51 protein-coding genes (1 of these 51 only partly in view) are annotated in these 51,417 nt (G+C 71.3%); 27 read left to right on the forward strand and 24 right to left on the reverse strand.

Translation table 11 applies throughout. From position 1 onward, the window contains the following. The 3 genes in view from P0Y31_RS14135 to acsA are tightly spaced (each overlapping or abutting the next) and all read right to left on the reverse strand, a layout consistent with a single transcriptional unit that may run on beyond the window. Positions 1-71, reverse strand: the beginning of a protein-coding gene (locus P0Y31_RS14135; RefSeq protein WP_275870433.1) for an alpha-ketoacid dehydrogenase subunit beta. The gene continues 958 nt to the left of window position 1, outside the view; 71 of the gene's 1,029 nt are visible here — the first part of the coding sequence; it begins with the start codon at positions 69-71; its stop codon lies beyond the left edge, outside the window. After that, positions 68-1,066 carry a pyruvate dehydrogenase (acetyl-transferring) E1 component subunit alpha gene (gene pdhA, locus P0Y31_RS14140; RefSeq protein ID WP_275870435.1) on the reverse strand — a complete coding sequence of 333 codons (999 nt, stop codon included), beginning with the start codon at positions 1,064-1,066 and terminating at the stop codon, positions 68-70. Before pdhA ends, P0Y31_RS14135 begins: the two co-directional genes overlap by 4 nt. Beyond that, complete coding sequence (gene acsA, locus P0Y31_RS14145; protein ID WP_275870437.1) at positions 1,063-2,898, reverse strand: acetate--CoA ligase; 1,836 nt, start codon at positions 2,896-2,898, stop codon at positions 1,063-1,065. Before acsA ends, pdhA begins: the two co-directional genes overlap by 4 nt. Positions 2,899-3,036: 138 nt before the next feature. On the opposite strand from acsA, the gene P0Y31_RS14150 reads away from it, so the two are divergent. Both P0Y31_RS14150 and P0Y31_RS14155 read left to right on the forward strand, forming a co-directional pair. Further along, positions 3,037-3,489 (forward strand): Hsp20/alpha crystallin family protein, encoded by a 453-nt coding sequence (locus tag P0Y31_RS14150; RefSeq protein WP_275870439.1) that lies wholly within the window; start codon positions 3,037-3,039, stop codon positions 3,487-3,489. A gap of 36 nt (positions 3,490-3,525) precedes the next feature. Beyond that, on the forward strand, positions 3,526-4,539 hold the full coding sequence (locus P0Y31_RS14155; protein WP_275870441.1) for a zinc-dependent alcohol dehydrogenase family protein: 1,014 nt from the start codon (positions 3,526-3,528) through the stop codon (positions 4,537-4,539). A gap of 7 nt (positions 4,540-4,546) precedes the next feature. On the opposite strand, the gene P0Y31_RS14160 is transcribed toward P0Y31_RS14155, so the two are convergent. After that, the gene (locus P0Y31_RS14160; protein ID WP_275870443.1) at positions 4,547-5,923 is read right to left on the reverse strand and encodes an MBL fold metallo-hydrolase; all 1,377 of its coding nucleotides are present in this window, start codon (positions 5,921-5,923) and stop codon (positions 4,547-4,549) included. 273 nt (positions 5,924-6,196) lie between these two features. Here P0Y31_RS14160 and P0Y31_RS14165 point away from each other — a divergent pair, with 273 nt between their 5' ends. Then, positions 6,197-6,526, forward strand: coding sequence for a hypothetical protein (locus P0Y31_RS14165; protein ID WP_275870445.1), 330 nt, complete (start codon positions 6,197-6,199; stop codon positions 6,524-6,526). A gap of 59 nt (positions 6,527-6,585) precedes the next feature. Then, entirely contained in the window at positions 6,586-7,005 is a 420-nt protein-coding gene (locus tag P0Y31_RS14170) for an HIT family protein (protein WP_275870447.1), read from the forward strand. Positions 7,006-7,059: 54 nt separating this feature from the next. Here the strand turns inward: P0Y31_RS14170 and P0Y31_RS14175 are convergent, their stop codons facing one another. Both P0Y31_RS14175 and P0Y31_RS14180 read right to left on the reverse strand, forming a co-directional pair. Next, the gene (locus P0Y31_RS14175) at positions 7,060-8,775 is read right to left on the reverse strand and encodes a GAF domain-containing sensor histidine kinase (RefSeq protein WP_275870448.1); all 1,716 of its coding nucleotides are present in this window, start codon (positions 8,773-8,775) and stop codon (positions 7,060-7,062) included. A 104-nt stretch (positions 8,776-8,879) separates the two neighbouring features. After that, a complete protein-coding gene (locus P0Y31_RS14180) occupies positions 8,880-9,296 on the reverse strand; it encodes a pyridoxamine 5'-phosphate oxidase family protein (protein ID WP_275870450.1) in 417 nt (138 codons plus the stop codon). 113 nt (positions 9,297-9,409) lie between these two features. Here P0Y31_RS14180 and P0Y31_RS14185 point away from each other — a divergent pair, with 113 nt between their 5' ends. The 6 genes from P0Y31_RS14185 to P0Y31_RS14210 all read left to right on the forward strand — a co-directional run bounded on the left by P0Y31_RS14185 (position 9,410) and on the right by P0Y31_RS14210 (position 17,173). Beyond that, positions 9,410-10,099: a response regulator transcription factor gene (locus P0Y31_RS14185; RefSeq protein WP_275804495.1), complete on the forward strand. Its 690-nt coding sequence runs from the start codon at positions 9,410-9,412 to the stop codon at positions 10,097-10,099. 292 nt (positions 10,100-10,391) lie between these two features. Beyond that, entirely contained in the window at positions 10,392-11,711 is a 1,320-nt protein-coding gene (locus tag P0Y31_RS14190; protein WP_275870528.1) for a lytic transglycosylase domain-containing protein, read from the forward strand. 200 nt (positions 11,712-11,911) lie between these two features. Next, on the forward strand, positions 11,912-13,333 hold the full coding sequence (locus P0Y31_RS14195; protein WP_275870452.1) for an NAD(P)/FAD-dependent oxidoreductase: 1,422 nt from the start codon (positions 11,912-11,914) through the stop codon (positions 13,331-13,333). Between the two features lie 162 nt (positions 13,334-13,495). Further along, complete coding sequence (locus P0Y31_RS14200; RefSeq protein WP_275870454.1) at positions 13,496-14,779, forward strand: pitrilysin family protein; 1,284 nt, start codon at positions 13,496-13,498, stop codon at positions 14,777-14,779. Continuing rightward, positions 14,776-16,125: a pitrilysin family protein gene (locus P0Y31_RS14205; protein ID WP_275870456.1), complete on the forward strand. Its 1,350-nt coding sequence runs from the start codon at positions 14,776-14,778 to the stop codon at positions 16,123-16,125. The genes P0Y31_RS14200 and P0Y31_RS14205 overlap by 4 nt, the downstream gene beginning before the upstream one ends. A gap of 172 nt (positions 16,126-16,297) precedes the next feature. After that, positions 16,298-17,173 carry a hypothetical protein gene (locus P0Y31_RS14210; protein WP_275870458.1) on the forward strand — a complete coding sequence of 292 codons (876 nt, stop codon included), beginning with the start codon at positions 16,298-16,300 and terminating at the stop codon, positions 17,171-17,173. Positions 17,174-17,259: 86 nt separating this feature from the next. Here the strand turns inward: P0Y31_RS14210 and hisN are convergent, their stop codons facing one another. Then, positions 17,260-18,045, reverse strand: a complete 786-nt coding sequence (gene hisN, locus P0Y31_RS14215) for a histidinol-phosphatase (RefSeq protein WP_275804486.1) — start codon at positions 18,043-18,045, stop codon at positions 17,260-17,262. 168 nt (positions 18,046-18,213) lie between these two features. On the opposite strand from hisN, the gene P0Y31_RS14220 reads away from it, so the two are divergent. The 6 genes from P0Y31_RS14220 to P0Y31_RS14245 all read left to right on the forward strand — a co-directional run bounded on the left by P0Y31_RS14220 (position 18,214) and on the right by P0Y31_RS14245 (position 24,873). Beyond that, positions 18,214-18,669 carry a DUF2231 domain-containing protein gene (locus P0Y31_RS14220; protein WP_275870460.1) on the forward strand — a complete coding sequence of 152 codons (456 nt, stop codon included), beginning with the start codon at positions 18,214-18,216 and terminating at the stop codon, positions 18,667-18,669. Between the two features lie 255 nt (positions 18,670-18,924). Next, on the forward strand, positions 18,925-20,553 hold the full coding sequence (locus P0Y31_RS14225; protein ID WP_275870462.1) for an ABC transporter substrate-binding protein: 1,629 nt from the start codon (positions 18,925-18,927) through the stop codon (positions 20,551-20,553). A 320-nt stretch (positions 20,554-20,873) separates the two neighbouring features. After that, positions 20,874-21,800: an ABC transporter permease gene (locus P0Y31_RS14230; RefSeq protein ID WP_275870464.1), complete on the forward strand. Its 927-nt coding sequence runs from the start codon at positions 20,874-20,876 to the stop codon at positions 21,798-21,800. After that, positions 21,793-22,722 carry an ABC transporter permease gene (locus P0Y31_RS14235; protein ID WP_275870466.1) on the forward strand — a complete coding sequence of 310 codons (930 nt, stop codon included), beginning with the start codon at positions 21,793-21,795 and terminating at the stop codon, positions 22,720-22,722. The genes P0Y31_RS14230 and P0Y31_RS14235 overlap by 8 nt, the downstream gene beginning before the upstream one ends. 26 nt (positions 22,723-22,748) lie before the next feature. Further along, on the forward strand, positions 22,749-23,813 hold the full coding sequence (locus P0Y31_RS14240; protein WP_275804476.1) for an ABC transporter ATP-binding protein: 1,065 nt from the start codon (positions 22,749-22,751) through the stop codon (positions 23,811-23,813). Continuing rightward, positions 23,806-24,873 carry a dipeptide ABC transporter ATP-binding protein gene (locus P0Y31_RS14245; RefSeq protein ID WP_275870468.1) on the forward strand — a complete coding sequence of 356 codons (1,068 nt, stop codon included), beginning with the start codon at positions 23,806-23,808 and terminating at the stop codon, positions 24,871-24,873. The genes P0Y31_RS14240 and P0Y31_RS14245 overlap by 8 nt, the downstream gene beginning before the upstream one ends. A gap of 104 nt (positions 24,874-24,977) precedes the next feature. Here P0Y31_RS14245 and P0Y31_RS14250 read toward each other — a convergent pair whose 3' ends face one another. Both P0Y31_RS14250 and P0Y31_RS14255 read right to left on the reverse strand, forming a co-directional pair. Then, positions 24,978-25,592: a hypothetical protein gene (locus P0Y31_RS14250; protein WP_275870470.1), complete on the reverse strand. Its 615-nt coding sequence runs from the start codon at positions 25,590-25,592 to the stop codon at positions 24,978-24,980. Further along, a complete protein-coding gene (locus tag P0Y31_RS14255; protein ID WP_275870472.1) occupies positions 25,589-26,161 on the reverse strand; it encodes a sigma-70 family RNA polymerase sigma factor in 573 nt (190 codons plus the stop codon). Before P0Y31_RS14255 ends, P0Y31_RS14250 begins: the two co-directional genes overlap by 4 nt. A gap of 155 nt (positions 26,162-26,316) precedes the next feature. On the opposite strand from P0Y31_RS14255, the gene P0Y31_RS14260 reads away from it, so the two are divergent. Further along, complete coding sequence (locus P0Y31_RS14260; RefSeq protein ID WP_275870474.1) at positions 26,317-26,940, forward strand: hypothetical protein; 624 nt, start codon at positions 26,317-26,319, stop codon at positions 26,938-26,940. Here the strand turns inward: P0Y31_RS14260 and P0Y31_RS14265 are convergent. From P0Y31_RS14265 to P0Y31_RS14285, 5 genes are all read right to left on the reverse strand, one after another. Continuing rightward, positions 26,868-27,869, reverse strand: coding sequence for a metallophosphoesterase (locus P0Y31_RS14265; RefSeq protein ID WP_275870476.1), 1,002 nt, complete (start codon positions 27,867-27,869; stop codon positions 26,868-26,870). The genes P0Y31_RS14260 and P0Y31_RS14265 overlap by 73 nt on opposite strands. After that, entirely contained in the window at positions 27,866-29,065 is a 1,200-nt protein-coding gene (lhgO, locus tag P0Y31_RS14270) for an L-2-hydroxyglutarate oxidase (RefSeq protein ID WP_275870478.1), read from the reverse strand. The genes P0Y31_RS14265 and lhgO overlap by 4 nt, the downstream gene beginning before the upstream one ends. Positions 29,066-29,149: 84 nt before the next feature. Beyond that, positions 29,150-30,223 carry a ribosome small subunit-dependent GTPase A gene (rsgA, locus tag P0Y31_RS14275; protein ID WP_275870480.1) on the reverse strand — a complete coding sequence of 358 codons (1,074 nt, stop codon included), beginning with the start codon at positions 30,221-30,223 and terminating at the stop codon, positions 29,150-29,152. Positions 30,224-30,247: 24 nt separating this feature from the next. Then, a complete protein-coding gene (gene aroA, locus P0Y31_RS14280) occupies positions 30,248-31,576 on the reverse strand; it encodes a 3-phosphoshikimate 1-carboxyvinyltransferase (protein ID WP_275870483.1) in 1,329 nt (442 codons plus the stop codon). Beyond that, complete coding sequence (locus P0Y31_RS14285; protein WP_275870486.1) at positions 31,563-32,105, reverse strand: DoxX family protein; 543 nt, start codon at positions 32,103-32,105, stop codon at positions 31,563-31,565. The genes aroA and P0Y31_RS14285 overlap by 14 nt, the downstream gene beginning before the upstream one ends. Positions 32,106-32,181: 76 nt before the next feature. On the opposite strand from P0Y31_RS14285, the gene P0Y31_RS14290 reads away from it, so the two are divergent. Together P0Y31_RS14290 and P0Y31_RS14295 are read left to right on the forward strand one after the other, a co-directional pair. Then, a complete protein-coding gene (locus P0Y31_RS14290) occupies positions 32,182-33,042 on the forward strand; it encodes an SOS response-associated peptidase (protein ID WP_275870488.1) in 861 nt (286 codons plus the stop codon). Continuing rightward, the gene (locus P0Y31_RS14295; RefSeq protein ID WP_275870490.1) at positions 33,039-33,680 is read left to right on the forward strand and encodes an alpha/beta family hydrolase; all 642 of its coding nucleotides are present in this window, start codon (positions 33,039-33,041) and stop codon (positions 33,678-33,680) included. The genes P0Y31_RS14290 and P0Y31_RS14295 overlap by 4 nt, the downstream gene beginning before the upstream one ends. A 75-nt stretch (positions 33,681-33,755) precedes the next feature. Here P0Y31_RS14295 and P0Y31_RS14300 read toward each other — a convergent pair whose 3' ends face one another. Next, on the reverse strand, positions 33,756-34,304 hold the full coding sequence (locus P0Y31_RS14300) for a ferritin (RefSeq protein WP_275804453.1): 549 nt from the start codon (positions 34,302-34,304) through the stop codon (positions 33,756-33,758). Between the two features lie 174 nt (positions 34,305-34,478). Between P0Y31_RS14300 and P0Y31_RS14305 the strand changes: the two genes are divergently transcribed. Together P0Y31_RS14305 and rsrA are read left to right on the forward strand one after the other, a co-directional pair. Next, positions 34,479-35,102 (forward strand): sigma-70 family RNA polymerase sigma factor, encoded by a 624-nt coding sequence (locus P0Y31_RS14305; RefSeq protein ID WP_275804451.1) that lies wholly within the window; start codon positions 34,479-34,481, stop codon positions 35,100-35,102. Beyond that, positions 35,099-35,362 carry a mycothiol system anti-sigma-R factor gene (gene rsrA / locus P0Y31_RS14310; RefSeq protein ID WP_275804449.1) on the forward strand — a complete coding sequence of 88 codons (264 nt, stop codon included), beginning with the start codon at positions 35,099-35,101 and terminating at the stop codon, positions 35,360-35,362. The genes P0Y31_RS14305 and rsrA overlap by 4 nt, the downstream gene beginning before the upstream one ends. Position 35,363: 1 nt before the next feature. Here the strand turns inward: rsrA and P0Y31_RS14315 are convergent, their stop codons facing one another. Further along, a complete protein-coding gene (locus P0Y31_RS14315) occupies positions 35,364-35,774 on the reverse strand; it encodes a helix-turn-helix domain-containing protein (protein ID WP_275870492.1) in 411 nt (136 codons plus the stop codon). 813 nt (positions 35,775-36,587) lie between these two features. Between P0Y31_RS14315 and P0Y31_RS14320 the strand changes: the two genes are divergently transcribed. The 4 genes from P0Y31_RS14320 to P0Y31_RS14335 all read left to right on the forward strand — a co-directional run bounded on the left by P0Y31_RS14320 (position 36,588) and on the right by P0Y31_RS14335 (position 42,556). Further along, the gene (locus P0Y31_RS14320) at positions 36,588-38,036 is read left to right on the forward strand and encodes an HD-GYP domain-containing protein (protein ID WP_275870494.1); all 1,449 of its coding nucleotides are present in this window, start codon (positions 36,588-36,590) and stop codon (positions 38,034-38,036) included. Further along, positions 38,033-39,358 (forward strand): HD domain-containing phosphohydrolase, encoded by a 1,326-nt coding sequence (locus tag P0Y31_RS14325; RefSeq protein WP_275870495.1) that lies wholly within the window; start codon positions 38,033-38,035, stop codon positions 39,356-39,358. The genes P0Y31_RS14320 and P0Y31_RS14325 overlap by 4 nt, the downstream gene beginning before the upstream one ends. 198 nt (positions 39,359-39,556) lie before the next feature. After that, the gene (locus P0Y31_RS14330; protein ID WP_275870497.1) at positions 39,557-41,836 is read left to right on the forward strand and encodes a chromosome segregation ATPase; all 2,280 of its coding nucleotides are present in this window, start codon (positions 39,557-39,559) and stop codon (positions 41,834-41,836) included. Positions 41,837-41,974: 138 nt separating this feature from the next. Then, a complete protein-coding gene (locus P0Y31_RS14335; RefSeq protein ID WP_275870499.1) occupies positions 41,975-42,556 on the forward strand; it encodes a hypothetical protein in 582 nt (193 codons plus the stop codon). A gap of 95 nt (positions 42,557-42,651) precedes the next feature. On the opposite strand, the gene P0Y31_RS14340 is transcribed toward P0Y31_RS14335, so the two are convergent. The 8 genes from P0Y31_RS14340 to P0Y31_RS14375 form a co-directional block, all read right to left on the reverse strand. Beyond that, positions 42,652-44,322 carry a sodium:solute symporter gene (locus P0Y31_RS14340; RefSeq protein WP_275870500.1) on the reverse strand — a complete coding sequence of 557 codons (1,671 nt, stop codon included), beginning with the start codon at positions 44,320-44,322 and terminating at the stop codon, positions 42,652-42,654. Continuing rightward, positions 44,319-44,630 (reverse strand): DUF3311 domain-containing protein, encoded by a 312-nt coding sequence (locus P0Y31_RS14345; RefSeq protein WP_275870502.1) that lies wholly within the window; start codon positions 44,628-44,630, stop codon positions 44,319-44,321. Before P0Y31_RS14345 ends, P0Y31_RS14340 begins: the two co-directional genes overlap by 4 nt. A gap of 204 nt (positions 44,631-44,834) precedes the next feature. Then, positions 44,835-45,818 carry a type IV toxin-antitoxin system AbiEi family antitoxin domain-containing protein gene (locus P0Y31_RS14350; protein ID WP_275870504.1) on the reverse strand — a complete coding sequence of 328 codons (984 nt, stop codon included), beginning with the start codon at positions 45,816-45,818 and terminating at the stop codon, positions 44,835-44,837. Between the two features lie 226 nt (positions 45,819-46,044). Next, positions 46,045-46,443, reverse strand: coding sequence for a superoxide dismutase, Ni (sodN, locus tag P0Y31_RS14355; RefSeq protein WP_275804434.1), 399 nt, complete (start codon positions 46,441-46,443; stop codon positions 46,045-46,047). 45 nt (positions 46,444-46,488) lie between these two features. After that, positions 46,489-46,866, reverse strand: coding sequence for a S26 family signal peptidase (locus P0Y31_RS14360; protein ID WP_275870506.1), 378 nt, complete (start codon positions 46,864-46,866; stop codon positions 46,489-46,491). Positions 46,867-46,976: 110 nt separating this feature from the next. Continuing rightward, positions 46,977-47,747, reverse strand: coding sequence for an amino acid ABC transporter ATP-binding protein (locus P0Y31_RS14365; RefSeq protein ID WP_275870530.1), 771 nt, complete (start codon positions 47,745-47,747; stop codon positions 46,977-46,979). A 59-nt stretch (positions 47,748-47,806) separates the two neighbouring features. Continuing rightward, positions 47,807-48,763 (reverse strand): amino acid ABC transporter permease, encoded by a 957-nt coding sequence (locus tag P0Y31_RS14370; protein ID WP_275870509.1) that lies wholly within the window; start codon positions 48,761-48,763, stop codon positions 47,807-47,809. Beyond that, complete coding sequence (locus P0Y31_RS14375) at positions 48,763-49,668, reverse strand: ABC transporter substrate-binding protein (protein ID WP_275870511.1); 906 nt, start codon at positions 49,666-49,668, stop codon at positions 48,763-48,765. The genes P0Y31_RS14370 and P0Y31_RS14375 overlap by 1 nt, the downstream gene beginning before the upstream one ends. Before the next feature lie 306 nt (positions 49,669-49,974). On the opposite strand from P0Y31_RS14375, the gene P0Y31_RS14380 reads away from it, so the two are divergent. Next, entirely contained in the window at positions 49,975-51,126 is a 1,152-nt protein-coding gene (locus tag P0Y31_RS14380; RefSeq protein ID WP_275870513.1) for an NADP-dependent malic enzyme, read from the forward strand. Positions 51,127-51,236: 110 nt separating this feature from the next. Beyond that, positions 51,237-51,417 (forward strand): NAD(P)-binding domain-containing protein (locus tag P0Y31_RS14385; RefSeq protein WP_275870515.1); only part of this gene is annotated, 181 nt, incomplete at its 3' end.

Genomic DNA, 51,417 nt, shown 5'->3' on the forward strand with positions numbered 1-51,417 from the left:
GCCTCGCGGTAGGTCGTCACGGCCGCGTCCGGCGAGGGGGAGTCGGCGGGCCTGGCCCAGGTGGTGGTCATCGTGGTGGGCCCTCGCTCGTGACGAAGCGGGTGAGGTCCTCGACCGGCTCGAGCGGGGCGACCTCGGCCGCCTGCACGGCCGCGGCGATCTCCTGCTCGATCTCGGCCTCCCACGTGGCCACCTCTGCCTCGGCCAGCGCCTCCTGGGCCAGCAGGTCCGAGGTGAGCCGGGGGATCGGGTCGGACGCGCGCCACTGCTCGACCTCGGCCTTGTCGCGGTAACGGTCGGGGTCGTACATCGAGTGGGCCCTGAACCGGTAGGTGCGCAGCTCGAGGAAGCACGGACCGCCACCGCCGCGGACCAGGGCGGTCGCGCGCTGCGCCGCCTCCTGCACGGCCAGGACGTCCATGCCGTCGGCGGTCCAGGCGACCATGCCGTAGGAGGCCGCGCGGGCCGTCAGGTCGGTCTCCGCGTGCTCGCGGGCCAGCGCGGTGCCCATGGCGTAGCGGTTGTTCTCGCAGACGAAGAGCACCGGCAGCTCCCAGAGGGCGGCCAGGTTCGCGCTCTCGTGCCACGCGCCCTCGGCCATGGCGCCCTCGCCGAAGATGCAGGCGGTGACGTCGCTCCGGCCGTTCATCTGGTCGGCGAGCGCCATGCCGACCGAGGGTGGCATCCCGCCTCCGACGATCGCGTTGCCGCCGTAGAAACGGCGCTCGGCGTCGAAGAGGTGCATCGAGCCGCCGCGGCCGTGGCTGCAGCCGGTGGCCTTGCCGAACATCTCCGCCATCAGCGAGGCCATCGGCACCCCACGGGCGAGCGCGTGCCCGTGCTCACGGTAGGTGGACACGACGGCGTCGCCCGGCGCGAGCGAGGAGATGACGCCGACCGCGACGGCCTCCTCCCCGATGCACAGGTGCAGGAAGCCGCGGATCTTGGTGGCGCTGTAGAGCTCGACGCACTTCTCCTCGAAGCGCCGGACACGGATCATCTGGCGGAGCAGGGCCGGCGCCCCGGCGGCCAGCAGCGCCTCGCGGTCGTGGGCCAGCGCGGTCATGTGGGGCGCTCCACGGTGGACAGGTCGCCCTCGGGCAGTCCGAGCTCACGGGCCTTGAGCAGCCGGCGCATCACCTTCCCACTGCGCGTGTGCGGGAGGTGCTCCTCGAAGGCGATCTCACGAGGGGCCACGGACCCCAGGCGTTTTCGGCCGAAGGTGATGAGCTCGCGCCTCAGCGCGTCACTCGGTACGGCGTCGGCCTTCAGCGTGACGAAGGCCTTGACGACCTCACCGGCCAGCGGGTCGGGCTTGCCGATCACGCCCACCTCGGCGACCGCCGGGTGCTCCATCAGCGCGCTCTCGACCTCGAACGGCCCGATGAGGTGCCCGGCCGACTTGATGACGTCGTCGGCCCGCCCCACGAACCACAGGTAGCCGTCGGCGTCGATGCGCGCGAGGTCGCCCGTGAGGTACCACCCGTCGACGAACGCCTTGGCGTAGCGCTCGGGCTCCCCGAGGTAGTCGCGGAACATCGACGGCCACCCGGGGCGGATGGCGAGCTCGCCCACGGTCTCGGGGTCGTCCATCGCCCTCACGTGGCCGTCGACGACCGCGGCGCGCCCGTCCGCGCCGCGCTCGAGCACCCCCACCTCCACCCCCGGCACCGGACGTCCCATCGAGCCCGGCCGGACCGGCATACCGGGGTAGTTGCTCACGATGATCGCCCCGGTCTCGGTCTGCCACCACGTGTCGTGCACGGGCAGCCCGAACGCCTCGAGACCCCACACCACGGCCTCGGGGTTGAGCGGCTCGCCGACGCTGACGACGTGGCGCAGCGACGTCAGGTCGTGGTCGTGGGCGAGTTCGACGCCCTTGCGCATGAGCATCCGCAGCGCGGTCGGCGCGGTGTAGAACACCTCGACGTGCTCGTCCTGGAGGATCGAGTACCAGCGCCTGGCGTCGAAGTCCGCCGAGTCGGTCACGATCGTGGCCCCGCAGGTGAGTGGGCCGATGACGCCGTACGACGTGCCGGTCACCCATCCGGGGTCCGCGGTGCACCAGTAGATGTCGCCCGGCGACAGGTCGAGCGAGAAGCGCGCGGTGGCGTGGTGGGCGACGACCGCCTCGTGCACGTGCACAGCACCCTTGGGCCGGCCCGTGGTGCCGCTCGTGAAGTGCAACAGCGCTGGGTCCTCCGGCGCCGTGGCGACGATCTCGAAACCGTTGCGCTCCAAGGCTGCCCAGGACTGCTCCATGACCACCGCCCAGGAGAGGGTGCCGGGTTCAGGGGCCTCGCCGGCAGGGACGTCGATGAGCAGCACGGCCTCCAGGGCCGGCAGCCGGTCGCAGACGGGGACGATCTTCTTGGCGTAGGACTCCCGGTCGGTGACGAGGACGCGCACGCCGCCGAGCTCGAGGCGCTGGCGCACCGGCTCCATCCCGAAGGCGGGGAACAGCGGGCAGTACACCGCGCCCGCCTTGAGGGTGCCGAGGGCCGTCAGGTAGAGCTCGGGCGAGCGCGGGAGCAGGCTGCACACCCGGTCGCCGCGTCCGACGCCGAGTCCCTGCAGCGCCACCGCCGCGATGTCGGTGTGCCGGGCCAGCTCGCCGTAGGTGAGCTCGGTGGTGGGCTGGGTGCGGCTGAGGAAGCGCACCGCGACCGCGTCGGAAAGCGCCCCGCGGGCGTGCCGGTCGACCGCCTCGTGGGCGATGTTCAGCCCGCCGCCGGGCAGGCCGTCGAGCCAGCCGCGGGCCTGCTGCCAGGTGAAGGTCCGGCGCCGCACGGCGTAATCGCCGATGAGGGGTGGGCGCGCCGGCGCCATGTCGATCGGAGGCCGCCGGCCCCTGCGGCCACCGGCCCCTTCCCCGCGCTCGAGCAGGGCCTCGCCCATGTGCTCACGATGCGCCGCGCAGGTGCGGGCCGGACAGGGACCTAAGCCACTGTTTGGCCCGGGCCGCCCGGCGTGGACTGGACGCTGGCCCAGCGTGTGGCTGCGGGGCCCGACACCACCGACCAGAGGAGGCAGCCAATGAGTACGAACGCCACGAGCCGGTCCACCGAGCTGCGGCGCCGTTCGCCGTGGGAGGACTTCGCGATCGCCCCGTGGAGCCACCGGATGCGTGAGCTCATGGAGGACGTCTTCCAGGGGCTGCCGTCCGGTGTGGACTTCGCCCCGGGCGGAGAGCTGCAGGAGACCGACGAGGCCTTCACCGTCGAGCTGGACCTGCCCGGCGTCGACAAGAAGGACATCAACATCGAGCTGTCCGACCGCCGGCTGACCGTGCGCGGCGAGCGGGTCGTCCGGGAGAAGGAAGGCGTGCTGCGGCACACGACCCGGGTCACCGGGACGTTCAGCTACGAGGCGCTCCTGCCCTGCCCGATCGACGAGGCGAAGGTCACGGCTGCCCTGAGCGACGGCGTGCTGACCATCACGATGCCCAAGGCCAGCGAGGCCAAGAGCACGCACATCACCGTGAAGTGAGCGGGCCGCCGGGTGGCTGGTGTGAGGGGTGAGGCGATGCGGGCCTGGGCGGTCGGCCGCCCGGGCCCGCTCGCGACGCGTCCGATGCGGCCCGTGGAGCGGCAGCGGCCCACACCGGGGGCCGGCGAGGTGCTCGTGCGCGTGCGCGTCTGCGGGGTCTGCCGCACCGACCTGCACCTGGCCGAGGGCGACCTCGCCCCCCGCCGCCACGACACCGTCCCGGGGCACGAGGTCGTGGGCGAGGTGGCGGGCAGCGGACCCGGGGCCCACCGCTTCGCCCCCGGTGACCGCATCGGCATCGCCTGGCTGCGGCACACGTGCGGGGCGTGCCGGTGGTGCCGCAGCGGCCGCGAGAACCTCTGTCAGCAGTCGCGCTACACCGGGTGGGACGACGACGGCGGCTACGCCGAGTTCGCCGTCGTGCCAGAGGGTTTCGCGTACCGGCTGCCGTCGAACTTCAGCGACGAGCAGGCTGCACCCCTGCTGTGCGCCGGCATCATCGGCTACCGCTCGCTGCTGCGGGCCAGGGTGCCGGCCGGCGGCACGCTCGGCATCTACGGCTTCGGCGCGAGCGCCCACCTGACCGCCCAGGTCGCGATCGCGCAGGGGGTGGAGGTCCACGTCCTCACCCGCGGCGAGGACGCCCAGGCCCTGGCCCGCGAGCTGGGCGCCGCGTCGGTGGGTGGAGCGCGGGACGCGCCGCCGGTGCCGCTCGACTCGGCCATCATCTTCGCGCCTGCGGGCGACCTCGTCCCGCTGGCGCTCGAGGCGCTGGACGCCGGCGGCACGCTGGCCCTCGCGGGCATCCACATGAGCGACATCCCGGCCCTCGACTACCAGCGGCACCTCTTCCGGGAGCGGTCGCTGTGCTCGGTCACGAGCAACACCCGCCGCGACGGCGAGGAGTTCCTGGCCCTCGCGGCTCGGCTGGGCCTGCGGCCCAGCACCACGGCATACCCCTTGGAGCGCGCCGACGAGGCGCTCGGGCACGTGGCGGCCGGCGACCTGCGCGGCGCCGCGGTCCTGCGCGTCAGCAACGGGGCGAGGTAGGACGCCGTCAGTCGGCGAGCACCCGCTCCCCGAGGCGCGGCACCGCCACGGTCCAGCCGGTCTCGTGCCGGATCCGGTCGGCGAGCGTCCGGGCCGCCTCGAGCTCGCCGTGCACGAGGTAGACCGTCTCCGGCGGCTCGGGCAGCTCGAGCAGCCAGTCCAGCAGCTCGGAGGAGTCGGCGTGCACCGAGAACTCCTCGTCGACCACGACCTCGGCACGCACGGGCACGTACCGGCCCATGATCTTCACCTCGTGCGCCCCGTCGGCGAGCGCGCGGCCGCGCGTGCCGGCGGCCTGGTAGCCGGTGAGCAGCACGGTGTTGTGGGCGTCGGGGAGCAGGGAGGCCAGGTGGTGCACGACCCGCCCGCCGGAGGCCATGCCCGACGCCGAGATGATGATCGAGGGGCGCTTGGGGTGGTTCAGCGCCCGCGACTCGTCGGCGCTGTGCGCGGGGTGCAGTCCCGGCCACCGCTCGATCCCCGGCACGGAGCCGGGCTTCAGCTCGGCGCCGTAACGGGACCGCCGGTAGACCTGGAGCGCCGCGAGGGCCATCGGGCTGTCGACGTGGACCGGTGCGGACGGGATGACCCCCCGCTCCAGCATGTCGGCCAGGGTCGCGAGCACCAGCTCGGTGCGGTCGACGGCGAAGGCCGGGATGAGCACCGACCCGCCGCGGCGGATGGTGCGCCGGATGGCGTCGGCGAACGCCGCGTGCGGTTGTGCCCCCGGCTCGGGGTGGTCGCGGTCGCCGTAGGTCGACTCGAGCACCACGGTCCGGGCGGCCGGGGGACCCTCGCGCGGGAGCAGCACGGGGTGGTCGGGTCGGCCGAGGTCGCCGGAGAACAGGATGCTGCTGTCGTCGGCCTCCACGAGCAGCGTGGCGGAGCCGAGGATGTGGCCGGCCCGGCGGAACGAGAGCCGCAGGCCGTCGCCGAGGTCGTGGACCTGGTGGAACGGCAGGGCCCGCAGCGTCTTGATGGCCACCTCGGCGTCGGCCTCGGTGTAGAGCGGCAGGGGAGGGTCGTGGCGCGAGTAGCCGCCCCGCCGGGCGTACTCGGCGTCCTCCTCCTGCAGGTGCGCGCTGTCCCGCAGGATGATCGCCGCCAGCTCCACGGTGCCCTCGGTCGCCCAGGTGGGGCCCGAGAACCCCTGCCGCACCAGGGCGGGCAGGTAGCCGCAGTGGTCGAGGTGCGAGTGGGTCAGCACCACGTCGTCGATCGTGTCCGGCGGCACGGGGAGCGGCTTCCAGTTCAGCCGGCGCCACTCCCGCTCACCCTGGTAGAGCCCGCAGTCGACCATGAGCCGGCGCGGGCCGCGCTCGATCAGGAACTTGCTCCCGGTCACCGTGCCTGCAGCGCCCAGGAACGTCAGCGAGGTGGGCATGGTCTCCTCCGTCCGCGGGGCTCGGGTCGCACCACCAGCGTCCGCGCGGGGCTGCCGCGCGGTGAAGGGCCGTTGGGCCCGCGGCGGCTCAGGCGCTGCGCCGTCGCGGATGGGGCAGCGCCGGGGCGGCCTAGGACAAACAGTGGATCAGAGCCGCGCGGGGCCCGTGCGACGGTGTCCCGGACACCCCCTTCCCGAGCCGTGATCCCGGCTGCCTGTCGGCGGCCGCGGCCGGTGGAGGTACACGACACGACGAAGGGCAGGACCCCCATGGTGCGCACGGGTTACGGCAACTACCAGTGGCTGGCGCCCGGCAGCCGGGCCCTGCGGCTCGGCGACGCCGGTGAGGACGTGCGGTTCCTGCAGCGCCACGTCGGCGCCGAGCCCGACGGCTACTTCGGGCCGCAGACCGCCGTGGCCCTGGCGGAGTACACCCGGGCGGCTCGCCGCGACGACGCGCCCGAGGCGCCGCCGGCGGGCGACGCCCTCGGGGTGCTGGCCGGGCGCGAGCTGTGGTCGATGATCCTGGGCAGCCACAACCCGCTGCCGCGCACCCGGCGGCGCTGGCGACTCGGCGGGGACGCCCGGCTCCTGCGCCGCTGACCGTCGGCCGTGGCGCGGCCGTGGCGCGGCCGGGGGCGGGTCCGCCTAGGCTCGCCGACGTGACCTGCGTCTTCTGCGCCATCGTGGAGGGATCGGTGCATGCCGACGTGGTGCTCGACGAGCCCGAGGTGCTCGGCATCCTCGACGCCCGCCCGGTCTTCAAGGGGCACGTGCTGCTCCTGCCGCGCGCGCACGTGCCGACACTGCTCGAGGTCTCGCCGGAGCTCCTGCCGGTGCTGATGGGGGCTGCCCAGCGGGTCGCCGCCGCTGTGGTCGACGGGTTCGGCGCGCAGGGGTCGTTCGTGGCGATGAACAACGTCGTCAGCCAGAGCGTGCCGCACCTGCACGTGCACGTCGTGCCGCGCACCAAGGGCGACGGCCTGCGCGGGTTCTTCTGGCCCCGCACGAGATACGCGGACAGCGACGAGGCCCAGGCGTATGCCGCGCGGCTGAGGGCCGCGCTCGCCCCACCTGCGTGAGCCGGCCGGGCCGGGTCACCTGCGTGGGCCGACCCGGGCCGCGGTCGCGACCGGTCAGTCGCGGGCGGTCGAGGTGAGCGGCACCCACCAGACGACCTCGGTGCCACCGCCCGGCGCCGGAGAGATCGTCAGGCTGCCGCCGTGGGCCTCGGCCCGGGCCTGCAGGTTGGACAGGCCGCTGCGGCGCGACAGGCTGGCCGGCATGCCGGTGCCGTTGTCGGTGACCGAGGCCTCGAGGGCGCTGCCCACCCGCACCTCCACCTGCACGGCGGTGGCGTCGGCGTGCTTGGCGGCGTTGGTCAGCGACTCGCGCAGCACGGCGATGAGGTCGGCGCCCACCTCGTCGGGGACCGCGCTGAGGGGGCCGTCGGTGCGCAGCGAGGGGGCGAAGCCGAGTGCGTCCTCGGCGTGCTCGAGCACCTCGTCGATCTCCGAGCGCAGGCCGCCGGCGCCGGCCGGTCCGGCGTGCAGCTGGTAGATCGTGCGCCGCACGTCCTTGATCGTCTCGTCGAGGTCGTCGACCACCCGCTCGAGACGGGTGGCCACCGTGGGCTTCACGACGTCGCGGGCGGCACCCTGCACCGACAGGCCGACGGCGAAGAGGCGCTGGATCACCAGGTCGTGCAGGTCGCGGGCGATGCGGTCGCGGTCCTCGAGCACGGCGATGCGCTCGCGGTCGGCCTGGGCCTCGGCCACGGCCATCGCGAGGGCGACCCGCTCCCCGAAGGTGGTCGCCTGCAGCAGGTCGATCGGGGCGGAGGGGTTGACCTCCGGCCAGAGGAAGAGCACCACGCCCTGCAGCCGCTCGCCGGCCCACATCGGCGCTCCGGCGGCCGACTGGGGCGTCTTGCAGCCGAGCAGGTCGGCCACCTCCTGCGGCTCCACCACGGCGGCCGACCCCGCGGTGACCAGCTCCACGATCCCCGCGGGCACGACGCTCGCCGGCGTCTCGGTGACCTCGAGCAGGCCCCGCTGCGCCACGGCATACAGGCTCCCGGCCGGGTCGAGCTCGGGCTCGGCAGGGCGCAGCATGACGACCACGGGCGCACCCGAGGCGGCGTGCGCCGACGACACCACCTGGTCGTAGCCCGTGCGCACCTGCGAGTCGCTGGTCAGCGTGCGGGTGCACTCGGCGGCGGCTCGCAGCCAGGCCTCGCGGTTGCGGCTCTGTTCGTAGAGGCGGGCGTTCTCGACGGCGACACCGGCGGCCGCGGCCAGCGCCGTCACGACCTCCTCGTCGGCGGCGGAGAAGTCCTCGCCGCTCTCCTTGTCGGAGAGGTAGAGGTTGCCGAAGACCTCGTCGCGCACGAGCAGCGGCACGCCGAGGAAGCTGTGCATCGGCGGGTGGTTGGCGGGGAAGCCCACCGACTTGGGGTGCTCGGAGATCTCGTGCAGGCGCAGCGCCTTCGGCTCCTTGATGAGAAGTCCGAGCACGCCGTGGCCGTGGGGGATGTCGCCGATGGCGGCGCGGGTCTCGTCGTCGAGGCCGTGGGTGATGAACTGCACGAGCTGGTCGCGCTCGGGGCTGAGCACGCCGAGGGCGCCGTAGCGGGCGCCGACGAGGGAGCAGGCGGTGCTGACGATGCGCTGGAGCACGGCGGCGAGGTCGAGCTCGCTCGAGACGGCGACGACGGCGCCGAGGAGCCCGCTCAGGCGTTCGTGGGCCTCGCGCACGGCACCGGCGCGGTCACGGAGCTCGCCGAGGAGGTCGTCGAGGTCGATTCCGGACAGCGACGGGACGAACTCGTGCCTGCCCTGCTGCCGCTCCATGCCCCAAGTCTAGGAGGGGCGGGACCGGCCGTCCGGCACTCGCCGGAGGTCGGCGCGTGTGGGTCGGCGCGTGCAGGCCCGCGCGCCACCGGCCCGGCAAGGGGCTAGGAGGCCGCGACCTCCTCCTTGAGGATCCGCCGGCCGGAGAGGATGCCGGGGGTGATGCGCACGAAGTGACGGCGCTCGCCGCCGGCCCACGGCGCCAGGGGCAGCTGTTCGGCGCGCAGCACCGCACTGACGGCGGTGACCTCGCGCAGCGTGCCCGTGATCAGCACCGACCAGCCCGTCATCGTGCTCTCGTCGAGGTTGTCGACCTCGAACGCGACGACTGCGCCGCCCGCCCGGGCGGCCCGCAGGATCGCGCCGTCGGTCGTGCGGATCAGGATGGACCCGCCGTCGACGGCGTAGTTGACGGGCAGGATGACGGGGAGCGCATCACGGGTCACGGCAATCCGGCCCACACTTGCCGTCGACAGCAGGTGCAGGCACTCCTCGGTGCTCAGGGCCTGGATTCGTTCCACGCGTCCGAGTATCAGTGGCCTGCAGTGGACCGGGGGAGGGCCAATGGTCCCTTTGCGCCCGATCCGGCGAGGCGCCTGTGCACCAGCGCGGCGCTGGGGCGAGAATGTCCGGCATGGAGAACCAGCCCACCGCGGCACCGCCGGCTGAGCCGGCACCCGACCGCAAGGTCCGCGTCTACCTGCTCGACGACCACGAGATCGTGCGGCGCGGGTTGCGCGAGCTGCTCGAGAACGACGGGCGCATCGAGGTCGTCGGCGAGTCGGGACTGGCCGAGGAGGCCACCCGCCGCATCCCCGCGCTGCGCCCCGACGTGGCCGTGCTCGACGGCCGGCTGCCCGACGGCAGCGGCATCGACGTGTGCCGTGACGTGCGCTCGGTCGACCCCTCCATCGCCTGCCTCATCCTCACCTCCTACGACGACGACGAGGCGCTCTTCCACGCGATCATGGCCGGCGCGGCCGGTTACGTGCTGAAGCAGATCCGCGGCAACGAGCTCATCGACGCCATCCTGCGGGTCGCCCAGGGGCAGTCGCTGCTCGACCCGCAGGTCACCGCACGGGTGCTCGAGCGCCTGCGCGGCGGCCACGAGGAGGACTCGGCCCTCTCCGGCCTCACCGAGCAGGAGCGCCGGGTGCTCATGCACATCGCCGACGGCCTGACCAACCGGCAGATCGGCAAGGAGATGTTCCTGGCCGAGAAGACGGTGAAGAACTACGTCTCGAGCATCCTCGCCAAGCTCGGCATGGAGCGCCGCACGCAGGCTGCGGTGTTCGCCTCCCGGCTGCGCGAGAAGGAGTCGTAGCCGAACCGGTCAGCCCGTAGCGTGAAGTCCCAGCCCCCGCGCCTCACCACCGCGTGAGGCGCGAGAGCTGGGACTTCGCCTTTCAGGGCAGGGCCCGAGGCAGTCCCAGCATTCATGGCCGGCCGCCTCGACCAGATGGCGTAGCCCCTGCGACGCCTCGCCTAGCCCGCTGTGGCTGGTGCCTGGCCCTTCCTGACCATTTCGCCCACCGGGGGTGGTCTTCCTCGAGGCGGCCGGGTCACGATGGCCGGGGAAGGGGGGACCTCTTTTGCATCTTCGGCTGACGGCAGTGATGCTCGCCGGGCTCGTGGCGTTTGCCGGAAGCGGGCCGCGGGCGACGCCGGAGCACCGCACGGCCCCGAGCACGCCGTACTCCCTTCCGTCCTACGACCGGTTCGACGACCTCGGGCCGACCGCTCCGCCGCCGTCCACCGGGCCCGCGAGGGTGGAGCGGGTCACGCTCTCGACGCGCCCCATCCCGCGCCCCGCCACGAGGTCCGCCCACCCGGTCACCGAGAGCGACCTCGACCGCTCCGGCGTCCTGGTGGCGGCCTACCGCGCCGCCGCCGCGGCCGCCCCGGCGTCGTGCAACCTGCCGGTCGCCCTGCTCGCGGCGATCGGGCAGGTCGAGTCCGGCTCGGCGGGCGGGCGCGAGATCGGCAGCGACCACCGCGTCCGACCGGGCATCTACGGTCCCCTGCTCGACGGCGGCCCGTTCGCCGTCATCCGCGACAGCGACGGCGGCCACTACGACGGCCACAGCGAGTGGGACCGTGCGGTGGGGCCGATGCAGTTCATCCCCAGCACCTGGGCCTGGGCCGGCGTCGACGGCGACGGCGACGGCCGGGCCGACCCGCAGAACGTCTACGACGCCGCCCACTCCGCAGCGGGCTACCTCTGCCGCTACGGCCGCGACCTGTCCGAGGCCGACGACCTCCACGCCGCGATCTGGTCCTACAACCAGTCGATCGACTACGTCGTCGCGGTGGTGGAGTGGCAGGAGTACTTCGAGGCCGAGGGCCTCGAGGCGGTCGGCGCCGTCGGCTTCCGGGTCGCCTCGGGCGGCCGGGCCAGCCTGCTGCCCGCCCTCGAGAGCAGCGCCGCGGCCACCTCGGCGCCCACCACCGCGTCCGCAGAGCCGTCGACCGCGACGACCGCCGTCCCGCAGCCGGTGACGACGACGCCCAGCGCGACCGCCACGAGCACCACCGAAGCACCCACCACCACGCCCACCGGGCCGACGTCGGCCACGCCGACCTGCACCACGGACGACAAGGCCGACCCGACGGCCACCGAGACCGACACCGAGACCGACACGGAGACCGAGACCGACACCGAGACGGAGGCGAGCACGGAGACCGCGACAGAGGCACCGCAGCCGACGGCCACGACGCCACCACCGGCCACCACCACGCCGACGCCGCGCACCACCACCTCGCTCACCCCGACGACGAGCACGACGAGCGAGACCTCGCCGGACGAGCCCACCGAGTCGGGCTGCCCGACCACCAGGCGCCCGAGGACGACCACGACGACGGTCACCGTGACCGTCACGACGACCGTGACGACGACCACGACCGCCACCGAGGGCGCCACCGCGTCGACGCGGTGACGCGGTGACGTCCACGCTGTGAGAACGCCGGGCGCCCCCGGCCCCCGGTGACGTGACGCGCGTCGCACCCCGCGCACGCGCGGCCGGGAACGGCATACGGGCTGCCCTAGCGTTGTTGACGCGAGTGCACCCATGGCGTCAGCGAGGACGGCACCCCTGGTGGGGTGGCCGTCCTTTCGCGTGAAGAGGAGAGTGACCGTATGCCGTCGCAGGAGTCATCAGCCACCCCGCGCCACCGGGTGGTCGTCATCGGGTCCGGGTTCGGGGGCCTGTTCGGGACGCAGGCGCTGAAGCGGGCCGACGTCGACATCACGCTGGTCGCCAAGACCACCCACCACCTGTTCCAGCCGCTGCTCTACCAGGTGGCCACCGGCATCCTGTCCGAGGGCGAGATCGCGCCGGCCACCCGTGAGGTGCTCGCCCGGCAGAGGAACGCCCGGGTCATCCTCGGCACGGTCACCCACATCGACCTCGAGGCGAAGACGGTCACCTCGCGCGTGCTCGACCGCGACACCGTGACCCCCTACGACACGCTCCTCGTCGCAGCCGGGGCCGGGCAGTCCTACTTCGGCAACGACCACTTCGCCCGCTACGCCCCCGGCATGAAGAGCATCGACGACGCCCTCGAGCTGCGCGGTCGCATCTTCGGCGCCTTCGAGACCGCCGAGCTGGCCAGCACCCCCAAGGAGATCGAGCGGCTGATGACCTTCGTGGTCGTCGGCGCCGGGCCGACCGGAGTCGAGATGGCGGGCCAGATCGCCGAGCTCGCGCACCGCACCCTCAAGCGCGACTTCCGCCGGATCGACCCCAGCCGGGCGCGGATCGTCCTGCTCGACGCCGCACCCCAGGTGCTGTCGGCGTTCGGCGAGGACCTCGGCGCCAAGGCCACCCGCAAGCTCCAGCAGCTCGGGGTCGAGGTCCAGCTCGGCGCCAAGGTCGTCGGCGTCGACTCGACCGGCATCGAGGTCGAGGACGGCAGCGGCCAGCGCCGCCGCATCGAGTCGGTCACCAAGGTGTGGGCCGCGGGCGTGCAGGCCTCCGAGCTGGGCCAGATGCTGGCCGAGCAGTCGGGCGCCGAGGTCGACCGGGCCGGGCGCGTGAAGGTGAACGACGACCTGACGCTGCCGGGCCACCCCGAGGTGTTCGTGGTGGGCGACATGGCCGCGCTCAAGGGCTACCCGGGCGTGGCCCAGGTGGCGATCCAGGGCGCCCGGTATGCCGCCGAGCAGATCAAGCGCCGGCTCGCCGGCCAGCCGCCCAAGGGCCCGTTCGAGTACAAGGACAAGGGCTCGATGGCGACCATCTCGCGGTTCAGCGCCGTGGCGAGCATCGGCAAGCTCCGCTTCGGCGGCTTCGTCGCCTGGCTGCTCTGGCTGGCCGTGCACCTCGTCTACATCATCGGGTTCAAGCACCGCCTGACCACACTGCTGCACTGGGCCGTCAGCTTCCTCGGGCGCGGCCGCGCCGAGCGCACGGTCACCGAGCAGCAGGTCTTCGCCCGCAACGCGATCGCCGACCTGGGCGAGGAGTACTCCCCGTCGCTGCCCAGGGTGCCCGGGGACAAGAAGCCCGAGCACCTGTCGGTGGCCGAGGCCCGCGAGCGCGCCTACCGCTCCTCCTGACCCCCGCCTTCCCCCACCACCACCCCCACCCCCTGCAGCAACTTCTGCTAGCAGCGGTTGCTGCCGCCAGGGCAGGTTGCTACATGCCTCTGCGGCAGCAACCTGTGCTGAGTGCGCCGCGGTGGTCGCGTCTGGGGCGCACGTGTCACCTAGGGTGTCGCCATGGCGCTGGACTACCCGATCCACGAGAAGACCCTGGCCAACGGCCTCAGGGTGGTCGTCTCACCCGACACGAGCGTGCCCAACGTGACCGTCAACCTCTGGGTCAACGTGGGGTCTCGGCACGAGGCGCCGGGTCGCACCGGGTTCGCCCACCTCTTCGAGCACCTGATGTTCCAGGGCTCGCGCAACGTCGCCAGCGGCGAGCACTTCACCCGGCTCATGGCCGAGGGCGGCCGGCTCAACGCGACGACCTGGTTCGACCGCACCAACTACTTCGAGACGGTCCCCAAGGGCGCCTACGAACTCGCCCTCTGGATGGAGGCCGACCGGCACGGCTACCTGCTCGACGCCGTCAACCAGGCCAACCTCGACAACCAGCGCGACGTGGTCAAGGAGGAGAAGCGGCAGCGCTACGACAACGTGCCCTACGGCAACGCGCTCATCGACACCTACGCCACGGTCTTCCCGCCCGAGCACCCCTACCACCACCCGACGATCGGGTCGATGGAGGACCTCGACGCCGCCAGCCTCGAGGACGTGCACGCGTTCTTCCGCCGCTACTACGGCCCCAACAACACCGTGCTCACCCTGGTCGGCGACCTGACGCCGGAGGAGGGCTTCGCCGCAGCCGAGCGCTACTTCGGCGAGCTGCCGGCCTCGGCCCAGCCGCAGCGGTCCAACCACGACCAGCTCGGCCCCATCACCGAGCCGGTGCGGTTCGAGCGGCGTGACCAGGTGCCCAACGACCGGCTGCACATGGCCTTCCGCCTGCCGGTCGACAACACCGAGGAGTTCTTCGCCGCCTCGCTGGCCCTCGACGTCATCGGCGGGCTGACCACCTCCAGGCTGGTGCAGCGCCTGGTGCGCCGCGAGCAGGTGGCCAACGCGGTGCAGGCCCACAGCATGGGGTTCGTCGACGGGGTCTCGCTCGGCTTCATCGTGCTCGACATCGCCGACGGCCAGGACCCCGACACCGTGGAGGCCCGGGCGCTCGAGGAGCTCGAGCGGTTCGCGCAGGAGGGACCCACCGACGTCGAGATGGAGTCGGCGCTGGCCCAGGCCGAGCGCTCGTGGCTGCACGCCCTCGCCAGCCAGGAGGAGCGGGCCGACGCGATCAGCCAGCACACCCTGCTGCACGACGACCCGCAGTTCATCAACACCTACCTCGACCGGCTGACCGCCGTCACCGCCGAGCAGGTCCAGGCGATGGCCCAGACGTGGCTGCGCCCCCACAACCGAGCCGTCGTGGCGCACCTCGTCGCCGTGGAGGAGGAGGCCGCGTGAGCGCCCGACCCGAGGTCGTCCCGCCCCAGCCGTGGGCGTTTCCCGAGCCGCAGCGGCACACACTGTCCAACGGCATCTCGCTCCTGGCCTACGACATCCCCGGCCAGTACGTCGTCTCGGTGCGCACCGTGCTGCCGCTGCCGCTCACCGTCGAGCCGCGCGAGCGCGAGGGCGTCGCGGCGCTCACCGCGCGGCTGCTCGACGAGGGGACGAAGCGGCACACCTCCGAGGAGTTCGCCCAGCTGCTCGAGCGCAAGGGGATCGCCATGGGCGCCGGGATGAGCGACAGCGGCCTCAGCGTCGACCTCGACGTGCCCAAGCGGCGGCTCGGCGAGGCGCTCGACCTGCTCCAGCAGGCGCTGGGCGAGCCGGTCTTCCCCGAGGCCGAGGTGACCCGGCACGTCAAGACGCGTCTGGCCGAGATCGAGCAGGAGCGGGCGATGGCCCCGCACCGGGCCGCCCGCGAGTTCATCGCCACCTTCTTCGACAGCGGTGAGCGCGCCTCCCGGCCGGGTGCCGGCAGCCACGAGACGGTCTCGTCGCTGACCCGCGACGACTTCGTCGACTTCCACCGCCGGTTCATCGGGCCGCAGGGGATGACCGTCGTGGTTGCCGGCGATCTGACGGACCTCGACGTCGCGGCCCTGGCCGACGAGTCGCTGGGGCAGTGGCGCACCGACGGCCAGGAGGTCGCGGAGCCGAGCGCCGAGCCACCGGCCCGCGCGGCCGACGCCGCACGCATCGTGCTCGTCGACCGGCCCGGCTCGGTGCAGAGCGAGCTCTCGGTGGGCTGCGCGGGCCCGGACCGCCGCGCGGAAGGCGGCTGGGCGGCATACCCCGTCCTGGCCTTCGTCGTGGGCGGCTCCCCGAACGCGCGCGTCGACGCGGTGCTGCGCGAGGAGAAGGGCTTCACCTACGGCATCCGGTCCAGCTTCCGGCCCCGGCGCCGCGGCGGGCTCTTCCTCACCAACGGCTCGGTGCGCGCCGACTCGACCGTGGAGTCGGTGAAGCTGCTGCTGGAGATCCTGGAGTCGGGCCGAGAGGGCTTCAACGAGGCCGAGGTCCGCGCGGGCATCGACTTCATCAGCAAGACCGCGCCGGGTCGCTACGCCACCGCCGACGCCGTGGCCGACGAGGCCGCGACGATGGCGCTCGATGGCCTGACCACGCAGTTCACCACCGACAACCTGCTCGCCATGCAGGCGCTCGACGGCGACGCGCTCGTTCAGGCCTACCGCCGCTGGGTCGACGGGCAGTGGACCGTGGTGGTGGTGGGCGACGCCGGCCTGTATGCCGACCAGCTGAAGGAGCTGGGCAGGGGAGAGGTCACGGTCGTCCCCAACTAGCTCCCCCCACCCTCTTCCCGATCGAGGTACAAACGCCGGGGAACACCGGCGTTTCCACGTCGAACCAGAGGGCAACCGGCGGGGCTGTGGACAGCGGCCAGGACAGCGGCGCGGGCTCGGCGACCCTTCACGGGTGACGACGCGACGCACTCCTCGCGCTGCCCTCAGGGCCGTGGCCCATGACGGGGTCCTCTCCCGCGCCGAGCTGCGTCGCCACGGGTGGGACCGCGACGCCGTCGCCCGTCAGGTGGTCGCCGACCGGTGGAGCTGCCACGGCCACCAGACCGTCGCCCTGCACACCTCCCACCTCGGCGAGGAGGCTCGGCGATGGCGGGCCGTATGGGAGGTGGGTCTCGGGGTCGCCGCCCTCGACGGCGTGAGCGCTCTCCAGGCGGCGGGCCTGGTGGGTTTCGCGGACGAGCGGGTCCACGTGTCGGTCAAGCACACTGCCACCGTGACCGAGGTGTCCGGGGTTCGCGTGCACAAGGTGATCCGGCGCAGCGCGGGGGGGCTGGTGGAGGGCGGCATACCGCGAACCACACCTGCAGTGGCGGCTGTCAGGGCGGCCCACTGGGCGGTCAGCGACCGGCAGGCGGCGCTGCTGATGGTGATGCCCGTGCAGCAACGGATCATCACCGGCGACCAGCTGGTCGACGCCACCAGGCGGGTTCGTGGGCGGACCCGGCGACGGTTCATCCCTCTCATCGCGCGTGACATCGCTGACGGCGCACAGTCCCTCGGCGAGCTCGACTTCGCGGCACTCTGCCGCGCCCGGGGCCTGCCGGAGCCGAGTCGACAGGTGGTCCAGCGAGGACCTCAGGGCAGGGTCCACCTCGACGTGCGGTGGGACGACGCCGACCTCGTCGTCGAGATCGACGGCGCCCAGCACACGTGGGGACTGGCCGCGACGGACGACCAGTTCCGGCAGAACGCCGTCGTCCTCCGCGGGGACCGGGTGCTCCGCATGACGTTGCTGGGTCTGCGGCTGGCTCCTGAGGCGTTCATGGACCAGGTGTGCCAGGCGCACGCCCGCTTCCGCCGCCGGTGACGCTGCTGGTCGGCTGCCGGTTCGACGTGGAAACGCCGGGAAACACCGGCGTTTTTACCTCGACTCGGGGGAGGGGAGAGCAGGGGCTACGCGGTGCCGATGCGCGCCAGCACCTCGTCGTGGAGCAGGCCGTTGGTGGCCACGGCGTTGCCGCCCCACGGGCCCGGCTTGCCGGCGAGCGAGGTGAACCGGCCGCCGGCCTCGGTGACGATCGGCACCAGCGCGGCCATGTCGTAGACCGCGAGCTCGGGCTCTGCTGCGATGTCGACCGCGCCCTCGGCGACGAGCATGTAGGACCAGAAGTCGCCGTAGGCCCGGGTGCGCCAGCAGTCGTCGGTCAGCGCCAGGAACTCCTCGTGCCGGCCGACGTCGCGCCAGCCCTTGAGGCTCGAGTAGGACAGCGAGGCGTCCTCGACGCGCGAGACCTTCGAGACGTGCACGCGCTTGGCGGCGGCGAGGCTGCGGCCCGACCAGGCGCCCGACCCGTTCGCGGCCCACCAGCGGCGCCCGAGCGCCGGGGCCGCGACCAGACCAAGCACCGGCATCTCGTTGTCCACCAACGAGATCAGCGTCGCCCACACCGGCAGCCCGCGCACGAAGTTGTGGGTGCCGTCGATGGGGTCGATGACCCAGCGGCGGGGTCCGTGGCCGGTGGTCTCGAACTCCTCGCCCTCGACGGCGTCGCGTGGACGGGTGCGCTTGAGCTGCATCCGGACGAGCTCCTCCGCAGCCTTGTCGGCGTCGCTGACGAGCGTGAGGTCGGGCTTGGACTCGACCGTCAGGTCCTCGGCACGGAAGCGCGACATGGTGATCCGCTCCACCGCGTCGGCCAGCACGTGCGCCAGGCGGAGGTCATCGTCATAGGTGGCCACGCTGCCAAACTAGCCCGTCCCGGGGCGGCGGTGGTGCACCTGCCCCGACACGCGGTCGTATGCCGGGTGGCCGGCTCCCAGCGAACTCACAGGTGTCGGGCGTGGCCGCCGGCGCACCGCGAGGGCTAGCGTCTGCGCAGGGAACCACCGAGAGGGAAGGCGGCCACGGTGTTCGACACGGTCTTCGGTCTGCCGGTGCACGCGCTCGTCGTGCACGGTGTCGTGGTGCTGCTGCCGTTGATGACGGTGGTGACGACGGCGTGGGCGTTCCTGCCCAGGTTGAGCCGGGTCGTCGGCTGGGCCGTGGTCGTCGCCAACGCGGGGACGGCCGCCCTCACCTTCGTGGCCAAGGAGAGCGGCCAGGCGCTGCAGCAGCGGATGGGCGGGCAGGTCGCGCAGGAGCACGCGGAGGTCGCCGACGTGCTGCCCTTCTTCGCCCTGGCCCTGCTCTTCGCGTCCGTGCTCGTGCAGGCCCTGCGCACGCGGGACGTCGCGGTGCCGGAGCGGCTTCCTGCGGTGCTGACCCTGGTCGTCGCGGCCGCGGCGCTCTACTGGGCGGTCCGCACCGGTCATTCCGGCAGCGAGGCCGTCTGGAGCGGCATCGTGCAGCAGACCGGGGGCTAGCCCACTCTTTTTGCGCACGTCGCGACGCCACGGCGCAGGTTCGGCAGCGATTGGCCAACAAGTCGGTCACGTTTCGATTTCGGCTTCGTCGGGGTTGTCGCATTTGGGCTGCGTCTGCTCTTTCATGGGGTCCACACAACGACGCCTTGAGCGTTACAGGGCTGCGCTCCACCCGGTGCGCGTCCGGACCCACCGTTCGACCTGAACGGGCTGACCTTACGTAGGAGGACATCCATGCGAGGAACTACTCGCACGGTGGCCACGTTCGCTGGCATCTCTGCCGCCGCGCTGCTTGCCGCAGCGTGTGGCGGTGGCGAGTCGGGCGAAGCGGCCAACACCGGTGCTGCCGGTAGCAAGACCGGCGGAGCCATCACGGTCCGGGGCTGCAACCCCGAGAACCCGCTGGTTCCCACCAACACCACCGAGACCTGTGGTGGCAACGTCCTGGACGCCTCGACCGCGAAGCTGGTCCACTACAACCCGGAGACCGCTGCTCCCGAGAACGACATCGCGGAGTCGATCACCACCGAGGACAACCAGAACTTCACCGTCAAGCTCGTCAAGGGCTACAAGTTCCACGACGGCACCGAGGTCAAGGCCAAGAACTTCGTGGACGCCTGGAACTACGGCGCCTACGGCCCGAACGCCCAGTCCTCCGGCTACTTCATGGAGCCCATCGAGGGCTTCGGTGACATGCAGTGCTCCGACGAGGAGTGCAAGGCCAAGCCGAAGGCTGACAAGCTCACCGGTCTGAAGGTCGTCGACGACCACACCTTCACCATCAAGACCACCGAGAAGGTCTCCAACCTCCCGGTCCGCCTGGGCTACACCGCCTTCGCCCCGCTCCCGGACGCCTTCTTCAAGGACCCGAAGGCCTACGGCGAGAAGCCGATCGGCGCGGGCCCCTACAAGGTCGACGTCTGGACCAAGAACACCGAGATCAAGCTCTCGAAGTTCGCCGAGTACTCCGGCAAGTTCGCCGGCAAGGTCGACAGCATCAACTTCAAGATCTACCAGGACGCTGACGCCGCGTACAACGACGTCATCGCCAACCAGCTGGACATCACCGACGAGGTCCCGTCCAGCGCGCAGATCGACGACAAGTACAAGACGGACCTGCCTGACCGCAACGCGCAGAAGGCCGTCGGTGTCATCCAGACGATCACCCTCCCGCCGACCAAGGTCGACCCGAACTACGCGGACCCGAAGGTGCGTCAGGCGATCTCCATGGCGATCGACCGCGACACCATCATCAAGCAGATCTTCAACAACACCCGCAAGCCCGCCACCGGCTGGGTCTCCCCGGTCGTGGACGGCTACAAGGCCGACCAGTGTGGCGAGTTCTGCAAGTTCGACCCGGCCAAGGCCAAGGCCAAGCTTGCTGAGGCCGGCGGCTTCAAGGGTGGCAAGATCACGCTGTCCTACAACGCCGACGCTTCCCACAAGGGCTGGACCGAGGCGACCTGCAACTCCATCAAGAGCGCCCTCGGTGTCGACTGTGTCGCCACCCCGGTCGTGGACTTCTCCACCTTCCGCACGCAGATCGGCGAGCGCAAGATGAAGGGCATGTTCCGCACCGGCTGGCAGATGGACTACCCGTCGATCGAGAACTTCCTGGCTCCGATCTTCAAGACCGGCGCGTCGTCCAACGACGGTGACTACAGCAACCCGGCCTTCGACAAGCTGCTCGTCGAGGCTGCTGCCGCCACCGACCCGGCCGAGGCCAACAAGAAGTACCAGGAGGCCGAGGCTCTCCTCGCCAACGACTTCCCGGCCATCCCGATGTGGTACTCCACCGCCACCATGGGCTGGTCCGACAAGGTCACCGGCGTGAAGATCACGGCCTTCGGCACCATCGACTGGTCGTCCGTCTCCGTCAAGTGAGGCAAACACCTGGACACAGGTGACAGCAGTGAAGTCATCGGCCTGCCAGCTCGAGCAGCTGGCAGGCCGATGGCCTGCTCATCAGCAGGTGGACACACCTGCTCGACGGCAGGTGGACGACCTGCCCAACAGCAGGTGAACGACCTGCTCGGCGGAGGGCTTATCCTGTCCTACGCTGACCCCCGCCAAGCGGACTATGTTGTCTAGGTCGAGATAGTCACGGGGCCCACGGGCACCCGGTCGCTGAAGGCGGATGGTTCCCACGACCACGCACCCGGTCCCACCCCTGCACCGGTGCGTCAGATTTATTAGGAGGTGACGTGGGCAAGTACATCGTGCGGCGGTTGCTCCAGATGATCCCCGTGATTCTTGGCGCTACGTTCCTGATTTTCGCCATGGTGTTCGCCCTCCCCGGCGACCCCACGGCAGGCAAGTGCGGTGAGCGTCCGTGCTCCCCGGCCTACGTCGCGAAGTTCCGCGAGGAGCACAACCTCAACGACCCGCTGCTGATCCAGTACGGCAAGTACCTGGGCAAGCTCGCCCAGGGTGACCTGGGCACCAACTTCTACGGCATCCCCGTGAAGGAGGAGCTCTCCAAGCGGTACGTCACGACCGGCAAGCTGGCCCTCATGGCCATCGCGTGGGAGGCCGTCATCGGCATCTTCGCGGGCGTGCTGGCGGGCATCCGCAAGGGCAGGTTCATCGACAACCTCGTCCTGGTGAGCACGCTCTTCGTCATCTCCATCCCCATCTTCGTCATCGGCGCGACGCTGCAGATGTTCCTCGGCGTCCGGCTCGGCCTCTTCCCGGTCACGGTCTCGCCTCAGGCCACGTTCTACGAGCTCCTGCTGCCCTCCCTGGTGCTCGGCTCCGCGTCGGTCGCCTACATCGCCCGCCTGACCCGCACCAACATGGTCGAGAACCTGCGCGCCGACTACGTGCGCACCGCCATCGCCAAGGGCCTCACCAGGCGCCGCGCGGTCGGCCTGCACACGCTGCGCAACTCGCTGATCCCCGTCGTCACCTACCTCGGTGTCGACATCGGCGCCCTCCTCGGCGGCGCCATCGTCACCGAGCGGATCTTCAACATCCAGGGCGTCGGCGGCTACCTCTTCCGCAGCATCGGGGCCCGTGACGGCGTGGCCGTCGTCGGCACGGTGACCGCGCTGGTCGTCGTCTACCTCTTCGCCAACCTGCTCGTCGACCTCCTGTACGGCGTGCTCGACCCGAGGATCAGCCATGACTGAGGCCACCACGATCGCCGTCGGCCAGGAGACCCACGTCGCGGATGCCACCGAGGGCGGCGCACGCTCCCTCACCTCCGACGCCTGGCGCCAGCTGAAGAAGAACCCGATCTTCTGGGTGTCCGTCGTGCTCATCACCCTCTTCGTGGTCATGGCCGCGGTGCCCCAGCTGTTCACCTCCACCGACCCCACCGAGGCGGTGCTGAAGGACGCCCGCATGCGCCCGGGCTCCGAGGCGTGGTTCGGCCGCGACATCCAGGGCTACGACATCTACGCCCGCACCATCTACGGCGCCCGCGCCTCGATCCTGGTCGGCGTGTTCACCACGATCGGCACGGTCATCCTCGGCGGTCTCCTGGGCGTCGTCGCCGGCTTCTCCAGCGGGTGGGGCGACACGCTGATCTCCCGGATCACGGACGTCTTCCTGGCCGTCCCGCTGCTGCTCGGCGGCATCCTGTTCATGTCGACGTTCCCCAACGACGCCAACTCGGCCTACCTCGTGGTGGTCTTCAAGGTGGTGCTGGCGCTGACGATCCTGGGCTGGCCGGGCCTCACGCGCCTGATGCGCTCGAGCGTGCTGCAGGTCAAGCCCAACGACTACGTCCAGGCTGCCCGCGCGCTGGGTGCGAGCCCGATCAGGATCATCCGCTCGCACATCCTCCCCAACGCGATGGCTCCGCTCATCGTCGTGGCGACGATCAACCTCGGTGTCTACATCGCGCTGGAGGCGACCCTGTCGTTCCTCGGCATCGGCCTGACCCCGCCGGCGATCTCGTGGGGCGTCTCCATCTCCGACGCCCTGGTCGCGCTGCGGACCACCCCCCACATCCTGCTGTTCCCGAGCCTCTTCCTGAGCCTCACGGTCCTGGCCTTCATCATGCTCGGCGACGCCGTGCGTGACGCCTTCGACCCGAAGACGCGCTGAGTCCGAGAGTCGGGAGAAAGACGCACATGACAACCACTGAATCCAGCACCGCCGCCACCCGCGGCGAAGCGCGCCGGCAGGCGACCGCGGACTCGGCCTACAAGCCGAAGGACGGTCTGCTGCTCGAGGTCGACGACCTCTTCGTGGAGTTCCACACCGACGACGGGGTGGCCAAGGCCATCAACGGTGTCTCGTTCGACCTCTACCAGGGCGAGACCCTGGCCATCCTCGGTGAGTCCGGCTCGGGCAAGTCGGTGACGGCCCAGGCCATCATGGGCATCCTCGACATGCCCCCGGCCCGCATCACCGGCGGCCAGGTGCGCTACTGCGGCCAGGACCTGCTCACCATGCCCGACGAGCAGCGTCGCAAGACCCGGGGCCCCGAGATCTCGATGGTCTTCCAGGACGCGCTGTCGTCGCTGAACCCGGTGTTCCCGGTCGGCTGGCAGATCGCCGAGATGTTCCGCCAGCACCGCGGCATGAACAAGTCCGACGCCCTCGAGCGTGCGATCAAGCTCATGCAGCGGGTGCAGATCCCGGCGGCCAAGGAGCGGGTCAAGGCCTACCCGCACCAGTTCTCGGGCGGCATGCGCCAGCGCATCATGATCGCGATGTCCATCGCGCTCGACCCGGCGGTGCTCATCGCCGACGAGCCCACCACGGCGCTCGACGTGACCGTGCAGGCGCAGATCATGGCCCTCCTGCAGGAGCTGCAGGAGGAGCGCCAGATGGGGCTCATCCTCATCACGCACGACCTCGGCGTGGTCGCCGACGTCGCCGACAAGATCGCGGTCATGTATGCCGGCCGGATCGTCGAGCGCTCCGACGTCTACGACCTCTACCGCCAGCCGGCCCACCCCTACACCAAGGGCCTGCTCGAGTCGATCCCGCGCCTGGACCTCAAGGGCCAGAACCTCGCGGCGATCGGTGGTCTCCCGCCGAACCTGATGCGGATCCCGCCGGGCTGCGCGTTCAACCCGCGCTGCCGCTACGCCCAGCCGGTCTGCACCCAGGACCGGCCGGAGCTGCGGGAGGTCCTGCCCGGCCGCGAGGCGGCCTGCCACTTCTCCGAGGAGGTCCTCAATGGCTGAGGCCATTCTGACCGCGACCGACCTGGTCAAGCACTACCCGATCAAGGGTGGCGTGCTGCGTCGGACGGTCGGGCACGTCAAGGCCGTCGACGGCGTCAGCTTCGAGCTCTACAAGGGCGAGACGCTGGGCATCGTGGGCGAGTCCGGCTGTGGCAAGTCCACCCTCGGCCGCCTGCTGATGCGCCTGGAGGAGCCCACCTCGGGCTCCCTCATCTTCGACGGTGTCGACGTCTACAGCCAGCGTGGCCGCGCCATGCGCAAGCTGCGTCGCGACATCCAGATCGTGTTCCAGGACCCCTACACGTCGCTGAACCCGCGCAAGACGGTCGGCGACATCATCGGGGAGCCCTTCGACATCCACCCCGACGTGGTGCCGAAGCAGGGTCGTCGCAAGCGGGTGCAGGAGCTGCTCGACCTCGTGGGCCTCAACCCCGAGCACATCAACCGCTACCCGCACCAGTTCTCCGGTGGCCAGCGCCAGCGCATCGGCATCGCCCGTGGCATCGCGCTGAACCCGAAGGTGCTGATCTGCGACGAGCCGGTCTCGGCGCTCGACGTGTCGGTGCAGGCGCAGGTCGTCAACCTGATGGAGAAGCTGCAGGACGAGCTCGGCCTGTCCTACGTCTTCATCGCCCACGACCTGTCGGTGGTGCGGCACATCTCCGACCGGGTCGGTGTGATGTACCTCGGCAAGATGGCGGAGATCGGCGACGAGGACCAGGTGTACTCGCGCCCGACGCACCCCTACACGCAGGCGCTGCTGTCGGCGGTGCCGGTGCCCGACCCGACGCTGCGCAACAAGCGCGAGCAGATCGTCCTGCAGGGTGACGTGCCCTCGCCGGCGAACCCGCCGTCGGGCTGCCGCTTCCACACCCGGTGCTTCAAGGCGCAGGAGAAGTGCAAGGTCGACGTCCCCGAGCTGGTCAACCGGCCGGACGGCGCGGGCGAGCACCCCTCCGCGTGCCACTTCGCCGCCCCGCGGGAGATCATCGAGACGATCGACGTCTCGCAGGTGCAGACGCCGGCCGGTGGCTACGCCACCACCGCCGACTCGATCTGAGGCACGGCCGGGACCACCCGGCATACACACGACACCGCGCCGCCCCCTCACGAGGGGGCGGCGCGGTGTCGTTCGTGGTGGTGGGTGTGCCGGGCGGCGGGCGTTCAGAGCCTGCCCACCTTGTCGGGGAGGCGGCGGTTGAGGGAGAACAGCCGGCCGAGCACGGGCATGAGCACGATGTTGAGGCCGTGCAGCACGCCGATGATGAGCAGGATGCCGCCGATGCGCTCGACCTCGAACTTCAGCTGCCCGGCCGTGGCGGTGGTGACCAGGTTGGTGTGCGACCACGAGTTGTCGGGCTCGAAGCGCACCGTGAAGAGGATGTAGGCCGCGAAGATCAGGTAGTAGACGACGTCGGTGAGCACGATGTAGCTCTTGCCGGTGAGCGGGTTGTCGTGGAAGACGTCGGCGGCGTAGGCCCGTCCGAAGCGCTTGATGAACGGGCCGAGCCACAGGGCGATGGCGACCAGGCCGAGGGTCGTCGCGATCTCGAGAACCCACCAGGGCATGCCGACTCCTTCTCTCTGCAGGGTGATGACGCCGGCGGTGGCCAGTGCGAGGCCGACCCCCCAGGCGGTGGCGGTGCGGCGGAGGCGGCGCCGGCGGCGGCGGTCGTCGTCGATGCTGCCGACGACCCGGGCGAACAGGTCGGGGGAGAGGGTGCGGCCGGGGTCGTCCCCGGTCAGCGCCTCGTGCAGGCGGTCCTCGAGCGAGCTCATCGCGCCTCTCCCATCTCCTGCGGCGCCCTCTGTTCAGGCAGCACAGCCTTGTCCTGCAGCGCGGCGGCCATGCCGCGCAGGCCCCGCTGCAGGTGGGTCTTGACCGAGTTGACCGACAGCCCGAGCGTCTCGGCGATCTCGGGAACGGGCAGCTCGAGGTAGTAGCGCAGCGCCACGCAGTCGCGCTGCCGCTTCGGCAGGCCCCGCAGCGCCGCCACGACCTCGCGGCGCGACTCGCGCCCGGTGGCCTGCTCCTCGGCCGAGGGCTCGTCCTCGACGGCGGGCGGCCGGTGGCGCAGGGAGACCAGCCCGCGGCGGTTGTGGTCGCGGGCGAGGTTGATGACGATCGAGCGCAGGTAGGCCGCGGCGCGCGCCTCGTCGTGGATGCGGTGCGAGCTGCGCGCGAGCCGAATGAAGGCCTCCTGGACGAGGTCCTCGGCGGCGGTGCGGTCGTCGACGAAGAAGCGGGCGAGGGACACCAGACGAGCAGCCTCCGTGGTGAAGAGCGTGACGACGAGCGGGTCCACGCCCTGCGCGGACCCGTCCTGCTGTGCCCCCCGAGCGAGCACGCCCACAGCCTCCATCACCTCGACAGACGATGCAGGCGGCGAGGTGGGTGACACCGGATACCCAGAAATAAAAAGAGGTTTCGGCTGTCGCCCGCCGCCGCCGGTGCACCGTCGGTTGCAGTGTCAGACATCTTCTTACGAGCAAGGACTCGACCATGAGCCGTTTGCAGGAATCACTCGTCCCCGGCGGAAGCCGCCACCCGGTGTTGAGGGGCGCGCTCGTCGGAGCCGGCCTCGGGGTGCTATGGGGCATCGGTGCCCGGGTGTTCATGCGCCTGGTGAGCACCGACCCGAGCTTCAGCTGGGCGGGCAGCGCGTTCATCGTCGGCCTCGCGGGACTGCTCGGCACGGGGCTCGGCACGGTGGCGGCCGCCCAGGCCGTCGGCGCCCGGCGCTGGTGGCTGCTGGCCGTCCTCCCGGGACTGATGCTGCTCGCCGGGCCGGGCGTGCCCTTCGTGCCGGCGTTCGCCATCGGGGGACTGGCGTTCAGCCGTCGCCACCTGGCGCTTCGTGTGCTGGGCGCCCTGGCCATCGTCGTGCCGGCCGTGGTGCTCTGGTGGGTGACGAGGCTGGACGAGGAGACCATGCTGGCCATGCCGACCCACCTGCAGGTGCGCGGCGTGGTCGGCTTCACGATCCTGTCGGTGGCGCTGGCGGCGGGCTCGTCGGTGCTGTGGCGCCGCTGGGCGCCGCGGGCGGCCGGGGCTCAGGAGCAGGTGCCCCTGCCGGCGTCGAGCGGCCTGCTGGCGCCGGCGGCGCCGACGAGCGCCCACTCGTAGCCACCGTCGGTGAGCTGCAGCCGCAGCACTGCGTGGACGCCGGTGATGCGCCGCTCGCTGTTGGGGGCGCGGTCGGCGAAGGCGCGGCTCTCGGCGCCGCCGGTGCCGACCACGAACTGCCGTATGCCGTCGCGGGCCGCTCCACCGTCCGGCCGCTGGGGCGCGAACCGCTCGTAGTCGTGGTCGTGGCCGCTGAGCACGATGTCGGCGCGCGCCTTGGCGAGGGCGTCCCAGAAGTCTGCGGTGCGGTCGCTCGACCCGTGCCAGCCCGAGCTGAACCGCGGGTGGTGCCAGTAGGCGAGGGTGCACCGGCTCCGGTTGCGGGCCAGGTCGTCGCGCAGCCAGCGACCCTGCGCGGAGCCGGCGTCGCAGCCACCGATCTCGTCGCAGTTGGAGTTCAGCGCCACGAGGTGCCAGCTCCCGAGGTTGAAGGAGTACCAGCCCTTGCCGCGTTCGCCGGCGGCCTTGCCGAAGTAGGCGAAGTAGCCGGCGGCGTCGCGGGTGTCGTAGTCGTGGTTGCCGGCGGCAGGCCGCACCCGGGGGGTGAGCCGGCCCCAGCTGGGGTGGTAGCAGGTCCTGAAATCCTCGGCGGAGCCGTCGGGGTAGGCATGGTCGCCCAGGGTGAGCACGGCGGCGTCGGGCGAGCCGCTCAGCAGCTTGGCCGTGATGTCGGCGGTGACGTCGTCACCCCGGTTGCCGCACTGGGCGATGTCGCCGACGGAGATTATCGTGGCGGGCCGGGCGGCTTTGCCGCCGCCGCCGCCGCCGGCGCCGGTGCCGCCGCCGGCACCGGCGGTGCCGGTCGGGGCAGCCGTCGCCGGGGTGCTCGTGGTGTCGCCGGGGCGGCCCCCCGCAGGCGCCGTCCCCGTGCACCCCGTCGCGAGCAGGAGCAGCAGTCCCGCGACGGCAGCCGCGGGTGTCGCCGTCACCACGCCCGTGCCCCCACCACGCGCTCGGCGATCATCTCGCCGATGGGCAGGGCCGACGTAGCGGCGGGGGAGGGTGCGTTGGCCACGTGCAGCTGCCGACGGCTCTCGCGCAGCAGGAAGTCGTGCACCAGGGTGCCGTCGTGCATCACCGCCTGGGCGCGGATGCCGGCCTCGTGCGGCCGGAGGTCGTCGAGGGTGAGGTCGGGGCAGTAGCGCCGGCACTCGGCGAGGTAGCCGCGGCGGGAGAGCGAGTTGCGCACCTCGACGGCTCCGGTGCGCAGGTTGGCGCGGGCCACCTTCCACATGCCGGGGAAGCGCGCGTAGTCGGCGACGTCGCGCAGCGAGACCTGGCTCTTGCGGTAGCCCTCGCGGGCCAGGCCGAGCACGGCGTTCGGCCCGACCGTGATGCGGCCGTCGATCGTGGGGCTGAGGTGCACGCCGAGGAAGGGCAGGTCGGGGTCGGGCACCGGGTAGATGAGGTGCTTGACCAGCCCGGCCCGCGACGGGGGCAGCTCGTAGTACTCGCCGCGGAACGGCACGATGCGGAAGTCGGTGTCGAGGCCGCCCATCCGCGCGACCCGGTCGGCCTGCAGCCCGGCGCAGGCGATGAGGTGCCGGGCGGTGAGCACCCCGTGCTCGGTGAGCACCTGCACGCCCTCGTCGTCCTCACGGATGCCGCTGACCTCGATGCCGGTGCGCACCTCGCCGCCGGCGAGCCGGATCTCCTCGGCCATCGCCCGGCTGACCTGGCGGTAGTCGACGATGCCGGTGCTGTGGACGAGCAGCGCCTCGAGGCCCCTGACGTAGGGCTCCAGCTCGCGCAGCCGCGACCCGCTGACGGGCTCGACGTCGATGCCGTTCTCGCCGGCCCGCACGCGCAGGTCGTGCAGCCGCGCCACCTCGACGTCGGAGGTGGCGACGACGAGCTTGCCGATGGTCAGAGCAGGTATGCCGTGTGCCCGGCAGAACTCCTTGGTCGCCTTCTCGCCGGCCCGGCAGAGACGGGCCTTGAGCGAGCCGGGCGCGTAGTAGATGCCGGCGTGGATCACCCCGGAGTTGTGCCCGGTCTGGTGGGTGGCGAGCGCCGGCTCCTTCTCGAGGACGACCACGCCGGCCCCGGGCCGGCGCTGCAGCAGGTGGAGTGCGGTCGAGAGCCCGACGATCCCGCCCCCGATGACGACGTACTCGCGCTCCATACGCGTGACCTCCCCAGCCGCTGACCTCAGGCTAGCCGCTCTCCCTCGGCCGGTTCGGGGTATTGCCGAGCGCCATCCCGCGCGTCAATACCCCGACCCGGAGTCGGCCTCGCCGGAACGGGCCCGCAGCAGCCGGCGCAGCGACTCCAGGCGGGAGACGCCGGCCGGACCCGCGTGCCCGGAGGCGACCCACTCGTCGAGCGCGCACTCCTCCTCGTCGTGCGAGCACGAGCGGGGGCAGCCGGTCGTGCCGGGCTCGAGGTCGGGGAAGTGCTCGATGATGCGGTGCAGGTCGACGTGGGCGAGGCCGAAGGAGCGCACCCCGGGGGTGTCGATGACCCAGCCCTGGTCGCCCGGCAGCCGCAGCGCGACGGCGGAGGTCGAGGTGTGCCGCCCGCGCCCGGTCACGACGTTGACGATGCCGATGGCGCGCTGGGCGTCCGGCACGAGGCCGTTGACGAGGGTGGACTTGCCGACGCCGGAGTGGCCGACGAACACGCTGACCCGGCCGATCAGCTTGTCCTGCAACGCCTCCAGGCCCTCGAACCCGCCGCCGAACTCGTCGTCGACTCCCTTGGTGGACGTCACCACGTAGGGCACGTCGAGCGGGGCGTAGGTGGCGAGGAACTCCGCGGGGTCGAGCAGGTCGGCCTTGGTCAGCACCAGCAGCGGGTCGAGGCCGGCGTCGTAGGCCGCCACCAGGGCCCGGTCGATCAGCCGGGGGCGCGGCTCGGGGTTCGCCAGCGCCGAGACGATGACGAGCTGGTCGGCGTTGGCGACGATGACCCGCTCGACGGGGTCGGTGTCGTCGGCGGTGCGGCGCAGCACCGACCTCCGCGGGGTGAGCCTGACGATGCGGGCGAGCGCGTCGGGGCCGCCGGAGGTGTCGCCCACCAGGCCGACCTCGTCGCCGACGACGATGCCCTTGCGGCCGATCTCGCGGGCCTTCATCGCGGTGACGACCCGCTCCGGCATCTTGCGGCCGCCCACGCCTTCGCCGACGAGCACGGTGTAGCGGCCACGGTCGACGGCGGTCACGAAGCCGGGGATGGCGTCCTCGTGGGTGGGACGGTCCTTCGACCGGGGACGGGAGCCGCGGCGGCTGGGGCGGATCCGGACGTCGCTCTCGTCGTAGTCCGAGGCGCGGCGGGGGCTCATGCGGCCCTGCTCATGCGACCGGGCTCATGCGGAGGCTGCGTCCGGGGTGGCTGAGGCGCGGCCGGGTCCGCCGAGCATGCCCTCCCAGAGGTCGACGAAGGTCGGCAGCGTCTTGGCGACCGTGCCGACGTCCTCGACGACGACTCCCGGCACCCGCAGGCCCAGCACCGCGGCGGCCATGACCATCCGGTGGTCGGCGTAGGTGCGGAAGTCCCCGCCGGTCAGGGGGCGGGGGCGGAGCAGCAGGCCGTCGTCGGTCTCGTTGACCTCCGAGCCGAGCGCCCCGAGCTCGCGCGACAGCGCGGCCAGCCGGTCGGTCTCGTGCCCGCGGATGTGGGCGACGCCGCGGATGACGGTGGGGGAGTCGGCCAGCGCCGCGACGGCCGCCACCACCGGGGTCAGCTCGCTCGCGTCGTGCAGGTCGACGTCGACGCCGGAGACCTCGCCGGTGCCGGTGACGGTGAGGCCCTCACGGGTCAGCGTCACGTCGGCGCCCATGGCGTCGAGGATGTCGCGGATCGCGTCGCCCGCCTGCGTCGTGTGCTGCGGCCAGCCGGGCACGGTGACCCGGCCCCCGGTGACGAGGGCGGCGGCGAGGAACGGCGCGGCGTTCGACAGGTCGGGCTCGACCTGCACGTCGAGGGCGTTGATCTCCGAGGGCTCGACCCGCCACACGTCGGGCTCCGAGTCGTCGACGATGGCGCCGGCGTCGCGCAGCGTCTCCACCGTCATCTCGATGTGGGGCTCGGACGGCACCGGCGGGCCCACGTGGCGCACCGTGACGCCGCCGTCGTAGCGGGGCCCGGCGAGCAGCAGCGCGGAGACGAACTGCGAGGAGGCGGAGGCGTCGAGGGTGACCTCGCCACCCGGCATACGGCCCGTGCCGTGCACGGTGAAGGGGAGCGTGCCGCGGCCGCCGTCGTCGATGCTGGCGCCCAGGCCGCGCAACGCGTCGAGCACCGGACCCATCGGGCGCACCCGGGCCTGCTCGTCGCCGTCGAACTCGACCGGCCCGTCGCACAGCGCGGCCACCGGGGGCAGGAAGCGCATCACCGTGCCGGCCAGGCCGCAGTCGACGCGTCCGCCGCCGCGCAGGCTGGCCGGGGTGACGATCCAGTCGGCGCTGCCGGTGGAGTCGGTGGTGCCGTCGTCGATGCCGGCGCCGAGGGAGCGCAGGGCCTCGGCCATGAGCAGGGTGTCGCGCGAGCGCAGGGGCCGCCGCAGCCGGGAGGTGCCGCCGGCGAGCGCGGCGAGGACGAGGAAGCGGTTGGTCAGGGACTTGCTGCCGGGAAGGGTGACGAGCGCCTCGATCCGCTCACCAGCCACCGGCGCGGGCCAGTCAGGTGAGGGCATCGTGTGCCTGGCGGGCGCGCAGCCTGGCTTCGCGCTTGGCGGCCTTCGAGGCGTGCCGGGCCTCGCGACGCGTGGTCTTCGCGGCGCGCTCGGCCCGGTTGCTGACCATGTGCATGCGGTAGGCGACACCGGGTCGGCCCTCGGTGTCGACGGTCGCGAGGAGCAGCCCGCCGAGCACGGCGAGGCTCTTCATGAAGGCGCGGCGCTCGTGGGCGCGCTGGGTGGAGTCCTTCTCGGCCCAGAAGGGGTGGCTCACGTAGGTCGAGGGCACCATGCTCGCCGCCAGCACCATCGCGGACGTGCGCGGCATGCGGCCCATCGCCAGCATCGCGCCGCCGCCGATCTGGGCGGCGCCGTTGGCGCGCACGAGCAGCTCGGGGTCGTTGGGCAGGTGCAGGGCGGGAGCGGCCTGGTCCGCGAGCGGCGCCAGCTTGGAGGCCGACCTGGCAGGGTGGCGAAGCTGGTCGAGCCCGCTGGCGATGAAGCTCGCGGCGATCATCGGTCGGGCCACGCGGCGGATCAGGCTCATGAGCACTCCTTGTGGGCTGGTGTCACGACATTCCTACCGTAGTGGGGGTCCGGCTGCCCTGCGTAGCCTGTCCACCATGTGCGGACGGTACGCGGCCACGGCCAACCCGGGTGAGCTCGTCGAGGAGTTCGAGGTCGAGCAGGACCGCACCGCTGAGCCGGCCCGCAGCGTGATGGCCCGCCCGCAGTCGCCGCCGCCCGGCACGCCCGACTACAACATGGCGCCCACCAAGCAGGCGCCCGTGGTGCTCAGCCGCGTGCCCAAGGACGAGACCAGAGAGCGGTATGCCGAGGGCGCACCTCCCGTGCGCCAGCTGCGGCTGCTCACGTGGGGCCTGGTGCCGAGCTGGGCGAAGGACACCAAGATCGGCATGCGGATGATCAACGCGCGGGCCGAGTCGGTGCTCCAGAAGGGCTCGTTCGCCAAGGCGGCCGCCACTCGCCGGTGCCTTGTGCCGGCGGCCGGCTGGTACGAGTGGCAGAAGTCGCCGACGGTCACGGACGCCAAGGGCAAGCCGCGCAAGCAGCCGTTCTTCACCCACCGGGCCGACGGGCACCCGGTGGCCATGGCGGGGCTCTACGAGTTCTGGCGCGACAAGTCGGTGAAGGACAACGACGACCCCAACGCCTGGCTGACCACCTTCACGATCATCACGACCGACGCCGAGCCCGGGCTCGACCGCATCCACGACCGGCAGCCGCTCATCCTCGAGCCGGAGGACTGGGCCACCTGGCTCGACCCGACGATGCAGGACATCGACGAGGTCAAGCGGCTGCTGTCGTTCCACCGGCCGGGCCGCTTCGAGGCCTACCCGATCTCGACCGCGGTCAACGCGACCGGCAACAACGGCGCGCACCTGCTCGACCCGGTGCCCGAGTCCGAGCTCGAGGGGGTGGTCGACCCGATGACCGGGGAGATCATCGGCGGCGACTCGTGAAGCCGACCCGGGTGGTCGAGGTCGCGACGCCGGCTGGGCCGGCGAGGATCCACCTCACCCGTCCCGCGGGCGACCAGCGCGGGACCCTGGTGCTCACCCATGGAGCCGGTGGGCGGCTGACGGCCTCGGAGTTCGCCCCGATCCGCACCACGATGGTCGAGCTCGGCTGGGCGTTTGCGCTGGTCGAGCAGGCGTGGGTGCTCGCTGGGCAGAAGCTGCCTCCGCAGCCGCCGAGGCAGGACCCGGCTTGGCTTCCGGTCGTCGCCTCCTTGCGCTCGGGGCGCCGTCGGCTGCACGGCCCGTTCGTCGTTGGCGGCAAGAGCAACGGCGCCCGCGTGGCCTTCCGCACCGCCCACGCCTGCGGTGCCGACGCCGCGCTGGCCCTGTCGTTCCCCTTGCACCCGCCCGGCAAGCCGGAGGCCTCACGGGCGGAGGAGCTGCGCGCACCGCTGCCACACGGCATACCACTGCACGTCATCCAAGGCACCAACGACCCGTTCGGGACCCCCGAGGAGGTGCGCGCCGAGCTGCCGGACCCCGCCCTGGTGACGGAGGTGGCCGGGGGGCACTCGTTCCCGCGCAACCCGGTCGACGTGGTCGGGGCGGTGAGGGACTTCCTCGACTCACTACGACACTGATCGCAGATCCGGATCAGTGTCGTAGTGGGGCGCTCGGTTGGGGGCGCGCCGGTCTGTTGCGGGCGCCGTCTCTGGCTAGAGCGCGCCGCCGGCCGCGGCAGGCGCTGACGCGTCCTCGCCGCCGTCGCCGACCTTCTCGCGGGCGAGGTGGTCCTCGATCTGGAACCAGTCGTGGCCGGCACGCTCGGCGATCGCGAGCAGCGTGCTCATCGCGGCGACCTCCTCGACCTGCTCCTTGAGGAACCACAGCATGAACTGCTCGGAGAGCACGTCGCCCTCGGAGCGGGCAGCACGGAAGAGGCGCTCGCACTGGCCGGTGACGCTCTTCTCCTGCTCGAGCGCGAGGGCGATGGGCTCGACCGGCTTCTCGAAGGCGTTGCGCACCTCGTCGACGCCGGGGATGGCGACGGGCCAGCCGCGGTCGAGCTGGTACTGCACCATCATCATCGCGTGGTTGCGCTCCTCGACCGACTGCGAGTAGAAGTGCGCCGCCAGGCGGGGGAGGTCGTGGTCGTCGAACCAGACCGCCATCGCGAGGTACTGCTGGCTCGCGGTGAACTCGTGCCGGACCTGCTCGGTGAGCAGGTCGACGAAGGCGGCATCGGTGGTGCTGGGGGTCGACATGGCGGCAAATCTACCGGCGGGCCCCGGGGCCGTGCGGACCGGCTGGGAATGAGCCGAGCGGGGGTGCCGTTGACCACCACAGATGTTCTGCCGAAGGGAGTCCCACCTGTGCTCGTGCTCGACGTTCCGTCCGAAGTGAGCCCCCGCACCGCAGCCGGTCTAGGCTGGAGCGCGATGACCGAGACCCCTGCCTCTGACGCAACTGTCGACGTGGCTCGCGAGACCCCCGAGGAGCGGCACGCCCGCTTCGAGCGCGAGGCCATGCCCCTGCTGGACCAGCTCTACTCCGCCGCGCTGCGCACGACGCGCAACCCCGCCGACGCCGAGGACCTGGTGCAGGAGACCTATGCGAAGGCCTACGCCGCCTTCCACCAGTACAAGCCGGGCACCAACTTCAAGGCCTGGATGTACCGCATCCTCACCAACACCTACATCAACACCTACCGCAAGAAGCAGCGTGAGCCCCAGCAGTCCGACGCCGCGGAGGTCGAGGACTACCAGCTCGCCCGCGCCGAGTCGCACACCTCGAGCGGGCTGCGCTCGGCGGAGACCGAGGCCCTCGACCGGCTGCCGGACACCGAGGTCAAGCGCGCGCTGCAGGAGCTGCCCGAGGACTTCCGCCTGGCGGTCTACCTCGCGGATGTCGAAGGGTTCGCCTACAAGGAGATCGCGGAGATCATGGACACCCCCATCGGGACGGTGATGTCGCGGCTGCACCGCGGCCGCCGCCAGCTGCGCGAGCTCCTGAACGACTATGCCGCTGAACGCGGCTTCGTGAAGCAGGGAGCGGAGTCATGAGCGAGCACGCTGACCACACGGACTGCTCGGAGACCTTGCACCGGGTGTACGAGTACCTCGACGGCGAGATGACGCGGGACGACACCAAGAAGATCGCCCAGCACCTCCACGAGTGTGCTCCGTGCTTCGAGCAGTACAACCTCGACAAGGCCCTCAAGGCCCTGGTCAAGCGGTCGTGCCAGTGCGAGGAGGCCCCGGTGGCCCTGCGCACGCAGATCATGGCCCGGATCACGACGATCCGGCTGCAGACCTCCGACTGAGTCAGCCCCACCACTCGTGCCGGCCCCACGTGAAGGCCGGGTCCGGCCCGGGTTGGTAGATCCACTCCCACCGCGTCATGCCCCTGCGCGGCCGGGCGACGTGGTCAGGAAACCGCCGCCCGCCCCGGTCGCGGAACTGCCAGGTGTCGTAGACCGGTTCCCAGGCGTCGGCCTCGGCGTCGACGACCGCGAGGTGGAAGCCTGCCGCGGTGAGCACCCGCTGGAGCTCTCGGACCGCCCCGAGCCCATCGCCCTGCTCCAGCCGCGCCAGCCGTGACTTGCTGAGGCCGACGAGCGCGGCGAACTCGCGCTGGCTCATCCGCCGGCGTGCCCGGGCGAGGTGGAGCGCGTAGTCGAGGTCGGCGAAGAAGGGGTCGTCGCCCTTGCCCTCCGGGTCTGCGCCGTCCTCCATACGTCCCACCGTGCCGTGGCCCGGACCTTCGTGGGAGACCGGACGTCGCGCGTGTGGACGGTGGGGATGCGCCCGGCCTGCTGTGGAGGGAGCGCGGCCGGCGAGGTGAGGCGTCCGGCCGGGGTGAGGTGTGAGCGCGGCTAACCCGTGCCCCAACCAGCGGGGCAGGGGTTAGTCAGGGGACCCTCTAGCGTGCAGGGGTCGTGGTATGCCGTGCGGCCGGGTGAGGCGGCCGGGTGAGGCGGCCGGGTGAGGCGGCCGGGTGAGCGTTGGGGGGACCGGGCGCCTACACGTGAACGGGGCGCCGGTGCAAGTCCGTGGACTCGCTCCGGCGCCCCGTTCGGCGTCTGGTGGCTGCTCAGGCGTTGGGCTTGCGGCCGTGGTTGGCCGCGTTGCCCTTGCGCGAGCGGCGCTTGCGGGCGCGCTTGCTCATGGGTCACTCCGTTGCTGGTGGCTTCGGCGCGTGCGGGCGCCTCGATCGCCCGCCATTGTCGCACAGGAGTCCCCGAGGTCTTAATCGGCGCCGTTTCTTCAAGATTTGGTCAAGAAACGTTCTGTATTCGTGAAAAAGGTGCAGAGCGGGGCATCATTAGTCGTGCTGAGGTGCCCCACCCCCCTGCAGGTGCCCGAGTTGCCCTGCTTGCCGACGCACGCTGTTAGCTTCCGCAGGACGCAAAAGGAGACTCCGCCATGAAGGCTCTCATCGACATCGACCCCACCACCGCTGCTGGCCCGCGCATCCAGACCGTCTGGGGTTGGGGCGGCTAAGCCCGATATACAGAGTTTGCCCCGATGGCCGTCTAGATTGACCTCATGACGGCGGGGACTTCGGGCGAGAAGCCTGCGCGAGGCATCAGTGCCTTTGCGCAGGCTTTCGTCGTGTTCGTGGCCTGTTTGGCGGCGGGCTTGCTCGCCGTCGGCTGGTGGCTGACCGGCGGGCCCTACGACTGGGGCGCCCTCCTCGTGCTTCTCACGCTGGGCGTCTTCAGCTGGGTCGTCAGGGACCCGGACATCGGCACACGGGTCCAGATCTCCTTGACCAGCGTCATCCTCCTCGCGTCGGCGGTCATCGTCGGGCCCGTGGGGGCCGGCCTGGTCGGAGCGGCATCCACGGCGCTTGTGCCCCGGCGAGCTCCGTTGAGGGTGCGCGTCTTCAACATGGCGATGATCAGCGTCATCGGCTCCGTGGGCGGGCTGGTCTACCTGGCCGCCGGTGGGGCGCGGGACCTCTCGGGCCTCGACGGGGCGATCGACATCGTCAGCTGGGTCGGGCTGCCCCTGATCGCCGCCGACGTCGCCCAGTGCCTGGTCAACGCGGTGCTGCTGGCCGGCATCATGCGCGTCTACAACGGCATCCCGATGCGCGCCCAGCTCGTCAAGCTGCTGAGCACCACGGGCCCGGCCTACATCGGCTACGGCATCATCGGCTTCCTGTTCGTGGTGCTCTGGATCCCCGCGGGGGTGGGCTGGTTCAGCGCCGTGCTCGTGCTGGCGCCCCTGGCCGTCGCCCAGTGGGCCTTCCGCCAGTACGGCGACGAGGTGCGCGCGCACGAGCGCACCCTCGACGCGCTCGTCGCCTCCGTCGAGGCCAAGGACCCGGCGAGCGTCGGCCACAGCGCCCGGGTCGCCAAGCTGTGCGAGTGGATGGCCGACGCCCTGGGCCTGGGCTTCCGCGAGGCGCAGGAGGTGCGCACCGCCGGCATGCTGCACGACCTCGGCACGCTCGCCATCCCGTCGCGGGTGCTGCGGCTCCCGCGCGAGCGCAACGAGGCCGAGCAGCAGGTCATGGCCGAGCACCCGGTCCACGCGGTCGACATGCTCGGCGACATCGAGTTCGTCAAGGGCTCGCTCCCAGCCATCGCGCACCACCACGAGCGCTACGACGGCCGCGGCTACCCCTTCGGGCTGGCGGGGGAGGCCATCCCCCTCGCCGCCCGCATCATCGCCGTCGCCGACGCCTTCGACGCGCTGACCACCGCGCGCTCCTACCGTCCGGCGCTGACGCCCGAGAAGGCGATGCAGGAGCTCCACCGCCGCGCGGGCACCCACCTCGACCCGCACGTCGTCTCGGCCCTCGCGCGTGCCCTCACGCGGCATACCTGGTCGGTGACCGAGCGGTCGGTCGAGCTGCTGACCGTCGCCGGGGCCAACCGCGACCACGACGACCCCGAGTGCTCGGACGACTACGCCGAGCGCGCCGACCTGCGCGCCAGGCTGGCGCGCACGGCCGAGCAGCACCTGCCCGCCGAGGCACAGCCGTGAGGCGCCGCCCCCACGCCCCGCGGATCGACGCCGCCAAGGCGACCATCGGCCTGGCCGGCCTCATCGTCGCGGCGTCGGTGTGGTGGAGCCTCGACGACGTCGAGCTCCTGCAGGTCCCCGACGCCGCCGGCATGCTCGTGCTCTTCATGGTGGCGATCACGATCGGCGAGATCGCCCGCCTGACCATCCTGGGCCGTCGCGAGACGGCCCCGCTGTCGACCGCCGCCGCGCTCGCGCTCACCATGACCTCGCTCGTGCCGAGCGAGGACGAGCTGTTCGTCCCGTCGTCGGTAGTGGTGGTTGCGACCGCCTTTGCCATGGGCATCGGGGTGCTGGTGCACGCGGTGCGCCGCCAGCCCATCGGCCTGCCCGAGGTGGCCGCGCGCATCGTCGGCCTGTCGGTGGCGTCGGTGCTCTACCGGCGGGTGCCGTTCGAGGGCCGGACGCTGCTGGAGTGGCAGGGCGCGTGGGCCGACCGGCGGTGGCTGATCGCCGTGGTGATGCTGCTGGTCTCGCTCGTGGCGGTGCTGGTGAGCCTCGGCCTCGAGGGCGCGATCCGCTCGCAGCAGGAGCACTCGCCGCTGCTGCGCACCATCGTCAACGAGTACCGCGAGGCGGTCGGCCTCACCACCGCGCTGGTGACCACCGGGGCGCTGATCGCGCTCGCCGAGGTGGCACTCGACTACCTCGCGCTGCCGCTGTTCCTCTTCCCGCTGCTGCTGACCCAGTTCGCGGTGCGGCGCTACGGCGCGATCCGCGAGACCTACCGGCAGACGATCGGGGCGCTCTCGTGCCTCACCGAGCGGGCGGGCTACACCCGCGAGGAGCACGCGTCGCGGGTCACCGAGCTGGCCGTGGCGATCGGCCGCGACCTCGGCATGACGCCGCGCGAGGTCACCGAGCTGGAGTATGCCGCGCTGCTGCACGACCTCGGCCAGGTCGCCCTGCGCGACCCGATCCCCGGCGGGTCGACGATCCTCGCGGCGCCGGCGGACCAGCAGCGCATCGCCCGCGACGGCGCCGAGATCGTGCGGCGCACCGGCGTGCTCGACAACGTCGCCCACATCCTCGAGGCGCAGACCACCCCCTACCGGCAGGTGCGCGAGTTCGGCCAGGACCTGCCGATGCCGAGCCGCATCATCAAGGTGGTCAACGCCTTCGACGACCTCTCGGGCGGGCGGTATGCCGGCCCCGACGAGGAGCGCGCCATGGAGCGGATCCACCTCGGGCTGGGCTACGAGTACGACCCGCGGGTGGTCGACGCGCTGTCGCGCGTGCTCGAGCGCCGCAACGCGCGCACCAGCCCGCTCACCCCCGCCTGAGCCAGCGCGCCGGCGCCGCAACCTTCGGGCCTGCCGCCCTCGCCCTTGGTCGGCTGAACGGCTGATGGGATCCGACGCCTTCCTTACGGATAGTTGACGGGGGCCGGAGGAAATCCGGTACGTCTTTGGGGGGTTCCTTTGCCAAACCATGCCGTCGCAGGTTCGTCGTTCACCAAGAGGCTCACGCGGGCGGCCGTCGTGCCCGCTGTGGCCTTCTCGCTCCTGGCCGTCGCCGCGCCGGCACAGGCCCAGTCGTCGCCCGGCATCTGCAACGGTGTGGTGAACCAGCTCGCCCACCGCGGCGTGGTGCAGGAGAACCTGCTCAGGGCCGCGGCCCGCCGGAACGCCGTTGCGATCGCTGCGCTGCAGTCCGAGCGCGCCGCACTGCAGGCGCAGGCCGACTCCCTGAGCGCGGAGATCGCCGGCCTCACCGACGCCATCGCCGAGATCGACGCGCAGGCCCTCGCCCTCGACCAGCAGCTCGCCGCAGCCGAGGCGGACCTCGCCAGGCTGACCGCCGACCACGTAGCCACGGCCGCCGCGATCACCTCGGCGCAGGACGCCCTGGCGGCGCTCGAGGAGAGCAAGGTCGAGGTGCAGGACCGGCTCGCGCCGCTGCAGTCCGAGCTCGCCGCCGCCCAGGCCCAGGCGGCCGAGCTGAAGCAGCAGAAGGAGCAGGTCGCCGCGCAGGTCGAGGCCACAGCGGCCGAGATCGGCCGGGCCGAGTCCGAGCTGGTGGGGCTGCGGTCGGCCGCCGCCTCGGCAGCCGACGCCCTGGCCTCGAAGCAGACCCAGGTGACCGACGCGCAGGGCGAGCTCGTGCGGCTGGCCCAGGTGGCCCAGGACGCGGCCGCCGCCGTCGAGGGCGCCGAGCAGAACGTCGCCGACGCCGAGGCCGAGCTGCAGCGCCTCGAGGGCCTCGAGGCAGTCGCCGAAGCCGAGCTCGAGGCCCAGCGGGCCAAGGTCGCCACCGCCAAGGGTGTGCTGGCCGACCTCCAGGACGAGGCGGCCGTCGCTGCCGACGCGGTCGAGGACAAGAACGCCGAGATCGCCACGGCCGAGGGCGAGCTCGCGACGCTGCAGGAGGCGGCTGACGACGCTGCCGACGCGCTCGCGGCCAAGAACGCTCAGATCTCCGCCGCTCAGGCCGAGCTCGTGACGCTGCAGGCAAAGGAGCGGGAGGCCTCCGACGCGGTGGCCGCCAACCAGGCCGCCATCACCTTGCTGAACAGCCAGATCGCGACCCTCACCGCCCAGATCGCGACCGTGAACGCCCAGATCGCGACGAAGCAGACACAGCTGACGACGGCCCAGGGTGAGCTCGCGACGCTGACCGCGCAGCAGAGCACGCTGCAGTCCGAGATCGCGGCCCTGAACCAGCGCATCGCGACCGAGTTCCCGCCAAACAGCAACAGCAAGGAGAAGCGCGACCTCATGGCCCAGCGCGACGCCAAGCAGGTGCTGCTGAACACCGTCAACTCCCAGATCGCCGACAAGAACACCCTCATCTCCGGTCTCCAGGGCGACCTCGCCACGCTCCAGACCCAGGTCAACGCCCTCAACGCCCAGCTGCTCAGCAAGCAGCAGGAGAGCAGCGCCCTTCAGCAGCAGGCAGCCCCGCTGCAGGCGAGCCTCGACGCCGCTCGCTCGGCCGTGGCCGCCAAGCAGGGTGAGATCACCACGCTCCAGGGCCAGCTCCCGGCGCTGCAGGAGGCGGTCACGTCGGCCAACGCCGCCGTGACGGCCAAGCAGGGCGAGCTTGCCACCCTCAGGGGCGAGCTGCCGGCGCTGCAGGAAGCGCTGGCCGCCGCCAACGCGGAGGTCGCCGCCCAGCAGCAGGTCGTCGACGAGCTCGAGGCCGCACTGCCCGGCCTGACCGAGGGGCTCGAGGCCGCCCGCCAGGCGGTCGCCGACCAGAGGGCGGTCCTCGAGACGCGCAGGGCCGAGCTTGCCCGGGCCGAGGCGGCCTTGGCTGCCGCGAACGACGCGGTCGCCGCCAAGGAGCGCGAGATCGCCGACCTCCAGGCGCAGCTGCCGGCCCTTGAGGCCGCAGTCGCGCGGGCCAACGCGGCGGTGGCCGCCAAGCAGGGCGAGATCGCCTCGCTCAACGCGCAGATGGACACGCTCGTCGCGCAGTTGCAGGACCTCAACGGCCGGATCGCCGTGACGGAGAACGAGATCCTGTCCCTCCAGGCCCGGGTCGCTCCGCTGCTGGCCCAGCTCAGCGCGCTCAATGACGAGATCTCAGCCGCCGAGGCACAGCTGAAGTCGCTGCAGGGCGAGCTGAGCACGCTCGACAAGCAGGTGACCGAGGCGCAGGTGACGCTGCGCAGCCTGGAGGCACAGAAGAAGGCCAACAAGGAGGCGATCGCCACGCAGAAGGCGACGCTGGCCACGCTGCAGCAGCAGCTCGGTGCCGTGCAGCAGCAGATCAAGGCGATCGACGACACCATCGCCCTCGGAGGCTGCGTGGCCTGAGGACACAGCGGCAGATTGCCCGGCAGGCAGGACCCTCGACTCTTGCTCCTCCTCACCAACAGCAGGTGAATGAGCGCAGGCGGGGTCAACAGCAACCACAGCAGGGGTGCGCTCCGCCAGCAGGGGAGGTGGAGGTCCATGAACGTCGCCACCACGTCGAGCGGGGGCACGCAGACCGCGGTGGTGCCGGTGTCGCGTCATCGGCTCCAGGTGTGTCTGAGGAGCACGGACTTCTGGGTGGAGGAGCTGCCGCGCTACGCGGACCGCAAGCAGAAGGCGGCTGACTTCTGGGCGCTGCTGTCGGGAGTGATTGCCGCGCTGACCGGTCTGGCGATCTGGCCTGTGGTCAACAGCGAGTCCGGTGCCGGCGCCAAGGCCCTGGTGTCGGTCGCGGCGCTCATCGCGGCCGTGTGCGCGCTGGTCCCTCGGGTGATGAGCTACGGCGAGCTGGCGGGCCAGGCGCGCGAGCTGAGCAGCCGCTACGGAGAGCTCAAGGGCAGCCTCATCGACCTCGTCGAGATGCCCGTCGTCGACCAGGGCGCAGCGCACGACGTGGTCGCCCGCTTCCAGGGGGCGAAGGAGAAGAAGGACTCGCTGCGCGGTCTGCCCGACCGGGTCGCCCTGCAGCAGCAGGCTGCGATGCAGCAACGCCGCGACGCCGAGGCGCGGCTGCGCGCGGAGGGGAGGGTCAAGGCAGCCAAGGAGGCCCTGGCCCGGTGAACCGGGCCGCGCGGCATACCGGCTGGGCATGAGAACGGGGGCCCGCACCCAAAGGTGCGAGCCCCCGTTCCCGTATGCCGTGCGGCAGGTTCCCGTTACGGGTTGCCGGTCTGCAGGTGGATGGGCGTGTCGAGCTTCTCGACCCGGGGGTCGCCGGCGTCGGCGAAGTAGTCGCCCATGATGGTCTCGTCGGTGCCGCGGTCGACGTTCATCGCGTTGAAGATGAACGTCAGGACGGCCGCGATGATGACGTTGATGGCGAAGGCGGTCAGGGCGATGTAGCCCATGTCGCCGATCATCGGGATGGCTGCCAGCGAGCCGCCGAAGTGGTTGCCCGTCACCGGGTTGATCACGTTGTAGGCGGTGACGGTGCCGTAGACCATGCCCACGGCCCAGCCGGCGACGAGCGCCCAGCGGTGGAACCAGCGGGTGTAGAGCCCGAAGACGATCGCTGGGAAGGTCTGCAGGATCCAGATGCCGCCGAGGAGCTGGAAGTTGATGGCGTTCTGCTTGTCGAGCGTCAGCACGAAGATCAGGGCGAAGGCCTTGACCAGCAGGGAGACCAGCTTGGAGATCTGGGCCTCCTGCTTGTGCGTGGCGTCGGGCTTGAGGAACTCCTTGTAGATGTTGCGGGTGAAGGTGTTGGCCGCCGCGATCGACATGATGGCCGCCGGCACCAGGGCGCCGATGGCGATGGCCGCGAAGGCCACGCCGGCGAACCACGACGGGAACGCGTCCTCGAACAGCTGGGGGATGACCAGCTGCGCGTTGGGCTTGCCGTCGAGGCCGATCGGCTTGGTGCCCGCGGCGATGGCGACCCAGCCGAGCAGGGCCAGCAGGCCGAGCACGAAGGAGTAGGCCGGCAGGATCGAGGCGTTGCGGCGGATGGTGTTGCGGCTGCCGCTGGAGAGGGTCGCCGTGATCGAGTGCGGGTACATGAACAGCGCCATGGCCGAGCCGAACGCGAGCGTCGCGTAGGCCCAGTACTGCTGGCTGTTGGGGATGAACGCGCCGTTGGGCTTGTTGGTCGCCGGGTTGGTGGCGGCCATCTTCTCCTCGGCGGCACCGAAGATCGCCTCCCAGCCGCCGAACTTCGACGGCAGGTAGATGACGGCGACGATGATGACGAGGTAGATCAGCGTGTCCTTGACGAACGCGATGACCGCCGGGGCGCGCAGGCCCGAGCTGTAGGTGTAGGCCGCCAGCAGGGCGAAGGCGATGAACAGCGGCAGGTCCTTGGCCAGCAGCGACTCACCACCGACGCCGGTCACCTCGAGCACGGCCTGGATGCCGACGAGCTGGAGCGCGATGTAGGGCATCGTCGCGAGCAGGCCGGTGACCGACACGGCGAGCGAGAGCCCGCGCGAGCCGTAGCGGCCGCGCACGAAGTCGGCCGGGGTGACGTAGCCGTGGCGGTGGCTGACCGACCACAGGCGCGACATGAAGATGAAGATGATCGGGTAGAGCACGATCGTGTAGGGGACCGCGAAGAACCCGGCGACCGACCCGAGGGCGAACATCGCCGCCGGCACGGCGACGAACGTGTATGCCGTGTAGAGGTCGCCGCCGAGGAGGAACCAGGTCACCCAGGTGCCGAACTTGCGACCGCCGAGGCCCCACTCGTCGAGCGACTCCATCGAGGTGGCGGCGCGCCAGCGGGTGGCCCAGAAGCCCATCACGGTGACGAGCAGGAAGAGTGCGATGAGCACCGCGAGGGCGACGTAGTTGACGCCCGTGTTGGTCGCGGCGGGCAGCAGGGCGGTCATCGGCCGGCCTCCTCGTCACGTCGGCGGGTCTCGTCGTCGCGGTGGCCGGGCAGGGGGCGGTGCGGCCGGGCCTTGAGCACCAGCTTGTAGGCGCCGTAGGTCATGGCCGAGCACAGGAACACCCACAGGAACTGGTACCAGATGAAGAACGGGAAGCCGCCGAGCTTGGGCTCGACCTTCGCGTAGCTGCCGACCCAGGCCAGCGCGATCATGGGCAGCGCCAGCAGCACGCCCGCGACGGCGAGCATGCCCTTGTTGGCGGGTGGGACGGTGTCGTGGTCGACGTCGTCGAACTCGGGATTCACCATTGAACCTCCAGGTGAGTGGTCGCCTGCGGTCGCAGACCGTCTCTCACCGTATTCAGTTACCCACCGGGAATGGGGATATGCAGCCCTCCGCATAGGTAACAAATTGGGACACCAGCCCCACTGGTTGCGCGGAGTCACCTCGCGCACCCCGGCCCACCTCGAGGCACATGACCTGTATGCCGTGGCGCGCCCAGGTGCGCGAAGTCACGTCGCGCACGACCTCGCCCGCGCGGACGTGAGCAGTGCCGCTTGGCGCAGACCCTCGCGGATCCTGGCCATGACGAGCGCCGGACGGGCCAGCTCGTCCCACGTGAGCCGCACGACGGCATACCCCAGGGCGCGGATGCGGTCCTCGCGGCGCTTCTCTGCCTCGACGATCCGTTGCGCCGCCTGCGGGTCCCCTCCGTCGGCTGCGCGGTACTTCTTCATGCCGTCGAACTCGACCACCAGCCCGTCGCCGACGAGGAAGTCCGCGCGGGCCCACACCTGACCGCGCCCGTCGGTGAAAGGGAACTGCGGCTGCACCTCGGGCAGGTCGGCCATGGCCAACAGCAGGAGCCGGGTGCGGGTCTCGCCGACCGACTCGGTGAGCGGCTCGACGGATGCCAGCACCTGACGCGCGGTGGCGAGGCCGGGCCGTCTCGGCATCCGGCTCACCCAGTGCTCGAGCTCGTCGAGGGTGGCGACGTCGCGGTGCAGGGCCGCGTCGGCGGCGGCGAGTCCGGCCTCGAAGCCGTCGACGAGCGCTGTGCTGACGACGGCGAGCGCGGGGGAGACGGCCTCGAACCCGCTGACGGTGGTCAGGCCGTCGAGGGGGAACGCCTCGTGGATCCTCAGCTGCCCACGCCGACGAGAGGTGGTGCCGGTGCGACGGGCAACGTGCACGATCGACTCACTCACCTGCCAGAAGGGCAGGTCGTGCACGGCCAGCGCCGAGTGGTGGCTGGCGACGACTCGCCCGCCGAACGAACGCAGGACGGCAGTCGCCCTGAGCCGGTGCCGCTGTTCAGGGGTGGAGGCCTGCTGCCAGGCCGTGGCCGTCACGAAGGCACGCGGCCCGATGCGCACCACTTCTTGGGAGCGTTCGAGCGCGGCGAGGGCGTTGTCACCGACCCCGCACGAGGTCGCGTCCGCGGTCGTGAAGACCCCGCCCAGCGAGAGGGCACGGGCTGCCAGCTGTGTCTCCATGGCAGGAGGCTCGTGGCTGGGCGATCAGCCGGCGACCCTCGCTCGACGTCCTGTGGAGGGTGTGGCGCTGCTCCGCGGCATGTGAACGAGTCACCTCGGCCCCCCAGCCCACCTCGATGCCCATGGCATGTATGCCGCTGCGCGCCCGGGTTCCCGGAGTCACCTCGCGCACGCGAAAGGGGCCGCCCGCAACAGCGGGACGGCCCCTTTGCAGAGGAGGGAAGGCTCAGGCGGCCTTGGTCTCCTTGAAGATCCGGTCGATCTCGTCGATCTTGCCGAGCAGCTGCTGGGCGGCGTCGGCGTCGAACGAGCCCTTGGTGCCCGAGGCGCCGGCGAGCTTGGTGGCCTCGTTGAAGAGGGTGTGAAGCTCGGGGTACTTCTCGAAGTGCGGGGGCTTGAAGTAGTCGGTCCACAGCACCCACAGGTGGTGCTTGACCAGCTCGGAGCGCTGCTCCTTGATGATCGCCGCGCGCATCCGGAAGTCCGCGTCGTTGTTGTCTGCGACCTTCTCGCAGATCTTGGCGATGGACTCGGCCTCGATGCGGGCCTGGGCGGGGTCGTACACGCCACACGGAAGGTCGCAGTGGGCGCTGACCTCAACGGTGGTGAAGAAACGGGAGAGCATGCGAATCCCTTCTGCAAAGTCGGACGATCACGTGCACCCGCAAACCTACCCCCGCCCGGAAGACCCCGCACGGCGCCCCCACAACCTCGCCGGCAGCCGCAGCCGCTGGGGGATGCGGAAGAGCACCCGGGCCCGGATGTGCTCGCGGGGGAGGGAGTGCCCCAGGGTCCACGAGTCGACCACGCCCTCGGCGCCCTGGTTGTCGGCCTCCACCCAGTAGCGGCTCGGGTCGTCGGGGTCGCGCATGGTCACGCGCTTGATCGCGAGCGGCCGGGGCGCCCCGTGGTCGTCGGGGGGCAGCCGCACGATGGCCAGGCGGCCGAGCTTGGGCGGCACGCCGTTGAGCACGACCATGCGGTCGCCGGTGTGCAGCGTCGGCTCCATCGAGCGCCCGGTCACCTTCACCAACCCCAGAGCGATCATCGCGTCCCCAGACCTCCTGACGTCACGGCCCCACCGTGTGCCCATCATGCCCCCGCGTATGCCGTGCGCGCCCGTCGGCGGGAGCCCACGGCATACGAACGAACGCAGGGTCAGACGCTGCGCGGCTCCTGCCGCATGCGCTGCAGGAACTTGCGGGTGCGCTCGTGCTGCGGGTTGTCGATGCACTCGCTCGGCGGGCCCTCCTCGACGACCACGCCGGCGTCCATGAAGACGACCCGGTCGGCCACGTCGTGGGCGAAGGACATCTCGTGGGTGACGACGATCATCGTCATGCCCTCCTTGGCCAGCTGGCGCATGACGTCGAGCACCTCGCCAACGAGCTCGGGGTCGAGCGCTGAGGTGGGCTCGTCGAAGAGCATCAGCTTGGGGTCCATCGCCAGCGCGCGGGCGATGGCCACGCGCTGCTGCTGGCCGCCGGAGAGCTGGGCGGGGTAGGCCTTCTCCTTGTCGGCCAGCCCCACCTGCTCGAGCAGGTCGAGGGCGCGCGTCCTGGCGTCGCTCTTGTTCCGCCGCTTGACCTGGACCGGCCCTTCCATGACGTTCTCGATGGCGGTCAGGTGGGGGAACAGGTTGAACCGCTGGAACACCATGCCGATGTCGCGGCGCTGGGCGGCGATGTCCTTGTCGTGCAGCCGGTGGAGCCGGCCGCCCTTGTCGGCGTAGCCCATCAGGTCGCCGTCGACCCAGATGCGGCCGCCGTCGATGTCCTCGAGCTGGTTGATGCAGCGCAGGAAGGTCGTCTTGCCCGAGCCGGAGGGCCCGAGCAGGCAGACGACCTCGCCCTTGTGCACGTCCATGTCGATGCCCTTGAGCACCTCGTTGCGCCCGAAGGCCTTGGTGACGTTGACCGCGTGGACCAGGGCCTCGGCCGCGCGCTGCGGCTCCTGGCGGGGGGTCTCGGCGGTCTCAGGTGCGGTGCTCAATGTGCTGCGCCCCTTCCGAGCAGGCGGGAGACCATGCCCTCGGTGTCCGACGGCTGGCCGAACCCGCGGCCGAAGCGCTTCTCCAGGAAGTACTGCCCGACCATGAAGGCGCTGGTGATGACCAGGTAGAACAGGATCGCCGCGACGAACGACGGGAACACCTGGTAGGTGCGCGAGCCGATCGACTGGAGCTGGAAGAACAGCTCGGTGATCAGGGGCAGGCCGATCAGCAGCGAGGTGTCCTTCACCATGGCGATCGTCTCGTTACCGGTCGGCGGCACGATCACGCGCATCGCCTGCGGCAGCACGATGCGGCGCATGGTCTGGCTGCTGCTCATACCGATCGCCTCGGCGGCCTCCCGCTGCCCGGGGTCGACCGAGAGGATGCCCGCCCGGGCGATCTCGGCCATGTAGGCCGCCTCGCTGAGTCCCAGGCCGATCGCACCGCCGGTGATACCGACGAAGACCTGGTTGGCGTCCAGGGTGAGGAAGCGCAGCTCAGCGTCGAGGCCGAGTAGGTTCATGATCTGGGTGTCGAACGGCACCCCGAAGGACAGACCTTCCTGGAAGAGGATGCCCAGGGCACCCATCGTGGTCAGCAGCACCAGTCGGGGCACCGAGCGGAAGAACCAGGTGAAGACCCAGGCGCTGTAGGAGAGCACCGGGTTGGGCGAGAGCCGCATCACCGCGAGGATGATGCCGCCGGTGATGCCGATCACCATGGCCAGCACGGTGACGAGGATGGTGCCCTTCCACAGGCCCTCGAGCACGGCGTTCTGCTGCATGGCCTCGAAGACGAACGGCCAGTTGAACGCCTCGTTGGTCAACACCATGTTGAGGAACATGGCGATGAGCACCGCGATCACCGCGACGGCCACCCACCGCAGCGGGTGGCGCACCGGGACGGCGTCGATCCGTCCCGGGCGCTCCACTGTGTCGGTGCGTGCGCTCATCAGGGGTTGACGGCGAAGTCGCTGATCGCGCCGGCCTCGACGCCCCAGTTGCCCAGCGCCTTCTTGTAGTCGCCGGACTCGTCGAGGGCCTTGAGGGCCTCGGTGATCGCCTCGGCGAACGCGGTGTCGGCCTTGGCAACGACGTAGCCGTAGGGGGCGGCGTCGTAGATGTCGCCGACCGCCTCGATCTTGCCGCCCGACTGCTTCACGGCGTAGGCGACGATGGGGGAGTCGGCCAGCATGGCGTCGGCCTTGCCGGTGGCGACGGCCGAGGTGGCCTGGTCCTGGCCGGTGAACGGCAGCACCTCGAGCGGCTTGCCCTCGGCCTCGCAGGCCTTGGCCTTGGCCGGCAGGTCCTCCTCCTGCTGCACGGTGCCCTTCTGCACGGCGACCTTCAGGCCACACGGCTTCTGCGGGTCGACCTTCTTGGGGTTGCCCGGGGCGGCCGCCCACTGGGTGCCGGCGTTGAAGTAGCTCACCATGTTGACCTGCTCTTTGCGCTTGTCGTTGATGGTGAAGCTCGAGACGCCGATGTCGTACTTGCCGGACTGGACGCCGACGATGATCGAGTCGAAGTTGGCCGGCACCCACTGGGTCTTGAGGCCGAACTTCTGGGCGACCGCGTTGAAGAGGTCGACGTCGAAGCCCTGCACGGTCTTGCCGTCGCCGGCAAGGAACTCGTTGGGGGCATAGGAGGCGTCGACGCCGATGGCGATGGTGCCCTTGGACTTGATCTTCTCGGGGACCTTGGCGGCGAGGTCCTCCTGGACGCTCGCGGAGGTGACCGGCTGGGAGGTGGCGCCGCCGCCCGTGGTGAGCGAGTCGGAGCCACAGGCGCTCAGGGCAAGGCCTGCCGAGGCCAGACCCGCCAGGAGCATGACGGCGGGACGGGTGCGTGAGGTCATCGAGGACGATCCTTCCGGGTATGCCGTGCGGCGGGGACCAGAGGACGGCCACCGGCCACCGCCTTGTGGATAACCGCATCCTGCCACCTTCACCTGCGTAACGCGTCACACTCGCGTAACACCTGTGGTGGGCCCTGCCCGATGTGTGCCACAGTGGGTGAAGCGGGCAACCCCCGCGCTCTTTGTTGAATCCGCGTTTGAGTGGCCACACCCCCGGCTATCCGTGTCGTAGGTGCTGCTGTGAGCCCCACGCAATTCCCTTTCTTCGGTCCTTATGTGGCCTTTCCCCCTTGAGGTGTTTCCGCAATGACTGCGCATCCGTCGTACCCGCTGTTCGACCCCACCGACCCGGTGTTCCGGGCGCACGAGGGCGGCAAGCTCGGGGTACACGCCACGCAGCCGCTGCGCGACCGGGCCGACCTCTCGCTCCTCTACACGCCCGGCGTCGCGGACGTCTCCCGGGCGATCGCCGCCGACCCGGTACTGGCCGCCCGCTACACCGCCAAGCGCAACACGGTCGCCGTGGTCACCGACGGCACGGCGGTGCTCGGCCTCGGCGACATCGGCCCGCTGGCCGCCCTGCCGGTGATGGAGGGCAAGGCGGTGCTCTTCAAGCACTTCGCCGGGGTGGACGCCGTGCCCGTGTGCATGGAGACCGGCACCGTCGACGAGCTGGTCGAGGCGATCGCGCGCATCGCGCCGTCGTATGGCGGGATCAACCTCGAGGACATCTCGGCGCCGCGCTGCTTCGAGATCGAGCGCCGTCTCCAGGAGCGGCTCGACATCCCCGTCCTCCACGACGACCAGCACGGCACGGCGATCGTGGTGCTCGCCGGCCTCATCAACGCCGCCAAGGTGGTGGGGCGTTCACTGGAGTCCCTGAAGGTGGTCGTGTCGGGCGCCGGGGCGGCTGGCGTGGCCGTGGCCAAGCTGCTGGCTCGGGCCGGGGTGGGCGACATCGTGGTCTGCGACTCGCGGGGGATCATCTCGCCGGCGCGCCCCGACCTGGTGGAGCACAAGCACCGCCTTGCCGCGACGACGAACCCGCATGGGCTGACCGGGTCTCTGGCCGACGCCCTGGTGGGGGCAGACGTCTTCGTGGGTGTCTCGGGTGGTCAGGTGCTCGAGGCGGACATCGCGCGGATGGCTCCGGACTCGATCATCTTCGCGCTCGCGAACCCCGACCCCGAGGTGCACCCCGACGTGGCGCAAAAGTATGCCGCGGTGGTGGCGACGGGCCGGTCGGACTTCCCGAACCAGATCAACAACGTGCTGGCCTTCCCCGGGATCTTCCGTGGGGCGCTCGACTCGGGAGCGCCGCAGATCACCGAGGCGATGAAGCTGGCCGCGGCGCGAGCCATCGCCGACCTGGTGGAGCAGCCCACGGCCGAGGAGATCGTCCCCAGCGTCTTCGCTGACGGAGTGGCCGAGGCAGTTGCCGACGCAGTGATCCGATAACGAAATACGGCAGAGGTCGGCCGAACGGCCGACCGCTGCCGGTCGAGAGCGACCTGTAGCAGCGGTAGGATCTACCCGTTTGTGACGCTTTCGGGGTTATGGGGTTTCCGGTGAAAATCACCGTCGTTGGTTTGGGCAAGATCGGCCTGCCGTTGGCGGTGCAGTTCGCCAGGTCCGGGCACGAGGTGTTCGGTGCTGACGTGAACGCGTCGGTGGTGGAGCTGGTCAATGCGGGGACCGAGCCGTTCCCGGGGGAGGCGCACCTGGGGGAGTACCTGCAGGAGGTCACCG

It is taken from the genome of Knoellia sp. 3-2P3, assembly GCF_029223115.1.
Taxonomy (GTDB): domain Bacteria; phylum Actinomycetota; class Actinomycetes; order Actinomycetales; family Dermatophilaceae; genus Pedococcus_A.

Excerpts from the sequence above, each read along its gene's own strand:
- pdhA (WP_275870435.1), bottom strand. The coding sequence starts at position 1,066 with ATGACCGCGCTGGCCCACGACCGCGAGGCGCTGCTGGCCGCCGGGGCG.
- acsA (WP_275870437.1), bottom strand. The coding sequence starts at position 2,898 with ATGGGCGAGGCCCTGCTCGAGCGCGGGGAAGGGGCCGGTGGCCGCAGG.
- P0Y31_RS14150 (WP_275870439.1), top strand. The coding sequence starts at position 3,037 with ATGAGTACGAACGCCACGAGCCGGTCCACCGAGCTGCGGCGCCGTTCG.
- P0Y31_RS14155 (WP_275870441.1), top strand. The coding sequence starts at position 3,526 with ATGCGGGCCTGGGCGGTCGGCCGCCCGGGCCCGCTCGCGACGCGTCCG.
- P0Y31_RS14160 (WP_275870443.1), bottom strand. The coding sequence starts at position 5,923 with ATGCCCACCTCGCTGACGTTCCTGGGCGCTGCAGGCACGGTGACCGGG.
- P0Y31_RS14175 (WP_275870448.1), bottom strand. The coding sequence starts at position 8,775 with ATGGAGCGGCAGCAGGGCAGGCACGAGTTCGTCCCGTCGCTGTCCGGA.
- P0Y31_RS14185 (WP_275804495.1), top strand. The coding sequence starts at position 9,410 with ATGGAGAACCAGCCCACCGCGGCACCGCCGGCTGAGCCGGCACCCGAC.
- P0Y31_RS14190 (WP_275870528.1), top strand. The coding sequence starts at position 10,392 with ATGCTCGCCGGGCTCGTGGCGTTTGCCGGAAGCGGGCCGCGGGCGACG.
- P0Y31_RS14195 (WP_275870452.1), top strand. The coding sequence starts at position 11,912 with ATGCCGTCGCAGGAGTCATCAGCCACCCCGCGCCACCGGGTGGTCGTC.
- P0Y31_RS14200 (WP_275870454.1), top strand. The coding sequence starts at position 13,496 with ATGGCGCTGGACTACCCGATCCACGAGAAGACCCTGGCCAACGGCCTC.
- P0Y31_RS14235 (WP_275870466.1), top strand. The coding sequence starts at position 21,793 with ATGACTGAGGCCACCACGATCGCCGTCGGCCAGGAGACCCACGTCGCG.
- P0Y31_RS14240 (WP_275804476.1), top strand. The coding sequence starts at position 22,749 with ATGACAACCACTGAATCCAGCACCGCCGCCACCCGCGGCGAAGCGCGC.
- P0Y31_RS14245 (WP_275870468.1), top strand. The coding sequence starts at position 23,806 with ATGGCTGAGGCCATTCTGACCGCGACCGACCTGGTCAAGCACTACCCG.
- P0Y31_RS14250 (WP_275870470.1), bottom strand. The coding sequence starts at position 25,592 with ATGAGCTCGCTCGAGGACCGCCTGCACGAGGCGCTGACCGGGGACGAC.
- P0Y31_RS14260 (WP_275870474.1), top strand. The coding sequence starts at position 26,317 with ATGAGCCGTTTGCAGGAATCACTCGTCCCCGGCGGAAGCCGCCACCCG.
- lhgO (WP_275870478.1), bottom strand. The coding sequence starts at position 29,065 with ATGGAGCGCGAGTACGTCGTCATCGGGGGCGGGATCGTCGGGCTCTCG.
- rsgA (WP_275870480.1), bottom strand. The coding sequence starts at position 30,223 with ATGAGCCCCCGCCGCGCCTCGGACTACGACGAGAGCGACGTCCGGATC.
- aroA (WP_275870483.1), bottom strand. The coding sequence starts at position 31,576 with ATGCCCTCACCTGACTGGCCCGCGCCGGTGGCTGGTGAGCGGATCGAG.
- P0Y31_RS14285 (WP_275870486.1), bottom strand. The coding sequence starts at position 32,105 with ATGAGCCTGATCCGCCGCGTGGCCCGACCGATGATCGCCGCGAGCTTC.
- P0Y31_RS14290 (WP_275870488.1), top strand. The coding sequence starts at position 32,182 with ATGTGCGGACGGTACGCGGCCACGGCCAACCCGGGTGAGCTCGTCGAG.
- P0Y31_RS14300 (WP_275804453.1), bottom strand. The coding sequence starts at position 34,304 with ATGTCGACCCCCAGCACCACCGATGCCGCCTTCGTCGACCTGCTCACC.
- P0Y31_RS14305 (WP_275804451.1), top strand. The coding sequence starts at position 34,479 with ATGACCGAGACCCCTGCCTCTGACGCAACTGTCGACGTGGCTCGCGAG.
- rsrA (WP_275804449.1), top strand. The coding sequence starts at position 35,099 with ATGAGCGAGCACGCTGACCACACGGACTGCTCGGAGACCTTGCACCGG.
- P0Y31_RS14315 (WP_275870492.1), bottom strand. The coding sequence starts at position 35,774 with ATGGAGGACGGCGCAGACCCGGAGGGCAAGGGCGACGACCCCTTCTTC.
- P0Y31_RS14320 (WP_275870494.1), top strand. The coding sequence starts at position 36,588 with ATGACGGCGGGGACTTCGGGCGAGAAGCCTGCGCGAGGCATCAGTGCC.
- P0Y31_RS14335 (WP_275870499.1), top strand. The coding sequence starts at position 41,975 with ATGAACGTCGCCACCACGTCGAGCGGGGGCACGCAGACCGCGGTGGTG.
- P0Y31_RS14340 (WP_275870500.1), bottom strand. The coding sequence starts at position 44,322 with ATGACCGCCCTGCTGCCCGCCGCGACCAACACGGGCGTCAACTACGTC.
- P0Y31_RS14345 (WP_275870502.1), bottom strand. The coding sequence starts at position 44,630 with ATGGTGAATCCCGAGTTCGACGACGTCGACCACGACACCGTCCCACCC.
- P0Y31_RS14350 (WP_275870504.1), bottom strand. The coding sequence starts at position 45,818 with ATGGAGACACAGCTGGCAGCCCGTGCCCTCTCGCTGGGCGGGGTCTTC.
- sodN (WP_275804434.1), bottom strand. The coding sequence starts at position 46,443 with ATGCTCTCCCGTTTCTTCACCACCGTTGAGGTCAGCGCCCACTGCGAC.
- P0Y31_RS14360 (WP_275870506.1), bottom strand. The coding sequence starts at position 46,866 with ATGATCGCTCTGGGGTTGGTGAAGGTGACCGGGCGCTCGATGGAGCCG.
- P0Y31_RS14370 (WP_275870509.1), bottom strand. The coding sequence starts at position 48,763 with ATGAGCGCACGCACCGACACAGTGGAGCGCCCGGGACGGATCGACGCC.
- P0Y31_RS14375 (WP_275870511.1), bottom strand. The coding sequence starts at position 49,668 with ATGACCTCACGCACCCGTCCCGCCGTCATGCTCCTGGCGGGTCTGGCC.
- P0Y31_RS14380 (WP_275870513.1), top strand. The coding sequence starts at position 49,975 with ATGACTGCGCATCCGTCGTACCCGCTGTTCGACCCCACCGACCCGGTG.